Source organism: Romboutsia lituseburensis, from assembly GCF_024723825.1.
Lineage (GTDB): Bacteria > Bacillota > Clostridia > Peptostreptococcales > Peptostreptococcaceae > Romboutsia_F > Romboutsia_F lituseburensis_A.
Genome location: NZ_JANQBQ010000001.1, coordinates 3,114,265 through 3,171,935, shown reverse-complemented (window position 1 = coordinate 3,171,935; position 57,671 = coordinate 3,114,265). Strand labels below are relative to the sequence as shown.

Annotated in this window: 53 protein-coding genes (1 of these 53 running past the window's edge); 4 read left to right on the top strand and 49 right to left on the bottom strand. The window is 28.1% G+C overall.

What is annotated here, in order from left to right:
* The 6 genes from NWE74_RS15335 to NWE74_RS15310 form a co-directional block, all read right to left on the bottom strand.
* On the bottom strand, positions 1–913 hold the start of the coding sequence (locus NWE74_RS15335) for an ATP-binding protein (RefSeq protein ID WP_258243842.1). 1,916 nt of this gene lie to the left of the window's left edge; the window shows 913 of its 2,829 coding nt (coding positions 1–913); it begins with the start codon at positions 911–913; the stop codon falls past the left edge of the window.
* 16 nt (positions 914–929) lie between these two features.
* Positions 930–3,680, bottom strand: coding sequence for a PAS domain-containing sensor histidine kinase (locus NWE74_RS15330; RefSeq protein WP_258243841.1), 2,751 nt, complete (start codon positions 3,678–3,680; stop codon positions 930–932).
* Positions 3,681–3,888: 208 nt separating this feature from the next.
* Positions 3,889–5,772 (bottom strand): selenocysteine-specific translation elongation factor, encoded by a 1,884-nt coding sequence (selB, locus tag NWE74_RS15325; protein WP_258243840.1) that lies wholly within the window; start codon positions 5,770–5,772, stop codon positions 3,889–3,891.
* A gap of 23 nt (positions 5,773–5,795) precedes the next feature.
* Complete coding sequence (gene selA, locus NWE74_RS15320; RefSeq protein WP_258244479.1) at positions 5,796–7,175, bottom strand: L-seryl-tRNA(Sec) selenium transferase; 1,380 nt, start codon at positions 7,173–7,175, stop codon at positions 5,796–5,798.
* A 161-nt stretch (positions 7,176–7,336) separates the two neighbouring features.
* On the bottom strand, positions 7,337–8,377 hold the full coding sequence (gene selD / locus NWE74_RS15315; RefSeq protein WP_258243839.1) for a selenide, water dikinase SelD: 1,041 nt from the start codon (positions 8,375–8,377) through the stop codon (positions 7,337–7,339).
* Between the two features lie 117 nt (positions 8,378–8,494).
* Positions 8,495–9,145: a helix-hairpin-helix domain-containing protein gene (locus tag NWE74_RS15310; protein WP_258243838.1), complete on the bottom strand. Its 651-nt coding sequence runs from the start codon at positions 9,143–9,145 to the stop codon at positions 8,495–8,497.
* An 80-nt stretch (positions 9,146–9,225) separates the two neighbouring features.
* Between NWE74_RS15310 and NWE74_RS15305 the strand changes: the two genes are divergently transcribed.
* Positions 9,226–10,548, top strand: a complete 1,323-nt coding sequence (locus NWE74_RS15305) for a D-alanyl-D-alanine carboxypeptidase family protein (protein WP_258243837.1) — start codon at positions 9,226–9,228, stop codon at positions 10,546–10,548.
* 29 nt (positions 10,549–10,577) lie between these two features.
* Here the strand turns inward: NWE74_RS15305 and NWE74_RS15300 are convergent, their stop codons facing one another.
* From NWE74_RS15300 to nadD, 13 genes are all read right to left on the bottom strand, one after another.
* Complete coding sequence (locus NWE74_RS15300) at positions 10,578–11,135, bottom strand: hypothetical protein (RefSeq protein ID WP_258243836.1); 558 nt, start codon at positions 11,133–11,135, stop codon at positions 10,578–10,580.
* Between the two features lie 26 nt (positions 11,136–11,161).
* A complete protein-coding gene (locus tag NWE74_RS15295) occupies positions 11,162–13,120 on the bottom strand; it encodes an MBL fold metallo-hydrolase (RefSeq protein ID WP_258243835.1) in 1,959 nt (652 codons plus the stop codon).
* A gap of 2 nt (positions 13,121–13,122) precedes the next feature.
* The gene (locus tag NWE74_RS15290; RefSeq protein ID WP_258243834.1) at positions 13,123–14,733 is read right to left on the bottom strand and encodes a hypothetical protein; all 1,611 of its coding nucleotides are present in this window, start codon (positions 14,731–14,733) and stop codon (positions 13,123–13,125) included.
* A gap of 13 nt (positions 14,734–14,746) precedes the next feature.
* Positions 14,747–16,435, bottom strand: coding sequence for an Hsp70 family protein (locus NWE74_RS15285; protein WP_258243833.1), 1,689 nt, complete (start codon positions 16,433–16,435; stop codon positions 14,747–14,749).
* 3 nt (positions 16,436–16,438) lie between these two features.
* Positions 16,439–17,587, bottom strand: a complete 1,149-nt coding sequence (locus tag NWE74_RS15280; RefSeq protein ID WP_258243832.1) for an MICOS complex subunit MIC60 — start codon at positions 17,585–17,587, stop codon at positions 16,439–16,441.
* Between the two features lie 230 nt (positions 17,588–17,817).
* Positions 17,818–18,696, bottom strand: a complete 879-nt coding sequence (gene sdaAA / locus NWE74_RS15275; protein ID WP_258243831.1) for an L-serine ammonia-lyase, iron-sulfur-dependent, subunit alpha — start codon at positions 18,694–18,696, stop codon at positions 17,818–17,820.
* A gap of 21 nt (positions 18,697–18,717) precedes the next feature.
* Positions 18,718–19,392, bottom strand: coding sequence for an L-serine ammonia-lyase, iron-sulfur-dependent subunit beta (gene sdaAB, locus NWE74_RS15270; RefSeq protein WP_258243830.1), 675 nt, complete (start codon positions 19,390–19,392; stop codon positions 18,718–18,720).
* Positions 19,393–19,749: 357 nt separating this feature from the next.
* Positions 19,750–20,130, bottom strand: a complete 381-nt coding sequence (locus NWE74_RS15265; RefSeq protein ID WP_258243829.1) for a RidA family protein — start codon at positions 20,128–20,130, stop codon at positions 19,750–19,752.
* A gap of 218 nt (positions 20,131–20,348) precedes the next feature.
* The gene (ilvA, locus tag NWE74_RS15260; protein ID WP_258243828.1) at positions 20,349–21,566 is read right to left on the bottom strand and encodes a threonine ammonia-lyase; all 1,218 of its coding nucleotides are present in this window, start codon (positions 21,564–21,566) and stop codon (positions 20,349–20,351) included.
* Positions 21,567–22,033: 467 nt separating this feature from the next.
* A complete protein-coding gene (gene leuS, locus NWE74_RS15255; protein WP_258243827.1) occupies positions 22,034–24,454 on the bottom strand; it encodes a leucine--tRNA ligase in 2,421 nt (806 codons plus the stop codon).
* Positions 24,455–24,751: 297 nt separating this feature from the next.
* The gene (rsfS, locus tag NWE74_RS15250) at positions 24,752–25,102 is read right to left on the bottom strand and encodes a ribosome silencing factor (protein WP_092725427.1); all 351 of its coding nucleotides are present in this window, start codon (positions 25,100–25,102) and stop codon (positions 24,752–24,754) included.
* A 101-nt stretch (positions 25,103–25,203) separates the two neighbouring features.
* On the bottom strand, positions 25,204–25,773 hold the full coding sequence (yqeK, locus tag NWE74_RS15245; protein ID WP_258243826.1) for a bis(5'-nucleosyl)-tetraphosphatase (symmetrical) YqeK: 570 nt from the start codon (positions 25,771–25,773) through the stop codon (positions 25,204–25,206).
* 3 nt (positions 25,774–25,776) lie between these two features.
* Positions 25,777–26,463 carry a nicotinate-nucleotide adenylyltransferase gene (gene nadD, locus NWE74_RS15240; RefSeq protein WP_258243825.1) on the bottom strand — a complete coding sequence of 229 codons (687 nt, stop codon included), beginning with the start codon at positions 26,461–26,463 and terminating at the stop codon, positions 25,777–25,779.
* A gap of 119 nt (positions 26,464–26,582) precedes the next feature.
* On the opposite strand from nadD, the gene recX reads away from it, so the two are divergent.
* Positions 26,583–27,221, top strand: a complete 639-nt coding sequence (gene recX, locus NWE74_RS15235; protein ID WP_258243824.1) for a recombination regulator RecX — start codon at positions 26,583–26,585, stop codon at positions 27,219–27,221.
* Between the two features lie 221 nt (positions 27,222–27,442).
* On the opposite strand, the gene NWE74_RS15230 is transcribed toward recX, so the two are convergent.
* Positions 27,443–27,793 (bottom strand): hypothetical protein, encoded by a 351-nt coding sequence (locus tag NWE74_RS15230; RefSeq protein ID WP_258243823.1) that lies wholly within the window; start codon positions 27,791–27,793, stop codon positions 27,443–27,445.
* Positions 27,794–28,080: 287 nt separating this feature from the next.
* Between NWE74_RS15230 and NWE74_RS15225 the strand changes: the two genes are divergently transcribed.
* Entirely contained in the window at positions 28,081–28,998 is a 918-nt protein-coding gene (locus NWE74_RS15225; protein WP_258243822.1) for a ribonuclease Z, read from the top strand.
* 57 nt (positions 28,999–29,055) lie between these two features.
* Here NWE74_RS15225 and NWE74_RS15220 read toward each other — a convergent pair whose 3' ends face one another.
* The 9 genes from NWE74_RS15220 to NWE74_RS15180 all read right to left on the bottom strand — a co-directional run bounded on the left by NWE74_RS15220 (position 29,056) and on the right by NWE74_RS15180 (position 37,546).
* A complete protein-coding gene (locus NWE74_RS15220; RefSeq protein ID WP_258243821.1) occupies positions 29,056–30,390 on the bottom strand; it encodes a CoA-disulfide reductase in 1,335 nt (444 codons plus the stop codon).
* Positions 30,391–30,594: 204 nt separating this feature from the next.
* Entirely contained in the window at positions 30,595–30,963 is a 369-nt protein-coding gene (locus tag NWE74_RS15215; RefSeq protein WP_258243820.1) for a YhbY family RNA-binding protein, read from the bottom strand.
* 21 nt (positions 30,964–30,984) lie between these two features.
* Positions 30,985–32,262, bottom strand: a complete 1,278-nt coding sequence (gene obgE / locus NWE74_RS15210) for a GTPase ObgE (protein ID WP_258243819.1) — start codon at positions 32,260–32,262, stop codon at positions 30,985–30,987.
* A gap of 117 nt (positions 32,263–32,379) precedes the next feature.
* Positions 32,380–32,670 carry a 50S ribosomal protein L27 gene (rpmA, locus tag NWE74_RS15205; RefSeq protein WP_092725413.1) on the bottom strand — a complete coding sequence of 97 codons (291 nt, stop codon included), beginning with the start codon at positions 32,668–32,670 and terminating at the stop codon, positions 32,380–32,382.
* Between the two features lie 13 nt (positions 32,671–32,683).
* Complete coding sequence (locus NWE74_RS15200) at positions 32,684–33,001, bottom strand: ribosomal-processing cysteine protease Prp (protein ID WP_258243818.1); 318 nt, start codon at positions 32,999–33,001, stop codon at positions 32,684–32,686.
* Between the two features lie 14 nt (positions 33,002–33,015).
* Positions 33,016–33,327: a 50S ribosomal protein L21 gene (gene rplU, locus NWE74_RS15195; protein WP_042275706.1), complete on the bottom strand. Its 312-nt coding sequence runs from the start codon at positions 33,325–33,327 to the stop codon at positions 33,016–33,018.
* Between the two features lie 117 nt (positions 33,328–33,444).
* On the bottom strand, positions 33,445–34,848 hold the full coding sequence (locus NWE74_RS15190; RefSeq protein ID WP_258243817.1) for an Rne/Rng family ribonuclease: 1,404 nt from the start codon (positions 34,846–34,848) through the stop codon (positions 33,445–33,447).
* Positions 34,849–35,000: 152 nt separating this feature from the next.
* Positions 35,001–35,699, bottom strand: coding sequence for a TIGR03936 family radical SAM-associated protein (locus NWE74_RS15185; RefSeq protein ID WP_258243816.1), 699 nt, complete (start codon positions 35,697–35,699; stop codon positions 35,001–35,003).
* A 2-nt stretch (positions 35,700–35,701) separates the two neighbouring features.
* A complete protein-coding gene (locus NWE74_RS15180) occupies positions 35,702–37,546 on the bottom strand; it encodes a TIGR03960 family B12-binding radical SAM protein (protein WP_258243815.1) in 1,845 nt (614 codons plus the stop codon).
* Positions 37,547–37,929: 383 nt separating this feature from the next.
* On the opposite strand from NWE74_RS15180, the gene NWE74_RS15175 reads away from it, so the two are divergent.
* Positions 37,930–39,123, top strand: a complete 1,194-nt coding sequence (locus tag NWE74_RS15175) for an FprA family A-type flavoprotein (RefSeq protein ID WP_258243814.1) — start codon at positions 37,930–37,932, stop codon at positions 39,121–39,123.
* A 46-nt stretch (positions 39,124–39,169) separates the two neighbouring features.
* Here the strand turns inward: NWE74_RS15175 and mgsA are convergent, their stop codons facing one another.
* The 20 genes from mgsA to NWE74_RS15075 form a co-directional block, all read right to left on the bottom strand.
* Entirely contained in the window at positions 39,170–39,583 is a 414-nt protein-coding gene (gene mgsA / locus NWE74_RS15170; RefSeq protein ID WP_258243813.1) for a methylglyoxal synthase, read from the bottom strand.
* An 18-nt stretch (positions 39,584–39,601) separates the two neighbouring features.
* Positions 39,602–40,720, bottom strand: a complete 1,119-nt coding sequence (rodA, locus tag NWE74_RS15165; RefSeq protein WP_258243812.1) for a rod shape-determining protein RodA — start codon at positions 40,718–40,720, stop codon at positions 39,602–39,604.
* 75 nt (positions 40,721–40,795) lie between these two features.
* The gene (gene minE / locus NWE74_RS15160; RefSeq protein ID WP_258243811.1) at positions 40,796–41,080 is read right to left on the bottom strand and encodes a cell division topological specificity factor MinE; all 285 of its coding nucleotides are present in this window, start codon (positions 41,078–41,080) and stop codon (positions 40,796–40,798) included.
* A gap of 17 nt (positions 41,081–41,097) precedes the next feature.
* On the bottom strand, positions 41,098–41,895 hold the full coding sequence (gene minD / locus NWE74_RS15155; protein WP_092725396.1) for a septum site-determining protein MinD: 798 nt from the start codon (positions 41,893–41,895) through the stop codon (positions 41,098–41,100).
* 28 nt (positions 41,896–41,923) lie between these two features.
* Positions 41,924–42,601, bottom strand: coding sequence for a septum site-determining protein MinC (gene minC / locus NWE74_RS15150; RefSeq protein WP_258243810.1), 678 nt, complete (start codon positions 42,599–42,601; stop codon positions 41,924–41,926).
* A 56-nt stretch (positions 42,602–42,657) separates the two neighbouring features.
* A complete protein-coding gene (locus tag NWE74_RS15145) occupies positions 42,658–45,687 on the bottom strand; it encodes a penicillin-binding transpeptidase domain-containing protein (RefSeq protein ID WP_258243809.1) in 3,030 nt (1,009 codons plus the stop codon).
* Positions 45,688–45,698: 11 nt separating this feature from the next.
* Positions 45,699–46,187, bottom strand: coding sequence for a rod shape-determining protein MreD (gene mreD / locus NWE74_RS15140; RefSeq protein WP_258243808.1), 489 nt, complete (start codon positions 46,185–46,187; stop codon positions 45,699–45,701).
* A gap of 15 nt (positions 46,188–46,202) precedes the next feature.
* Positions 46,203–47,099 carry a rod shape-determining protein MreC gene (mreC, locus tag NWE74_RS15135; RefSeq protein ID WP_258244478.1) on the bottom strand — a complete coding sequence of 299 codons (897 nt, stop codon included), beginning with the start codon at positions 47,097–47,099 and terminating at the stop codon, positions 46,203–46,205.
* Between the two features lie 10 nt (positions 47,100–47,109).
* Positions 47,110–48,186: a rod shape-determining protein gene (locus NWE74_RS15130; RefSeq protein ID WP_309137291.1), complete on the bottom strand. Its 1,077-nt coding sequence runs from the start codon at positions 48,184–48,186 to the stop codon at positions 47,110–47,112.
* A 27-nt stretch (positions 48,187–48,213) separates the two neighbouring features.
* On the bottom strand, positions 48,214–48,873 hold the full coding sequence (radC, locus tag NWE74_RS15125; protein WP_258244476.1) for a RadC family protein: 660 nt from the start codon (positions 48,871–48,873) through the stop codon (positions 48,214–48,216).
* Between the two features lie 44 nt (positions 48,874–48,917).
* Complete coding sequence (locus tag NWE74_RS15120; protein ID WP_258243807.1) at positions 48,918–49,502, bottom strand: Maf family protein; 585 nt, start codon at positions 49,500–49,502, stop codon at positions 48,918–48,920.
* Between the two features lie 302 nt (positions 49,503–49,804).
* Positions 49,805–50,776 carry an RnfABCDGE type electron transport complex subunit B gene (locus tag NWE74_RS15115; protein WP_258243806.1) on the bottom strand — a complete coding sequence of 324 codons (972 nt, stop codon included), beginning with the start codon at positions 50,774–50,776 and terminating at the stop codon, positions 49,805–49,807.
* A 17-nt stretch (positions 50,777–50,793) separates the two neighbouring features.
* The gene (gene rsxA / locus NWE74_RS15110; protein ID WP_258243805.1) at positions 50,794–51,369 is read right to left on the bottom strand and encodes an electron transport complex subunit RsxA; all 576 of its coding nucleotides are present in this window, start codon (positions 51,367–51,369) and stop codon (positions 50,794–50,796) included.
* Positions 51,370–51,383: 14 nt separating this feature from the next.
* On the bottom strand, positions 51,384–51,977 hold the full coding sequence (locus NWE74_RS15105; RefSeq protein WP_258243804.1) for an electron transport complex subunit E: 594 nt from the start codon (positions 51,975–51,977) through the stop codon (positions 51,384–51,386).
* Positions 51,978–51,988: 11 nt separating this feature from the next.
* Positions 51,989–52,567, bottom strand: coding sequence for an RnfABCDGE type electron transport complex subunit G (locus NWE74_RS15100; RefSeq protein ID WP_258243803.1), 579 nt, complete (start codon positions 52,565–52,567; stop codon positions 51,989–51,991).
* Entirely contained in the window at positions 52,567–53,547 is a 981-nt protein-coding gene (locus NWE74_RS15095; protein WP_258243802.1) for an RnfABCDGE type electron transport complex subunit D, read from the bottom strand. The genes NWE74_RS15100 and NWE74_RS15095 overlap by 1 nt, the downstream gene beginning before the upstream one ends.
* Positions 53,548–53,568: 21 nt before the next feature.
* Complete coding sequence (gene rsxC, locus NWE74_RS15090; protein ID WP_258243801.1) at positions 53,569–54,903, bottom strand: electron transport complex subunit RsxC; 1,335 nt, start codon at positions 54,901–54,903, stop codon at positions 53,569–53,571.
* Positions 54,904–55,105: 202 nt separating this feature from the next.
* Positions 55,106–56,047, bottom strand: a complete 942-nt coding sequence (locus NWE74_RS15085) for a hypothetical protein (protein ID WP_258243800.1) — start codon at positions 56,045–56,047, stop codon at positions 55,106–55,108.
* A 135-nt stretch (positions 56,048–56,182) separates the two neighbouring features.
* Positions 56,183–56,878 carry an endonuclease/exonuclease/phosphatase family protein gene (locus NWE74_RS15080; protein ID WP_258243799.1) on the bottom strand — a complete coding sequence of 232 codons (696 nt, stop codon included), beginning with the start codon at positions 56,876–56,878 and terminating at the stop codon, positions 56,183–56,185.
* A gap of 155 nt (positions 56,879–57,033) precedes the next feature.
* A complete protein-coding gene (locus NWE74_RS15075; protein WP_258243798.1) occupies positions 57,034–57,636 on the bottom strand; it encodes a hypothetical protein in 603 nt (200 codons plus the stop codon).
* Positions 57,637–57,671 lie beyond the last annotated feature (35 nt).

Sequence of the window (57,671 nt, the reverse complement as noted above, 5' to 3'; positions counted from 1 at the left end):
ATCCATTTGGTGTCGATGATATTATCGATTTAAAAAACTCATCTTTGTATATAAGTTTTTCTTCTATCTTATCTTCTATGTAATTTATTTTTTCTAATAACAAGTTAATCTGTTCTTGATTTTTAGTACTTTTTATTATCTTCTCATTTACAGTCTTAATTTTTATATATGGATTAATTAAGGCATTTTGTATCACTAATTTATAAACTAAAAAGATTTGAATTACACTTAATATATCTAGCGTTATATTTATAAATTTTAATTTTTTATTAATTATAGTTATTACAAATCCTATTACAAAAAATAATATTTTTACTATTAGCAATTTATTTATCAAATCAAAATTATTTACATTATGATATTTCTTATATTTATTTATTAAGTTATATCCTAATGTTAAAGTTATTAAGTTCAAAAAATAAATTATAGCTAAATTAGGTATTGTAATAATATTTGAATTATCATAATAATAACTAATTATTATGATTAATGCTAAAGCTATGAAAATACATAGAAATTTAATAGCTTTTTTCAAACTGTAAATATTGCATATATATTTCTTTGTTAATCCTTTTATAACTAATAAAAATATCATTGTTTCTAATGAGCTAGATAAGAGACTAATTTCAGATATATTATAATGTTGATTTATAAATATAATCCCCAGTATATCCACTATATTAGATATTACATACCCAATTCCCATAAGTCTGATAAATTTATTTTTATCCGCTACATTATTTTTCATTAAAATCACTATAAGAAGGCTTAATGCACTTCTTATAATGATTATTATAAATTCATAAGAACTTGTATCTATCCGGCTTATTGCTAATAGTATTAAAAGACTTACACAATAAAATACATATTCTAATCTTGATGTATTATAATTCTTTAAATACTCACTATTCATCATAACTCTCCTAATTTTAATAATATATATCTGAAAATTCTATTTTTACCTTTTCTTCTATATTGTAAATTCTTTTATCTTCTTTGTAGTCTTCTTTAGTTAAATTTGTCTTTGGAATAGTTATTATAAACTCTGTGCCTACATTCTCTTTACTATTAACTTTTATGTCTCCTTGATGAAGTTCTACTAAATTTTTAACTATAGTGAGCCCTATTCCACTACCTTCCGTATTTCTTGATAGAGTTTTATCAACTTGTGCAAATTCCTCAAATATTATATCAATTTTATTTTTTGGTATTCCTACTCCATTATCTTTTACGCTTATTGTAACTATATCTATTCCATCATAAATATTTACAAAAATGCTTCCTCCGTTATTTGTAAATTTAATGCAATTAGATAATAAATTTAATATTATCCTCTCTATTTCAACTTTATCTATATTTATATTTATTTCTTCATTATCTGTATCAAATACTAAACTTATATCCTTTTTACTTGTATACTTTTCAACAATTACAAATAAATCTTCTATAACATTTACAATATTCTGATTTGCTAATTTTAAATTATAGAATCCAGATTCCATTTTTGTTAAATCTATTATATTACTAATTAATCTTTGTAGCCTATATGCACTTTGTCTAACTAACTCAATATGAGATTTCATATTATCATTATAATCTTCTATCTTACTATTTTTATATAAAGAGTCTATCAATTGATTAGAGCTTGAAATAACATTTAGAGGAGTCTTTAATTCATGAGACATATTAGCAAAAAATTCAGTTTTTATTTTATCCGTTTTTAGTCTATCAAGTAATTCTTTTTCTGCCATTTCTGATGTTTTTTTGTGAGTTAAATCCTTTATTATAAGCATTATATTTTTATGGTCATCAATTGAAAATGGTAATGCATTTACTTCAACTTGTATATTTTCACCATTATAAGACTTTATTTCGTGTTCTAAAAGTAACATATATCTATTCTCATTTATTACTTTTTTCATCTTTTTTTCAAATTTAGATTCTTCATCTAAAGTTAAATTGATTAACTTTTTTATATTTAAGTTTTTAAGTTCTGACATATTTGATACATTAACCATGTTTATTAATGATTTATTGGCATAATCTATTTTTAGATTATTATCTAACAAACATATACCATCAGGTAATATATCTATAAGTCTGGCATAAGATTTTTGGCTTTCTTTTAACTTTAACTGTGCTTTTTTCCTTTTTGTTATATCCCTAATTACAATTATTGTTTTATTTTCATTATTTTTAGTATACTGAGAGTAACTCATTTCAACATATACTTTTTTACCATCTATTTCGTAGCATTGTTCTAAATTATCTTTTTCATAATTGTCCTTAAAATCTATTGTGTCTAGCTTATCTTTAAAGATATCTTTACATGCTTTATTAGCATAAATTTTTTGTCCATTTTGAATTACAACAATTCCATCTCCAATACTTTCTAAAAATCTTTCATATCGAGTGTTTATATCAACTATCTTTTCTTCAAATTCTTTTTTCTTTGTTTTATCTATCATTATGCATAAAGTTCCTTGTATCTTTCCATTTATATTTAATGGAGCGAATATAGTTTGGTATATTTTATTTGTTATTGTATATGTAATTTCTTCAATGCTTTCATTTTTATAAAATGCATAATCAATATTATTTATAAATTTATTGTAATCTCTTATTAACGGCTTTATATTTTTGTCAATATCATAATATTCAGTATTATTGCTAGTTTTAAATGTATTCAAAAACATTTTATTTGCATATGTTATTTCTTTTTTATCATTAAATACTATTATACAATTTACAGAAGTATCTAAAGTCGATTTTAATTTAGCTTCTTTGCTACTTAACATATTTTTTAAATCCTGAATTTTTTTTGTTTCTTCTATTAATTTTTTATTTTTAATATTTAATGATTCTGATTTTTGAATAAGTTCATTATTTATGATATTAAGTTTTTTGTATGGTTTTTTAACATTTGTATGTACTATATATTGATATAAATAATAAATTTCAAAGTTTGTTATTATTTGTTTTAAAATATCTTTAAAATACAAATCATTTAAAAATATATGAAGAACTGAAGGTATTCTAGCTAAAACAATTATTATTGTTATTTTTTTAAAAAAACCTTTTTCAAATTCATCTAACTTAGCTTCTGTAATTTTTAATCTCTTGTTTATAAATATTACAATAATAATTGTAAATATAGTAAATATATTTTCCATAATCATTATAGCTTGTTTATAATTAAATTCTCTATTTTGATTTACATTCCAATTAAAAGTAATAGTCGCAATTAAAGAAATCAACATAAAACTTATAATATTTAGTGTTAACTTTTCATATCTAAACTTATCTTGGTGCAAATAATTTAAGCTCATATATATACCTAAAACAGGTAATAAATCCATTATAATAGATATAAAAGTAAATAAATTATAATCATAACTTGATGATTTTAAGTAATTTAAGCACATAAATACAAATATTATTTCCAATATACCTGTTACTGCAAAAACACTTCCTAAAAAAATAGAAAACTTATTTACATTAAACTTAATTGTATTCAAAACAATTATTCCCATAGCTATTAAAAAGGTGGCATATATGCTATGTACAAAAACTACGTATTTTTTAGTGTCATTTATTAATATCAATAGCAATATAGATACTAAAAATGTTGAGATTAAACTTAATATCTCTTTATTGCTATTAACCTTTCTTTGATTCATAATCAATACTTATCTCCCCCATTCAAACAATAGTATGATTAGACATATCTTTTGTGTAAAAATAAAATATTTATATAATTAAATAATTTTATCCTTCTGTAAACTAAAAATACCAAGCTATGTATATTATTCCTATTTATACTTAACTTGGTATTTTACAGATTTATTATATCACTTTTATTGAATTTTTTATATTTTTTTCTACAATTTAGTATAATATTCTTTTATTCTCTTCTCTTTTGGTTATTTTATTTCTATCAAAGTTTTCTAATATTATCATACAATTTTTACGGCTAGAATTTAATAAATCTCTGTATTCTCCTAAAGTAATTTCTTTTTTTTCTTTTAGATATTCAATAATTTCTTTCTTCAATTTATTATATAAGTTATTGCTTATAATATATTTTTCATCTAATTGTTCTACTTCTGAACCTATCATAGCTTCCAGTACTTCCTCATAATACACATTTTTATTACATATATCATCTATAGTTAAAAGAGTTTCTATTCCAGATTTATCTAATTTAGATTTTATATTCTCTTTTATTTCTTTTTGTTTATTATTAAATACCACCTCAAAATCATAGATAGAAACTAAATTATCGCTAACCTTTAATACTTTTTCTTTTGAAAATTTATCAATTAACATATCCATCTCTTTTGTTTTAAATTTACTTTCTATTTTAGATCTAAACTCTTCCTTTAATATTCCTTTTCTAAGCCTATATTTTTTATGATATTGGTTTAATAGTTTTATTGACTCTTCCTTTAAATTTTCATATTGACTATTATGCATATACATATTGTTAATTAGTACTATTTTATTACTATTTATTAGTTTTTCTAATGCCATATCTACGTTTTGTTCACTCTCTCCACTATAGCTCATTATATCTTTTTTACTTGGATAATTATTTAAATATCTTTTTAGATATTCTTCTAATATATCCTCTAGCTCTCCTTTTTCCTTTATTTTAAGAGCTTCAATAACTTTTTTATCAAATCTTTTATGTTTTTTAGGGGCTGTATCTATTATAATTCCACCACCTATAGTTTCCATAGGAGAATAATATCTAACTACAAATTTATCTACCTTTTTCGCAACTATACTTTCTTCTAATCTCAATTGAACAAAACCACTTTCTCCTGAGTCTATAACTTCTTTATCTAATGGAACTGCTCTACAAAGTATTTCTCTTGTTCCATGATAAAGTCTAAGTCTATCCCAATGCTTCAGTGTTTTTTCTCCATGATTAACTAAGGAAATTCTAACATCTAACATCATTGCTTCTTCTAAAGAATTTTTAGCTGCTAATACATCTCCTCTTTGGATATCTTCAACTTTTACATTAGATATATTTATAGCTGTTCTTTGACCTGCATATGCCATATCTACACTTTCACCATGAACTTGAATACTTCTTATTTTAGTATTAATTTGTGTAGGATATATTTGTAGTTCATCATCTATACTAATTGTACCTTCTATTAAAGTTCCTGTAACTACCGTTCCAAACCCTTTAACTGAGAATACTCTATCCACATTTAATCTTGCTGGCGAATTTTCATTATTACCATCTATCTCATCACTTAATTCATCTATTTTATTTATCAGATTGTTAATTCCTTTTTTTGATACAGAATCAACTTGTATAATTTCTGCATTTTCTAAGAATGTACCTTTTACTTTTTCTATTATATCTTCTTTTACCAACTCTATAAATTCATCTTCTACTGTGTCACACTTAGTTAAAACAATTATTCCTTTTTGTGTGTCTAAAAAGCTAAGTATATCTAAATGCTCTACTGTTTGAGGCATAACACCCTCATCTGCAGCAACTACTAGTAAGACCATATCTAATCCAGATGCACCTGCTAGCATATTTTTTATAAACTTTTCATGCCCTGGAACGTCAACTATGCCAGCTCTTTTGTTGCTAGGTAAATCAAAATATGTAAACCCTAAATTAATAGATATACCTCTCTTTTTTTCTTCAGCTAGTGTGTCTGTATCTCTTCCTGTAAGTGATTTTATTAATGTTGTTTTTCCATGATCTATATGACCAGCTGTTCCTATTACTATATTTTTCATGCCAAGGCCCCCTATCACTGTCTTTATTTAAAAGCATTTCCTAATTCATTTACTATGATTTCATATTCATCATCAAATATAGTTCTAACATCTAATACATATTTATTATCGTATATTCTAGCAATTATATTAGCCTCACCTAATCTCAATTTTTTCTCTAATGTTGAAACGTTCATATTTTTAGGTGTTATTGATATAACCTTAGTTTTTATAGTCTCTAAAGGCATAGACCCTCCGCCAACCTGAGATAACCCATCTTCTATCCAAATATCAGCATCTAAATTTAATTTATTTATCATATTCAATAATTTATTCGCTTTTTCTTCTAATTCCTCTAATTTATATGTTAGCATTCTCAGAGTAGGTATTTCTTTTATTGCTTTTTCTTCATCTAAATACATTCTAAGTGTTGATTCTAGTGCACATATTGTTAATTTATCAACTCTTAATGCTCTTGTAAGCTGATTTTTTTTCATTTTTTCTATATAGTCTTTTTTACCTACTATTATACCCGCTTGAGGTCCACCTAACATTTTGTCTCCACTAAAAGTTACTATATCTGCACCTTTATTTATAGAATCTAAAACGGTAGGTTCATAAGACAATCCATATTTTGATAAATCTATAAATACACCACTACCTAAATCTTCTATAACTGGTATATCATATTTTTTACCTAGCTTTGAAAGTTCATCTACTTCAATACTTTCCGTAAATCCAAGAATTCTATAATTACTTGTATGTACTTTCATAAGTATACTTGTATCTTCATTTATTGCATTTTCATAATCTTTTAAATGCGTTTTATTCGTTGCTCCAACCTCAACTAACTTAGCTCCACTTAGTTCCATTATACTAGGTATCCTAAATGATCCCCCAACTTCTACTAATTCACCTCTTGATACTATAGCTTCCTTATCTTTGGCTAACGTACTTAAAACTAACAAAACAGCAGCTGCATTATTGTTTACAACTAATACATCTTCTGCTTTAGTAAGTCTTTTGATTGTATTAGTTAAATGATCATATCTTGATCCTCTTTCGCCTTTATCCAAGTTATATTCTAAATTAGAATATCTTGATGCAGATTCCCATAACTCATCTTTAAGTGTTTCACTTAATAAAGATCTCCCTAAGTTAGTATGAACAACTGTACCTGTAGCATTTATTACTTTTTTTAGTGATAATGAATAATTTATTCTTAATCTATTTAAAACATTTTCAATTATTTTTTCATTATTTAAATTAAATGTATTTAATTCGTCTTGCTTTAAGTTTGTTATTTCTTTTCTTTTTAAATCTATAGCTTCTCTTATTGACTCTAAAACCAAACTCCTTGGATACTCTTTTAATATATCTACAATTTTACTTATTCCTAAGACTTCGTCTACTGATGGAAGCATTGAAAATAAACTTTTCTTATCCAAAATTATCACACTCTCTTCTCATTATTTTATTAGATTGCCCATTCGCAAATAGTACACGAATGGGCATTTTGATAGTTTTATATTTTATTTTTATACAAATATTTTTGGGTTTTTCATACTAGAGAGCATCTAAAATTTTAATTTACTATAATATATTTATCTTGCTTCTCTTTTACTTCCCCTATTATTTTAGCTTCTATAGAACCATTTTTTTTCATATCTTCTACAAGTTTTTCAGCTAAATCTGAACTAACTGAAACTAATAATCCTCCTGATGTTTGAGGATCATATAATATATCTTCTATTTCAGTTTTTATGTTGTTAGTATCTACATCTTTTCCTATATACTCTTTATTTCTATACATACCAGCAGGTATTATTCCCATGCTAGCCATTTCTATAGCTCCTTCTATTACTGGAACTTCTTTAGAATTTATTTCTATACTTACGTTTGAAGCTTTAGCCATTTCTAATGCATGTCCTAAAAGTCCAAAACCTGTAACATCCGTTGCTGAATTAACTTTTATATTATTAAAACTCATTGCCGCATATTTATTCAAATGAACCATAACATCAACTACGTACTTAGCAATTTTCTCATCAACTAAGCCTTCTTTCATAGCAGTATTTAGTATCCCAACACCTATAGGTTTTGTGAGTATTAATTTATCGCCTATCTTAGCTGTTGCATTTGATAAAACATTATTAGGATGAACTATTCCAGATACCGAAAGACCATATTTAGGCTCTTTATCATCAACAGTATGACCTCCAACTAATAGGGCACCACTTTCTTTTACTTTATCAAATCCACCCTTAAGTATTTCGGCTAGTACATTCATATCATTACACGACGGAAAACACACTATATTCATTGCCACTATTGGAGTTCCTCCCATAGCATATACGTCTGATAATGAATTTGATGCTGCAATTTGCCCAAATATATAAGGATCGTCTACCATAGGTGTAAAAAAATCTAATGTCTGTATTAATGCACTACTATCATTTAATTTATAAACAGCAGCATCATCCGAAGTTTCTAATCCAACTAATAAGTTATCTGTATTTGTATTTTTAGGTAATTGCGCTAATACTGAAGCCAGAACCTCTGGCCCTATTTTAGCCGCTCATCCACCTGATGTTGTCATATCTGTAAGTTTTTTTCTAATATCCATTTGCCTATCTCCTTGAGTTATCTTTTACATACATATAATATCATATTTTATTATAATATTTATTAATTTGATTAGATTATTTTATTTATTAAGTTTATTACTTATTAATACCTAATTCTACTTAATAGTAATCATATCCTTTATATTTTCGTATTTTTTGTCGCCTATTCCATTTACATCTTTTATTTCTTCAGTAGATTTAAATTTTCCCTTTTCTTCCCTATAATTTATAATTTTTGTCGCTGTTGCTTCCCCTACACCAGGTAATGAATCAAGTTCTTTTATGTCAGCTTCATTTATATTAACTAAATTATTTTCTTCATTTTTCGTATTTATACTATTTTCACTGCTAGATACTTCTATATTTTCGCCTATTTTAGGTATTATATAGTGCTTTTCATCCTCTATCTTCATAGCCAAATTTATCTTATTTAAATCAGCATCCTGCGTAAATCCACCTAATTTATTAACTGCATCTGCTAAACGTTTATCTGAATTGATAGTTACTACTCCTGGATTATTAACTTCTCCACTTACAAATATAGTTACCTCCTTAACTATATTTGTATTTTCTTGTGTATTTTTTATATCCTTTTCTTTTTCTAATTTATCATTATTTTTGCCGTCTACATGCTGAATTTTTTCTTGCTCGCTTTCACTTACAACATTAACATTTTCATTAATATCTAAATTTCCACTAAAAAATATTCCTATCGTAGCAACAATAATTATAACTACTATTACACCAACATTTATTATAGCCTTCAAAATAAAATCACTCCTTCATTTTAATTATTGACTAAAATATGTTATACTAAAATATAAGTTTTAAATTTGGAGGTTATTAAATGAAAAAAAGACTATCAATTTTAGTTGCATTTCTTATGGTCTTCACCTCTATGCTAGGGGCTACAGGAAAATCATTTGCTAATAATACAAAGCTTGATTTGACTGCAAAATATGCGGTTTTAATGGATTATGAAACTGGGGAAGTATTATATGGTAAAAATAGAAATGAAAAACTTTATCCTGCTTCTACTACTAAAGTTTGGACTGCTCATGTTGTATTAAAACATGTACCAGATCTAAGTCAAGTAATAGAAATCAAAGATTTACCACCAATAGATGGTTCTAGTATGTATTTAAGAAATGGTGAATCTTTTACAGTGAGAGACTTATTAAATGCCCTTTTAGTTCACTCATCTAACGATGCTGCTTATGTACTTGCTACATATGTAAGTGGTAGCAAATCAGAATTTGTAAAGTTAATGAATGAAGAGGCTAAAGCTATAGGCGCTAAAAATACTCACTTTAACAATCCACACGGATTACCAGATAAAGAACATTATACTACAGCTTATGATATGGCTTTAATGGCAAGAGAAGCTATGAGTGATGAAGTTTTCAGAAATATTGTAAAAACAAAAACTTTAACATTCGAAGCAACTGAGGCATATCCTTATGCTAGAATCTTTAAAAATACTAATAAATTTTTAAGTTCTAATGAAAAAATCAAGTATAAAGGCGAAGAAATAAATATTCAATATGATATCGTTGATGGAATTAAAACAGGTTATACGGATGATGCCGGTAGATGCCTGTTATCTAGTGGTGTAAAAAATAATATGAGACTCATATCTGCTGTTTTCAAAACTAATGGAAATAACTTATATTTAGATTCTAGAACTTTATTAGATTACGGATTTGAGAATTACTATACAACTACTATAGTTGAAAAAGAGAAATTTACAAATAGTAAAAAAGTTTTACTTAGTAAGCAAGGTGAATTAGTCTATGAACCAGAATATAGTTATAAAACAATTTTACCTAATGGAACTAAGCCAAAAGATTATACTACAAATATCAAATTAGACAAAATTGATTTACCTATTCATAAAGGGGATAAAGTAGGAGTTTTGGAAGTATCTAATGGAGATAAATTAGAACATACAATAAATTTAGTTGCTAAAGATAATGTAAACAGCATATTTGGTATAATAACAGAAAATAAAGCAATTATGTCAGCTGTCAAACTGGCTTTAGCTGGATTAGGTGCATTAGTCATTTTTATTTTACTTATTATTTTAAGAAAAAAATCTAAAAAAAGAAAAAAATATAATTCATCTATATACTCTAATAAAACAAAACATCCTAAAAAAAGAAGAAGATAAAAAAAGTAGCAATTTTAATTGCTACTTTTTTAACTTTTAGCTAAAATATCTATTAATAATAAACTTCTAAAATATTTTTGCATATATCCATTTCCTTTAAATATATTTTCTATAGTTGGAATTAACTCTCTACAAAGTTGCTTATAACCTAATTTGTTTTTACTTTCATCATCTAAACCTTCTAAAAATATACACTTTATTATATCATTATTGTTAGACTTTATATACGCTTCATACTTCCATTGTTTTCCGACTTGTTCAAATAAATTTTCATCACCAAATAATATAGGAGTTAACGTCATCATATATCCATATACCCATAAAAAGTCAGGTTCGTTTCTAAAAAACTTAAGTCCAAAGTCAAATAATTCATCTAGTATTTTTTTAAATTCATCTTTATCAATATCTTTATTGTCGACTAAATCTCCCTGATCTATAGATATAGCCCAACATAAAAAACTTGTTCTTAATAGCTTTTTTATATTATACTTCTCTATACTCCATTGTTTATACATGTATATTCTTGCATCATTCCATTTCTCACTATTTTCAAAATCATCTGCAAACGTCCATTCCCAATTAAGCATAGCATCAACCCTCTTATTTTTATTATTTAAACATTATATAAATCATCATACAATTTTATTCCTTTACCATGAACCATTATTAAGTTTTCAGGTTTTATCATATTTATCGTTTTTAATAAATCTTCATAATTTGCATGAGATGATAAGGTAATATCAACAAGATTTATAGATATAGAATCATAAGCATTTAGCTTACGCTCTAATAAATTCTTGCCTATAGTCTTACATTTTAAGATTGTTACCATATTTTTATCATTTAATGCTAGATTAAAATACTTTTCTGCTAAACTAATATCATTAATTAGGCCTGAACTTACTATTATAATATCATTTTCATAATACTTTTCCTCTATGCTTTTTCTTTTATTATAATTTAGTTGATTATTTGCAATTACATTATTTTTTACTTTATTATAATATTCATTAACCTTTGTTGCTGATCCATCTACAAGTACATTAGCTTTTATTGTACTGTTATTAATTAACTCATAATATTCTTGTGCTATTCCTACTGAAAATGATGGAACAATTACCTTCTTATTATTTTTTATTGATAAGTCTACAAAATACGTAAATAGTTTTTTATTGTATATATATGGAAGATCTATATCTTTGTATCCGCAAGTAGTCTCCATAATTAAGTAATCTGCATCTTTAAACTCATAAAAATTATTTTGATCTATATATTGAGTAGTACATTGTCTATTAAATGAAAAATCACCTGTGTAAACAATTTTTTTATTATTAAACTCTACACAAACCCCTATAGATCCTTTTATATGATTCGTAGGGAAAAATTTAATATTTAAATTTCCAATTTTAAATATATCATAATCTTTTTTTATTTTAACCTTACTTTCATCTATATTTATTGTTTTTGCTACGATATTTATTATGTTATAAGTGTCTTTAGTCATATATATTTCATCTACATATTCTTGAACAACATCCAAACTACCATAATGATCTAAATGTGCATGACTAATTATAATTGACTTAATCTTTTCTCTAGGAATTTCATTTTCATTTATAAAGTTTTCGATATTTATTTTTTCTAATTTCAAATTATTAATGTGAGCTCCACAATCAATTATTAGATATTCATCATTAATTCTTAACAAATGCATACTAACTAATGATTTTGATTTATAGCTAACTATTTCAACATTATCATCCTTAAAATCATATTTAGATATGTTTTTTGGTATATATCTAATTTCACTCTCTTTAATATCTATAGATTCTAGTAATACCTTGCCTATGTATGTTTCAAGATTATCACAAGGTAACATTTTATAAAAGTCTATTTCATCTTCTTTAAATTCTAAAATCAAACTACATAAATCAGATAAAGTAGGTAAATTTAGTTCTAGTAAAATATTTGATATATCTAGCATCTCATTTCTATATGATTTTAAATGTCGTTCTTGTATATTATTTTTTCCATCATTAAAAATATCTTTTTTTCTATCTCTAATTAAATTTATTAAAATATATAAATATTTTTTTCTCTTATCTTTTAAATTTTCTATATTACTTTGAATGTCATCGATTAAAGTTATATCTACTCCAAAGTATATCAATATATTTATAATATCATCTGGTTGTGATTTGTTTGAGTTTATGATATCTATTATTTTTTCTTTATTGTTTATAAAAGTAAAGTGTGCTTGACTATATAATCCTAAATTTAAAAGGGATAATGTAGCATATATTATCCCTGTGCTATTTTGATTAAAATTAAAACTTTGTAATCCATATTGAAATGCCAATAAATACTCACCTAAATTATATTTTATATAAGATAAAACTTCTAAAAAATCATTTTTGCCTTTTTGTATATATAATACATTTTCAACAAAACAATCTATTTCTTTTAAATTTTTTATCTCTGCTATATTATAATTTTCTAATGTATAGTATATATCTTGCTCTATTTTTTCAACGTTAGATTCTGTCAGTATAATATCTTTATATTTATACATAACTATTTCGGCGGATCTACACTTAATCTTTTTAACATAGAAATCGCTTTAAATTTAAGTCTTTTATTGCACTCTTCATTTTCTATAATAAAAAATAGTATATCTATAAATTCATCTTTATTTTTATCATTAAGCAATCTTTCAACTAAATTTAAAAGTGATGTATAAACTTCATCAGAAAATTTTTTATATGTTTTTTTATTTATTCCTATATAGTCTTTTATCATATTTAATGTTATATTTTTGAAATTAAATTTTGGCTTGTCACATAGTTCATAAGCACCATTTATAGCTTTTATAACTTTTTCTTCATCATCACTGCTTAAATATTCATCGTATACTGATTTTATTGAGTATCTTAATAATTGACTACTTTTATATGCACAATCTCTTATCATAGAAAATATTTGACGACTATCATAATAATTTTCTTCTAAAAATTCTTTTACTAAATCAATAGAATCCTCTTCTTTTCCAAGGCTACACATAGCCGCATGGCAATAAACTTTTTTAGTTGTATCATATTTGTTTTGTTCTATTAAATCTAATACTTGTTTACTTGCTCCTTTTCTAGAAGCCCATTGTGCTAATGTTACCAACGCTGTACCAATTTCTATAGAATTACAGTTATATTTACTTAAAATGTCAACTATAATTTCTTCTACTCTTGGTGAATTCGAATATCTTATTGCTAAAAATGCATTTTTTCTTGTAGCATTATTGTTCATCCATGATAAAAAACAACTTTCAAAGTCTTTATCTACATCCCAATTTTTAGCTTTCTTAATCATTGTATCTAGTGTAACATTTTCATTAGTTTTACAGCTTGGTATAATTCTACTTATTATTTTTCTTGCTTGTTTATTTATATTAGGCATTTCTAAATATTCTTCAGCTTTTTTTATCGAATCTTTTCCAAATGATTTTGTAAAATTATGTATAAAGTATTTAGCCATTTGAACCTCAGTATTATCAGCTTCTTGAGTTAAACTTATTAACTTCAATGAATAATCCATACAAATTTCATTATTATCACTCATAAATGCCTTTAATGCTTGTAGCCTTGTATCTCCTTTTGTATGCCTATCATATACAATTTTAAGTAAATCTGTATCTTTTATTTTTCCACAAGCATTTATAAGTATCATAATTTGATAATCCCATGACCATTCTTCCAATATAAACATAATAGTATCTTTATATTCTTGGCATATATTTTTCTTATATATATCTGATATAACAGTACCTATAGTTTCTATTAATGAGTTATTTGTTACTATTAGACTATTAATTACTTTAGAAGTATATAAAATAGCTTCAATTGGACATGTCTTTTCATTTGTCATTTCTTGTGCAATATACTTTAAATCTAATTCTAATTCATGTAGCTTTCCATTATTTATATTTCCTATATTTAATTTTTCATACATCTTAACTAATCCTTCTATATGATATGATTCAAAATTCCAGTAAAATAATTTATTATTACATGTATTTGTACTTTCTCCACCACTCATCTGTACTTCATTTATATCCTTTAAACTAATGAAAGATTTTGGGATACTTATACTATTTTTATAGTTTTCTAGATCTTCTAAGCTTTTTAATATCACAAAAATCCCCCCTTTACATTGCATCCTTTTCTTTTAAATCTACTTCTTGCTTTAGCTCTATCTTTTCACCATCTACATCTACAGACAGTCTTAAATATTTATCTTTATCTATAGAAAAATCTATATCAATTGGAGTTCCTGGTTTTTTAGGTGTTTTAAAATATGCTTTATATTTTCTTTGAATTCTCATCTTAGAATCGTACTGATCTATACCAGCATAAAGATTAATCTCTACCCCAGATGGACTTGTTGTTTTTAATGCTCCCTTTAACTTGCCTTCATAAGGTACTTCCTGATTTGAGTTAATGATTACAACTGGTAAACCTTCTTTTACATCAATCATTATAGCCTCAGCTAAGACCCTAGTTAATTCAAATTTTTTCTCTTCTGTTATACTTACCTCTTCATTATATTCATTTTCAATTGGATATCTTTGTACTCTATTTATTATAGTTTCATAATAATCATATATAGCTGCCCCTTTTGCAACTGAACTTAAAGGATCTGTAGAATTAATGACTTGATCATCTTTTAATTCTAAAATATTTCTTATTTTATCCTTGATTACTTGGTATTTAGTCATTCCACCTGTTAAAAATAAATAATCAATACTCTCTTTACTTATATTATAATCTCTTAAGGTATTTAGAATCGGATCAACTATATTTTTTTTATTTTCTTCATCTGATCTTTTATTACTATATTTAGATTTTATAAAAAACTCTTCTATGCATTCATCATATTCTTCTTTATTTATGCAAAATTGAACTGGATCTTCTCCATAAAAATTCATTATATAGTGGTCAAAACTTTCTCCAAAATAACAATTCATTTCTAAATCTGAAGATATTCTTTCTTTAGCTTTTTCAGCAAATATTCTTAAATGTCTAACCATACGCTCTCTATCTTCTTTATTTAATAAATGATAATCTAAATTATATAAATTTAAAAATTCATTTAATTTAATTAGCGCTACTTTATTGTCAAAATCGATACCACCTAATTCATCATATCTACCTATTGCAACTTCAGTAAATTCAACTTTTCTTCCTTCTTGAGTTACATCAACTATAGCTATGTCGCATGTTCCTCCACCTAAATCAAAAACTAATATTCTTGTTGGCTTAGAAAGATTTACTTGCCTCTGATTTTCTATTAAATTAGATTGTTCATTTATAAAATCGATAAGAGCTGATGTTGGCTCCGGTATAAGATTTACAATTTTAAAACCGACTTCTAGTGCAGCATCTTTTGTATCTTTTATTTGATCAGTGTTAAAAGATGCAGGAACTGTTATAGTTACATTTTCTACTTCCTTTCCTTGATTATATCTTTTCATAGAATCTCTACAAGTTTTAAGCATCTGTTTAGCTACTTCTTTAGCTGTATACTCTGAATTACCTAATAACCATGTTTTGTTACTACCTATATATCGTTTTGTATTATACAATACTTTCTTTGAAGCTTGCGATTTTATATTTTTGGCAATCTTACCTACATATTCTTTTCCATTTTCATCTACATATAGTACCGATGGCAATATAAACTCAGTCGTAGGACATTTATTTTCATCAACTTGCATAATTTGAATTATCTGAGACTGTATTAATCCATTAAACAATACATTTCCTTTCGATACAACAGTATTTGTTGTTCCTAAATCAATACCAAAATAAGTTTCATTCGACGTATTAATTTCCATAAACTACTCCCCCCTTACATTTACATATGGTTTTAAAATCTCTGTGCTATTATAAAACCATGATGGATATATGACATTTCCTTCACATAACTTTATATCAGAAATATCCTTATTTAACCTATAATTATAAAAAGAATACTCTTCTATAGATACACTGGATCCTAATTTTATAGTTTCTCTAGGAGATATTCCCATTTGTCTAAAAACATTAAAGAAGTTTGTTGCTATAAACATTAAATTTTGTTCTTTTGAACCCTTACAGTAACAATATAGTCTATCTAGTAAATTCCCATTAGTATCATCATTCATATTTTTTACTAGATCTACCAAAGCTTTTTCATATTGGATCTTACCATAATTTAATAAGTCTATATTATCCTTTTGAAGCTTAGTAATTTCATTTTGAAAACATATTTCTTTATCCATATGTTCATTTATAATAGAATTTGTAATATCAATTTCTTTTTTTAATTTTTCTATTTCCTGTCTTAATTGTATGTTTTCTTGTATTATTGATTCATTATTTAGGATTACGTTTTCCCGACTTTGAATTTCACTATTTATTATTTTAGTTTCTAAATTTATTTTAACTTTCTTTCTTCTTTCAACTTCTTTTACCGTTTTTTCTAGAGCATTTTTTAATTCTTTATCATTCTTCATCATGTTTTCTCTACATAAATTCATTAATTTTTTTTCTTTGAAATAGTAATCTAAATCATTTAAAATAATATCTTTTTCTGCTATTTTTAGATCATTTAATTCTAATTCACTTTGAATAAATTTACTTAATTCTTGTTTAGATACATTTTCATTTTCCATGATAATATTCATAGCATATAATTCAACTAGCATTGATATTATAAACTTTTCACTTTTTATCATTTCAAATCCTTCATCCTTTGCTATTTTATATGGTAATTTTCTAGATTTTATATATTTAGATAAAATTAAAAATTTATTATTTATATCTATATTCCATTTTTTCATATAATCATTAAAGTTGGATTTTATAACATCGTAGTATTCACCTGTAGATTCATTAAATGCTGATATATTTAAAAATATGTTTAAATCATTGGTAAATTCGATCTTATTTTTAGTTATATCGAATTCTCTAATTACATCTCTTATTCCTATAGCTATATTGTTCAATATTAATCTCCCTTCATTTATGATTTTATTCAATATATCCACCATCTAATAGAATTCTATTTTTTTGTCAAAATTCCTTCTTTTTTAATAAAATTTTAAATATACCCATTTTAGTTTTTTCATATAGATATATTCTAACTACTGATTAACAGTTATAATTTAATCGTAATTTTCTTATACAAAAAAAGCTGATATATATATACATATCAGCTTTCTAAAATTTGAATTAATTATCCAAATATTTTTTTAGTTAATGAGCACCCTGTGCAAGTAGCAGCTACTCCACCTAATGCAGTTTCTCTTAGTTCCATTGGAAGTGTTTTACCAACTTTGTACATTGCTGCAACTGTCTCATCAAATGGTATTATATTTAATATTCCTGCTAAAGATAATTCAGCAGATATTAAAGCATTTGCAACACCTATTGCATTTCTACCTTGACAAGGAGCTTCAACAAGTCCTGCTATTGGGTCACATACAAGTCCCATAACATTTTGTAAACAGTGAGATGCAGCGTGTATAGCTTGCTCAGCTGATCCACCCATCATTTCTACAACACCAGCAGCAGCCATAGCAGCAGCAGCACCTGTTTCAGCTTGACATCCGCCTTCTGCTCCAGCTACTGTAGCATTTCTAGTTATTATAACACCGATTGCAGAAGCTGCAAATAAAGCATCTATCATTTCATCATCACTGAATCCATATTCTTTACCTATAGTAACAACTGCTCCTGGAAGTATACCACAAGAACCTGCAGTTGGTGCAGCAACTATTAGACCCATAGAAGCATTAACCTCCATAGTACCCATTGCAGCTACCATAGCTTTATTCATTAATTCTCCGCATACACTTCTTGAAGATGATCTAAATGCAGTTAACTTTTTAGCTTCTCCACCTATAAGACCACCCATAGATTTTATGTCTTCTTCTACAGCTTTTTCTGTAGCTGCTTTCATTATGTTTAAACTAACTCTCATTTGTTCTCTTACTTCTTCTGTAGATTTTCCTGAAAGTTCAGCCTCTCTTTCAACACATATTTCATGTATTTTAAGATTAAATTCTTTACATTTTTGTATTAATTCCGCTCCGCTTGTGAAGTTATATTTCATTTTATTGTCTCTCCTTACTCATTAGAATTTGTCTAAAACTACAACCTTAGCTATTACTTCAAATTTTCTTAATTGTTCTACTATGTCTTGATCTAACTTGTCATCAGTTTCTATTGTAACAAATGTGTACTCAGACTTAGCTGGCTTGTTAGTTGACATATTTGCTATGTTTTTGTTGTTATGAGCAAGTAATCCTGTTACAAACGATACTGCACCTGGTATATCTTTTATTTCTAAAACTACAGCAGCTCTTGATCCGTTAAAGTCTAGTGCTAATCCGTCCATTTCAGTAAGCTTTATGTTACCTCCACCTATAGAAGCACCCATAACACTTGATGTTGATCCATCTTCTAAAACCATTTCCATTTTAACTGTATTAGGATGTGCGCTTTCACCTAAATCTATTTTTATAAACTCAAATTTAACTCCAGCTTCTTCAGCTAATTTGAAAGAATCTTTTATTCTTGCATCATCTGGTGCAAATCCTAGTATTCCTCCAACTAATGCTTTATCAGTACCATGACCTTTATATGTCTCTGCAAAAGAACCATGAAGTAAGAATTTTACTTCTTTTACTGGCTTCCCTGCTATTTTAGAAGCAGTTTTTCCTAATCTAGCTGCTCCTGCCGTATGAGAACTAGATGGCCCTATCATATTAGGCCCTACGATATCAAATACACTATAATCTTTAGCCATTATTTTACCTCTTTCTTTTCTTAGATGTCTTTTTTTAATGTTAATTACTCTTTAATGTCAACTATCTGAAATTAATCTGATTTTGGGATATTTATACATTAGTTTTAGATCTTTAATTATATTAATATTATTTATCTAAAATCTACATATATACACATTTTATTTATATCCTAAATTTTAATATATAAACCAGATATCATAAATTCTTATTTTACAATATCTAACGATTTCCAGTTAAAATTTTTTGCGTTTAAATCATTTACTAGATACCAATGTGAAACTTCCATTTACTGTAAATTTTAATATTTTAATTGTAAAATGGCCAGTTATTAATCTGGCCACTTTACTGTATTAAAATTATCCTATAGCTATTACTTCTATTTCAACTTTAACGTCTTTTGGTAATCTAGCTACTTCTACACAAGCTCTAGCAGGCTTGTTTTCTCCGAAGTATTCAGCGTAAACTTCATTTATTTGAGCAAATTCATTCATATCTTTTATGAACACTGTAGATTTAACAACATGTGAAAAATCTAATCCAGCTTCAGCTAATATAGCTTGAACGTTCTTTAAAGATTGAGCAGCCTGAGCTTTAACATCTCCTTCTACTATTTCCATAGTTTCTGGTACAAATGGAACTTGTCCAGATACGAATAACATGTTTCCAGCCTTTACAGCTTGAGAGTATGGTCCTATTGCTTTAGGAGCATTGTCAGTATGTATTACTTGATGTTTCATTTTACAGTTTCCTCCTTATAAATATAATTCCTATGTATATAGTACTCTATTTCATATACTATTATACTATTATATTTGTCATTATGTACATATTTTTTTGAAATACAGGCTAAAATTATAATCTTTTTTTTAGTATATATTTAGCCTGTATTTAAAATCTAAATTTATTTTAAAAATATTATCTATATTTGTATTATTTTATTTATATCTATATTAAATTACATTTCAGTTATTTCAAATCCAGCTTCTTTTACAGCTTTTGTTATTTGTTCTATATGTTCATTTGAGAAAGTCTCTAATACTATTTCAGCTGATTGCTTTCCTAATGCTCCACCTATAGCTAATCTTGATAAATTAGCACTTAATATATTTCCACTATTATCACTTATTACCTTAGTTAATTCTGCAAGTCCGCCTGGCTTATCTTGAACTACTGTATTGAATGTAAATCTTCTTCCTTCTTTGGCTAATGCTGTTCCTATAACTCTGTATAATGTGTTAACATCAACGTTTCCTCCAGATATTATACATACAACATTTTCTCCAGCTTTAGGAGCATACTTTTTACTTAATAATGCTGCTGTAGTTACTGCTCCAGATCCTTCTGCAACAACTTTTTGGTTTTCCATTAAGTATAACATTCCTTGTGCTATTTCATCTTCTTCTACAACTATAACTTCATCAACTAATTCTTTTATTATTTCGAAAGTCATATCTCCTGGAGTTTTAACTGCTATACCATCTGCTATTGTTGTATCTTTAAATGCTGTTGTAACTTGTCCATTTGCAACAGATTCTTTCATTGAAGGTATATTTGCAGTTTGAACACCTACTATCTTAACATTAGGATTTAAAGCTTTAGCTGCTACAGCTACACCAGCTATTATTCCCCCTCCACCGATTGGGCATAATATAGTATCAACTTTGTTATCTAATTGTTCAAATATTTCAAGAGCCATTGTTCCTTGACCAGCTATAACTTCTTTATCATTGAATGGATGTAAGAAAGTAGCACCTGTTTCTTTTTGTATTTCTACAGCTTTTGCATAAGCATCATCGTATACTAATCCGTTTAAAACAACTTCTGCTCCGTATCCTTTAGTTGCTGTAACTTTTGCAAGTGGTGCAGTTGCTGGCATTACTATTGTAGCTTTTATTCCACTCATTTTTGCCCCTAATGCAACCCCTTGAGCATGATTACCAGCACTTGATGCTATAACACCGTTTGCCTTTTCTTGTTCAGTTAAACTAGCTATCTTGTTACAAGCCCCTCTTACTTTAAAAGAACCAGTTTTTTGTAAGTTTTCACATTTATAGAAAACATTTGCCCCAGTCATAGCGCTAAGTTTAACACTTTCTAATACATCAGTTTTCTTAACTATATCTTTTATGGTTTCTCTAGCGTCTTTTATATCTTGTAAAGTAACTTTTGTCATCGTATTAATTCTCCCTTTTTATATAATATAATTTTATTTTTAAAATTTAATCGTTGTAATTTGTTCTTGCTTTAACAATTTTTATTCTATACTTTTTTTTTACAAAAATCAACAGGAAATCGCTTTTTCGTAATCTTTTTATTTTTCTAAATTAATTGCATTTTTAAAACAATTCCACGCTCCACATTATTAATCAAAATATTTTCCTATTTTTTCTTTATTTTTTTAAATTGTATAATGTATCTTTCATGTTTTTAAATAATTTTTTTAATTTCACAAAATTTTAAACTTTATTTTTTATTTTTTAAATTTATTAAATTTTTAATACTTATTATTATCTTTTGTTTTTATATGCTTTAATAAACCTTAAAAATAATATTATTTACTTAAAATATCCTATATTAAAATATTATCATAAAAAAAGAGAGAAAAACAAAAAGTTTTCTCTCTTTTTAAAACACTTTATCTTATTTTACAACTATATTAACTAATTTTTTAGGGACAGCAATTACTTTTACTATTTCTTTGCCTTCCACTAAAGCTTTAATTTTTTCATCATTTATTGCAGCTTCTTGCATATCTTCTCTTGATATATTAGCAGCAACACTTAATTTACCTCTAACCTTACCATTTATCTGAACTACAACTTCAACTTCATCCTTAACTAAAGCAGATTCATCGTATGTTGGCCAAGATATATCGAATATACTTCCTTCTTTACCTATCATAGCCCATAGCTCTTCTCCCATATGTGGAGCAAATGGTGATAATATAGTAACTATAGTTTCTACACCCTCTTTTATAACTGCATCATTTCTATTATCTAACTCTTTATACTTATACATTTCGTTTATTAATTCCATTAATGCAGATATTGCAGTATTAAATCCAAACTTTTCATTTAAATCTTCAGTTACTTTCTTTAACGTAGCATTTATAGTGAATCTCATAGCTTTATCTTCTTTAGTTAATTCTCCCATAGTTGCATCAGACTTAGCTACTCCAGCTAATTCATCTACTAATCTATAAACTCTATTTAAGAATCTATAGCATCCTTCAACACCTTGATCTGACCATTCTAAATCTCTTTCTGGTGGTGCAGCAAATAATACAAATAATCTAGCAGTATCAACTCCATACTCAGCTATTATTTCATGAGGAGATACAACATTCCCTTTAGACTTACTCATCTTAGCTCCATCTTTTAATACCATACCTTGAGTTAATAGATTTTTAAATGGCTCTTTAAAGTCTAATATTCCCATTGAATTAAATGCCTTAACAAAGAATCTTGAGTATAATAAATGAAGTATAGCATGTTCTACTCCACCTATATATTGATCAACTGGCATCCAGTTGTTAACCGCATCTTTACTAAATGGTTCTTCTGTATTCTTAGGATCTATATATCTTAAGAAATACCAAGAAGAATCAACGAATGTATCCATTGTGTCTGCTTCTCTTCTAGCTGGCTTTTTACAACAAGGACAAGTAGTATTCATAAATGTGTTTGAAGTTGTAAGCGGAGATTCACCTTTACCAGTAAATTCAACATCTGTAGGTAATAATATAGGTAAATTTTCTTTCTTTTCTGGAACTATTCCACAGTCTTCACAGTATACTACAGGTATTGGACATCCCCAATATCTTTGTCTAGAAAGTAACCAGTCTCTTAATCTATAATTAACTGTTTTCTTTCCTATTTTCATTTCTTCTATTTTTTCTATTATTGCATCAAATGCTTTTGAAGCTTCCATACCGTCAAACTCTCCAGAGTTCACCATTATATTATCTTCATTTATAACTTCAACTATATTTAAATTGTATTTAGCTGCAAATTCAGCATCTCTCTCATCGTGAGCTGGAACTGCCATAACAGCACCTGTTCCATAGTCAGCTAATACATAGTTTGCTATCCATAATTCAACTTTTTGTCCGTTTAGAGGATTTATAACATGCTTTCCTATGAACATTCCTTCTTTTTCTACATCACTTGAAGTTCTTTCTATCTCAGTCATAGTATGCATTTTAGCAACAAATTTCTCAACCGCTTCTTCATACTCAGTTCCAGCTACTAATTCTTTAACTAGTTCATGTTCAGGAGCTAAAACCATATAAGAAACTCCGTATACTGTGTCTGGTCTAGTTGTGAATACTGTTATAGATTTATCCATACCATCTATATCAAAGGTTATTTCCGCTCCAGTACTCTTTCCTATCCAGTTTTTTTGCATAGTCTTAACTTTATCTGGCCATCCGTCTAAAGTATCTAAATCTTGTAATAATTCTTCTGCAAATGCAGTAGTTTTAAAATACCATTGCTCTAGATCTTTTTTTACTACTACAGAATCACATCTTTCACAAGCACCTTGAACAACTTGCTCATTTGCTAAAACTGTTTCACAAGATGGACACCAGTTAACGAAAGATTTTTTCTTATATGCTAATCCATTCTCTAAGAATTTTAAGAATATTTCTTGAGTAAATTTGTAGTACTCTGGAGTAGATGTTGCTATTTCTCTATCCCAGTCAAAGCTAAGACCTAAAGTTTTAAATTGACCTCTCATGTCTTCTATGTTTTCCATAGTCCATTTATCTGGATGTATTCCATGCTTTATTGCTGCATTTTCTGCTGGAAGTCCAAATGAATCCCATCCCATTGGATGAAGCACATTATATCCTTGCATCTTTTTAAATCTTGCAACAACATCACCTATAGAATAGTTTCTAACATGACCCATATGTAATTTCCCAGATGGATATGGGAACATTTCTAATGCGTAATATTTTGGCTTTGTTGTGTCATTAGTATCTGTTTTATATTGGTTATTATCTTCCCAAATCTTTTGCCATTTAGCTTCTACTTCATTTGGTTTATAAACATTCATTTAATTTCCTCCTATGTATTTTATATTTTAAAAATAAAAAAAATCCTGCATCCCTAAACATAATGTTTAGGGACGAGGATTATATTTTCTCGCGGTACCACCCTAATTAGTCTAATACTAGACTCTCTTAGTTAGTTTTTATGCCAACTACGGCTAAATAGATATTTATCTAGCAAGTTCAAAGTTATATTTTACTAGTTTACAGCACCACTAGCTCTCTGAAAAAATATAAATCTTTTACTACTCTAGTCTATTTAATAATTTTAACTTTTATTATAATAAATTATATTATCACTATTATGCTAATGTGTCAATATCAACATATGGAGCATCTTTCCACATTTTTTCTAAGTTGTAGAATCCTCTATTTTCTTCATTAAATACATGAACTATAATGTCTCCATAATCAAGAAGTATCCATACTTGAGAATCATAACCTTCTTTTCCTCTTGGTTCTATTCCATGTTTAGTTAATTCTTCTTCTACATTATCTGCTATAGCTTTTACTTGTCTTTGAGAAGATGCTGTAGCTATAACAAAATAATCGCATAAACTTGAAACCGCTCCTATATTTAAAATAGATATATCTTGACCTAATTTATCATCTATTGCATCGTATACAACTTTAGTAATTTGTTCTACTGTCATATTATTTCCTACCTTTCTATTTTTAAACGTATTTATTTATTATACCATAAATCTATAGTTGTACCTATGATATTTTATATTTAATGATATTATTCCCATACTTAATTGTTTTGTTTCATAAGATAGTTTCTAGCCTCTACAGTTCTAGGATGTATTAGTTGCTTATTATCAATAACAAACTTAATAGTATTGTCAAAAGAAGTTAGTAATGCTTCATCTAATTTGCCATTATAGGCTAAATCTCTAAGATTTTCTACTCCTGGAAAATTTCTATCTTCTTCTATTAAATCTGCAATATAAATTATTTTTTCTATTAAATTCATATTAGCTTTTCCAGTTGTATGATATTTAACCGAATTTATTATTTCTTCGTCATCTATATTAAATTCATTTCTTACAATATATGAACCTATAACACTATGTGATAGTGCTAAATTATTTTTTTCTAACTCATCTAATTCTATGCTATATTTTTTAACATAATAATCAACTTCTTTTGATTCTAAATATTTAGCACAATCATGAATAATTCCTGCTATATACGACTTTTCTTTGTCACATCTATATATTTCACTCAATTTTACAGCACACTTAGCTACATTTTGAGAATGTTTAAATCTTCTTTCTGGTAACATATTTTTTAACTGATTGCTTATACTTTCTAAATTCATTTATTACTCTCCATATCTATATAACATTTTATATTTTATATAATTTTCAACATTTTCAGGTACTAGATATCTTACAGAATGGTTTTCTTTTAATTGATTTCTTATATATGTTGAAGAAATATCCAGTGATGGCACATATACATCTATTATATTTGCATTATATTTTTTCTTTAAGCTCGCAATTTTTTCTTGTACTTTTAACAAACTTATCCCCGGTCTAGTTGCTGCTATAAATGTTGCTAACTTAAAATTTTCTTCTACATCTTTCCAAGTTTCAATATCACATATTGCATCTGCTCCAGTTATAAAATATATATCTATATTTTTATATGTTTTTTTCAAATCTTTCAGAGTATCTATTGTATATGTTTTGTTATTTCTTTTTATCTCTAAATCTAATACTAAAAAATGCTCATTATTCTCTGTTGCAATATTAACCATATTATATCTATCAAACTTATCTGTTATACTCTGACTTTTATGTGGTGGTGTTCCGGATGGTATAAAAAGTATTTTATCTAATTTATATCTATCTCTAATAAATTCAGCTGTAGCTAAATGTGCATAATGAATTGGATCAAACGTTCCGCCCATAATTCCTACTTTTATATTTTTTGATTTATTTTCAAATTTTTTTAACTTTCTAGTATTTTTATCCTCTGCCCTTTTTATCAGATTCTCAATACTCATATTTCGTCTCCTTTTTTAACAATACTACTAACATTGTATCATTTATTTTATAATATTAAAGATTATAAATTAATTTTTAGTGTATACTTATATTTATATACCACTTAAAGGAGATTTTTATGGCTATAATTACAAAAATAGAAGCACAAAAAAAAGATAAAAATAGAGTTAATATATATGTCAATGATGAATTCTTTCTAGCAATATTTACTGAGTTAGTATATGAATTTAACTTAAAGAAAGGAATGTTGATAGAAAAAGAACACTTAAAAGAAATTTTAGAAAAAGAAATGTATGTAAAAGCAAAAAACAAAGCATTAAATATTTTATCTAAAACTGATCAATCGGAGAAAAAAATCAGAGAAAAACTTTCTAATGAATTTGAAGAAGATACTATTGATAAAGTTATAGATTTTTTAAGAAATAATAAATTTATTGATGATGAATTACTTGCATCTAAAATAGTTAATACTAATATTAACTTAAATAAATGTGGAAAAAATAAAATAAGGCAAAACTTATATAATAAGGGAATTAACTCCGAATCTATTTCTGAAGCATTATCTGAAATTGATGAAAATATAGAATTTGAAAACGCTATGTATTTAGCTAAAAAAAGATATGAAAGGGTAAAAAAAGAAGATAACAGAAAAATTTATCAAAAAATTTCTCAACATCTAGCTTATAAAGGATTTAATTATGATATTATAAAAAAAGTGTTAAACAAACTTTTAAATGTAGATGATTACGATTTATAAATATATATTTCTATGAAGGAGGATTTATTTTGAGCGAAGTTAAAAGGATACTTATTGGAGCTATAAGTTTGGCATTAGGAATATATAATGTTATCCAATTTTATAAACAAGACAATATAAAATAAAAAACTACTTTAAAATATAAATAACTTATTATTTAAGTTAGTTTATATTTTAAAGCAATTTTTTTATATGTTAATTATTATGTATTACGTTTTAATCTACTTTTCTAATAATTTAGTTACAATATAATCAGCTACTTCGCATATAATAAGTATATAAAATAACTTTCTATATTTTATAAAAATCATGATATAAAGTGTAATACTACAAATCATAGAAAAAATAGATAAACCTAAAAGATGTGAGTTTTTATTATTAAATGCTTCATCTAAAAGTTCATCAATTTTGATAGATTTTGATATTATAGTTAAAACAATCAACCTATCTATAATTAAATATATCCAAAAAACTATCTTTAACTTATTAAAAAGTAGTGTATATATAGGTATAGAAAAAATTTCTTTCCATAATATAAACTTAATTAAATTTTCATTTAGTTTATTATCCATATTATTCCTCTTGTTCTCTTATATTAAATTTTATTACTCTATTATTTTATAACTTTTTATTTATTTCTTCAATTAAATTACGTCTTTAATCTAACAATATCTTACGATTTAGTTTTACAAAAAGCTTATTTTTAGCTATTTATCATATTGATTTCACTCTTTATCTATTTAATATTCTATAAAACAATATTACTACAAATATTCATTTTTGTTTAAAATGTTACAATTATAATAAATCTAAATATTATAATTGTATTATATTATTTTATTAAAAAGGAGTTAAATTTATGGTTGATTTAGTTTTGCTTGGATGCGGAGGAAATATGCCTACACCTACAAGATATCTATCATCGCTTTTTATAAATTATAGAGGTAGAAAAATCCTTATAGACTGCGGCGAAGGTACTCAAATATCTATGAAAATGCAAAATTGTGGTTTTAAAAATATAGATTTAATACTTATAACTCATCTTCACGGTGATCATTTTAATGGTATTATAGGCCTACTGTCTACTATAGGTAACAGCTCTAGAACAGAGGATCTAACTATAGTAGGACCTAGAGGAATAATAGATTATATGAACGCTGTAAGAGTTTTAGTTGAGTACTTACCTTATAAACTAAATATTATAGAAGATCCTGATGGCCCTTTTTCCTTGACCAATGATATTTTAAAAGATATCGAAATTTCATGCTTAGATCTAGAACATTCAACTGAATGTATAGGCTATTCTATATATTTTAAAAGGCAATCTCAGTTCAATAAAGATAAAGCTATTGCAAATAATGTTCCAACAATACTCTGGCAAAAACTACAGTCAGGTAAAAGTATGACTATGAATGGAATAGAATATAACCCATCTATGGTATTAGGAGATAGTAGAAAAGGAATAAAACTAAGTTATATAACTGATACAAGACCATTATTTTCCATACCTCAATTTATAAAAGATAGTGATTTATTTGTTTGTGAGGGTATGTATGGAGATGATATGGATATATCTAAAGCAAGTAAAAACTGTCATATGACATTTAGAGAGGCCGCGAACTTAGCTAGATTAGGAAATGTAAAAAAATTATTACTTACTCACTTTAGTCCCTCTCTAGATAATCCTTACAATTATATTTCAAATGCTACTAGTGTATTTGAAAATACACTAATCGGAGAAGATAGATTAGAATTAAGCTTAAAGTTCGAAGATTAATTCTAATAAAAAAGAGTGTAGAAAACCTACACTCTAATATATCCAAAATAAATTTAATTATTTACATACATTCCCAGCTACATTTAATACATCCCAAGTTCTAGCAAATGGTGGTGCATAACATAAATCTAACATCCCCAGTTGATTTGTTGTAAGCTTGCCAAATATAGCTGCTGCAATTACATTTGTTCTTTGAACTGCATCTTTAAATCCTGCAACTTGCCCACCTAATAAAACTTTAGTTTTAGCATCGTATACTAGTTTTACGTATATTTGATCTCTACCCGGGTAGTAATTAGTTTGGTTAAAATCAGATATAAACTTAACTTTCACATCTAAGCCTAATTTTTTAGCTTGATTTTCAGTTATACCTGTTGAACCAGCTTCCATATCCATAACCTTTAAACAACTTGATCCTAATGAACCTTGGAATGAATTATTCGCCCCCGCTAAATTTTCTCCAACTATTCTTCCTAATTTATTAGCTCCTGTAGCAAGTGGTACATATGTATCTTGACCAGTTACTATATTTTTAATAGTCGCACAATCTCCTGCTGAATATATATCTTCTACAGAAGTTTTACCAAATTCATCTACTATGATAGCTCCATTTGGCAGCATATCGATACCTGTATCTTTTAAGAATGCTGTTGCTGGTCTAACTCCTGTAGCTATTATAACTACATCTGCATCAACTTCTCCTTTATTTGTTATAACTTTTTCTACTTTAGTTTCTCCAACTAATTCAGATACAAGTTCCTCTAATCTTAAATCAACACCATGCTTTTTAATTTCTTCTTCTAAAACATCTGTTATTTCCTTATCAAAAACTTGCTCTAATATTCTATCTGTAGCTTGGAATACTGTCACATTTTTGCCTAACTTCTTAGCAGCTTCTACAGCCTCTAATCCTATAAATCCAGCTCCTATAATAACTACATTTTTATTTTCTTCTTTATTTAAAAGCTCTTTAACTTTAATTCCATCTGCCATACTTTTTAAAGTTGAAACATTTTCAAGTTTAACATTTTTTATTGGTGGTATTATACTACTAGCTCCTGTTGCCACCATTAATTTATCGTAAAAGTCTTCAAATTCAGTACCTGTCTCTAAATTTCTTACTGTAACTTTTTTATTATTAACATCTACATCTATTACTTCATTAAATATCTTTAAATCTATTCCTGTTTCTCTAAATTTTTCAGGGCTTCTTGCTATCATATTATTGGGATCATCAAAAAATCCACCTACAAAATATGGAAGTCCGCATGCTCCAAACGAAACTACATCCCCTTTTTCATATACTACAACTTCATACTCTGGTTGCATTCTTTTTAATTTAGCAGCTGCACTCATTCCTGCTGCTACAGCTCCAATTATTATAACTCTCATATTTGTCCTCCTAAACTAGCCTTTCATCTATTATGTTTTCGTTTTCCTCTTCATTTTATATATACCCATTTCTAGTCATTATATTAACATGTTTTTTTATAAAAATCTATATTTTCAAATATTTTATTATACTTTTATACAAATTCACTTAATTTTTTAAATTAAAATCAAAAAAGCACTTGTATATATACAAGTGCTTTCTATTTATCTATATGATTTTTTAGTAGCTTTTCCTTTTTTAGTCATATTTTCAACCTTAACTTTTGCTTTAGCTTGCTCATGACCAGGGAATACTATTTGAGGATTTTCCATATTCTTTTTATATAATGTAAATTTAGATCCTATAGCTTGTACAAATTCCGCTCTTAAAGCTTCACATACTGCATTAGCAGTCTCTTTAGTATCTAATCCAGCAGTTTCAAGTATAGTTACTTTAACTATTTCTCTAACTCTTAACATATCATCTAATTGCTCTAAAAAGCTTTCTGTTACACCATCTTTTCCTATTTGAGTAGCTGGCTTTAAAGTATTTGCTATTGATCTTAAGTGTGCTCTTTGCTTACCTTTTAACATATTTTATCACCTCTTTAAATTTTAATTGTAGAATTCAAATTCTAATTCGTAAATTCTAACTGTATCTCCATCTTCTATTCCCATTTCTCTTAACTTATCAAATACACCTTGATTTTCCATAGAGTTTTGGAAGAATTGAAGAGATTCCATATCGTCAAAATTAACAGAGTACATAATTCTTCTAAGTGCCTTACCAGTAACAACATATACTCCATCTTCTATTTCTACACTTAAACCTTCTTCTTCTTGTATATCTAATTCAGGTCTATACATTTCTTCTTCTGAAACTAGCTCGATTTCTTCTGCTTCTTGTAATAACTGAGTTACATAAGCAATTACATCATCTATTCCTTGACGAGTAGCTGCAGACATTTTAAATACTTTATATCCTCTAGATTCTAATTCATTTTTAAAATCTTCAAATACACTTTCATCTTCTAATATATCAATTTTATTAGCTACTACTACTTGTGGTCTAGTTGATAATTTTTCATTATACATCTTAAGTTCATCATTTATTTTATCAAAATCTTCTAAAGCATCTCTACCTTCTAGTCCAGATATATCAACTATATGTATTAAAACTTTAGTTCTTTCAACGTGTCTTAAGAAGTCATGGCCAAGACCAATTCCTTCTGCTGCCCCTTCTATTAATCCAGGTATATCAGCTAATACGAAGCTTTCTCCAAACTTTGTTTGTACAACACCTAAATTAGGAGTTAACGTTGTAAAATGATAGTTAGCTATCTTTGGTTTAGCTTTAGTAACAACAGATAAGAAAGTTGATTTACCAACATTAGGGAATCCTAACAGACCTACATCTGCTATCATCTTAAGCTCTAAAGTTATCCATCTTTCTTGTCCATCAGTTCCTGATTTTGCAAAAGCAGGAGCTTGTCTTACAGCATTGGCAAAATGTTGGTTTCCTTTTCCACCTCTACCACCTCTAGCAATAACAGCTCTATCTCCTTCTTGCTTTAAATCTGCAAGTACTAAACCTGTTGCTTCATCTCTTATTATTGTTCCAGCAGGTACTTTAAGTAATAAATCTTCTCCATTTTTACCTGCTCTTCTTCCTTTTGTACCATCTCCACCTGGCTCTGCTGCATATTTTCTTTGATACTTGAAGTCCATTAAAGTTCTAAGACCTAAGTCAACTTCAAATATTATACTTGCACCATTTCCACCGTCTCCACCGTCTGGACCACCAGCTGGAACATATTTTTCTTTTCTAAAACCTACCGCACCATTTCCACCGTTTCCAGCTTTAACAAATATTCTAGCTTTATCTATAAACAAATTAATCACCTACTTGATTAAGACTTTTTAATTATTTTTTACAAAATAGACACTTATCATTCTATAAATATCTATTTACAAGAAAAAGGAGTGTATTAACACTCCTTTTTTGGTATATTACTCAGCTATAGATACTGGGTATACACTTACTTTCTTTCTCTTCTTATCTTTTCTTTCGAATTTAACAGCACCGTCAACTAATGCAAATAAAGTGTCATCGCCACCTCTACCTACGTTAGTTCCTGGATGTATTTTAGTACCTCTTTGTCTTACTATTATACTACCAGCAGTTACAACTTGTCCGTCAAATCTCTTAACACCTAATCTCTTAGCTATAGAATCTCTACCGTTTTTAGAAGATCCTACCCCTTTCTTAGATGCAAGTAACTGTAAGTTCATGTTTAACATATGGAGTCACCCCCTACTTTTTTAAGATTTTTATATTTTTGGGATATTCCCGTTTAATTCCTTCAATAGCCAATTGAAAATGATCTAATAAAAGTTTAGCGTCATTTAAAAATTCATCTTTAACGATGCATTCTATATGACCTTCTTGTCCTATTACTTTATCAAATTCAACTTTCTGTAATTTGTCTAAAGAATTTATAACTGCAATTGCATTTGATGTAACTGCAGAGCATACTATATCATAGCCTATCTCAGCATAATCAGCATGTCCTTTTAGACAAAATCCTTTTATTGAAAAGTCATCATTGTAATAATATTTAACTTTTATCATTACTTAACCATTAATTAAGCGTTTATCTTTTCGATAACTATCTTAGTGTATGGTTGACGATGTCCTTGCTTTCTTCTGTAGTCTTTCTTAGCTTTATACTTGAAAACTACAACTTTCTTAGCTTTACCTTGTTCAACAACTTTCGCTTGAACAGAAGCACCTTCTACAACTGGAGCTCCAACTACTAACTCACCATCTTTAGTGCAAGCTAATACTTCGTTTAAAGTAACAACATCACCTGCGTTAGCTTCTAACTTTTCAACGAATAATACATCACCTTCAGCAACTTTATATTGCTTTCCACCTGTTTTAACTATAGCGTACATTAAATACACCTCCTCGGTCTCAAACTCGCCATATAGGTACCTCCCTAAAGAAGTTTCTAACCTTTTCTGTGCGGCATTACAGTTATTAATATTACTACTTTATTTGTCATTTGTCAACTAACTATTATAAATTATATTTATTTTTTCAGAATTTATTTTTTCATCTTCTTCTATTTTTATTAAAACATCATATTTTATGCTTATTTTTTCAATTATATACTCAAAATTTTTCTTAATTTCTTTATATATATATGTACTTGTTTTTATAGTTATATTTTTATAAGTTGTATGTTCTTTTATTCTAATAATCTCTTTTTCTATATTATCAATCACAGAATTTATAGACTTTATAAACCCAGTGTTTTTACATTCATTACATTCTTCTAAATAATATTTAGCTAGTGAATCTTTTTCCCTTCTTCTTGCGACTTCTACAAGACCTAACCTAGTTATACCTAATACTTCATACTTTCGTTTATCTTTTGACATTTCATTATCTAATATCTTTAATAATTCTTTTTTATGTTTATCTTTATGCATATCTATAAAATCTATTATTATTATACCGCCTATATCTCTAAGCTTCAGTTGTCTAGCTATTTCTATTGCAGCTTCTATATTAGTTTTGTATACAGTGTCTTCTAACTTTAAATTTCCCGTAAATTTTCCTGTATTAACATCTATTACGGTTAAAGCTTCTGTTTTTTCTATTATCAAATATCCACCACTTTTTAGCCATACTTTTTTATTTAAGGCTTTTTCTATTTGTGAGTCAACTTTATATAAATTAAATATATCCTTATTTTCCTCTAGTTTCAACTTTTCTATATACTCTTTTTTTATGCTTTTTAATATATCTTTTAATTCATCATATTTATCTTTATTATTAACTACTATCAATTCTATATCTTCGTTTATATTATCTTTTATATACTTACTAGAAAAATCCAATTCTTTGTATAATAATTTAGGACCCATTCCTAGCTTATACTCTTTTAATATATTTTCATATTTAATATGCAATTCATTTATATCATTTTCTAAGTCTTCTTTGCTACACCCTACTGATTCTGTTCTTATTATAAGACCAGAATTATCTTTACTTATACTTTTAGCTATTTTTTTTAATCTAAATCTTTCTTTTTCATCCCTTATTTTATTTGATATTGTAATTCTATCATTTGAAGGTATATAAACTAAATATCTTCCAGCTAGGCTTATTTCTAAATTTAATTTAGCTCCTTTACTACCTATTTCTTCTTTATTTATTTGCACCAAAATTTCTTGTCCAGCTTTTATATTATTGTCTTTTTTCAATTGAAGATAAGCTAATTTTTCAAGACCTACATCAATAAAACAAGCCTCTATTCCTGGTAATACCTTTTTTACAATTCCTCTATATATATTAGATACAGTTTTACTTTTTTTATTATCTTCTATAAAAACTTCTGTAAGGTTATCATCTTCTAATATTGCTGTCTTTTGAGATGAAATAAGCGATTCTATTACTATTTTTTTCATAATAACTCCTTGTAACTTTTACTTAATAATTTTATATAAAAAATCTGATTCACTCATAGCGTCAACGACTTAGTCCGCTGCTCAAAAATGTTATTTTTTATGTTTCATAACTTTATTATATATAAAAAAAGGTGGTTTTACCCACCTTTTTATTACATAGGAGATACTAATTCTTCTCCATCTATTACGTATAAGTCTCTTCTTAGTATGTCCACATCTAATGGATCCATCTCTATATCTAACATTTCTAATATTTTAGGTATAAATACAGAATTGTTTAAATTGGCTTTTGATCCAGTTGCTATCATAGCTTCTATAGTTAAAGTATCCTCTGTTAAATCTAATATATCAAATTGTCTTATCATAGGTCTTATATCAGATTCTACTAGTTTACCTTTTTTATTCTTCTTAGTTATAATTATTTCATCTTGACTCATAAAATCTAAAATTTTAGATTTTATGAATTCCTTAGTTAAAGGCTTCTCTAATTCTAGAGTGTATATATATTCTCCAAATTCTATAGTAGATGCTAAAGAAGGTGTTTGCTTAGTTATTTCCATAGCAGTAATGAATTCAATTCCTTTTGGTAATTGTTCATTCATTCTCTTTAAATATTCTTCAACACTTAAATCCTCTTCTATCTCAACGTCTACATATTCTCCTTGACTCTCTGTTCCTAAAGCTAGTGCATTTCCATAACTTATCTTAGGGTGAGGATTGTATCCTTGAGAATGAACTAACTCTATTTCAGCTCTTCTAAAAGCTCTTTGTAAAAGTTGTTGTAAATCTAGGTGTGATATATATATCATATCTCCCTCTTTGTTGAATTTAGTTCTTATTATTTTACTCATAATTAACACATCCCCCTTCCAATGTTGTGTGCATTAATACCACATGCATTACACTTATGTCTACAATCAGGAGTAACTGTTTCTTTTGTAGCTTTTTCATTTTCTCTTATTAAGAATTTCTTAGTAACCCCTACATCTATATGATCCCATGGGAATACTTCTTCGTAATCTCTTTCTCTATTTGCATAGAATTCTATTTCTAATCCGTTTTTAGCCATAGCTTCTTTCCATATATCTAAATTGAAGTACTCTGACCATCCATCAAATTTAGCACCTAGTTTAAATGCATCATATATAACTTTACCTAGTCTTCTGTCTCCTCTAGCTATTACAGCTTCCATTAAACTTGTTTTAGAATCATGGTAGTTATATTTTATATCTTTATTTTTTAACTTTTTAACTAAGTGTCTTTGTTTTTCGACCACTTCTTCTGTAGTATCTTGACCATGCCATTGGAAAGGTGTAAATGGTTTAGGAACAAATGTAGATGTACTAACTGTTACACCAAAAGCTCTTCTTAACTTTCCTCCATTAACGTCTCTATAAGTATCTATAACATCATATGCAAGCTTAGCTATACCATCTAAGTCATCATAAGTTTCTGTAGGAAGACCTATCATAAAGTATAATTTAACACTATTCCATCCCATTTCAAATGCTTTTCTTGTAGCATTTGATAAATCAGTTTCACTTACACCTTTGTTTATAACATCTCTTAATCTTTGAGTTCCCGCTTCTGGTGCAAATGTAAGACCTGATTTTCTTACTTGTTGTATTTTTTCTGCGATTTCCATTGAGAAATTATCAAGTCTTAAAGATGGTAAAGATATACCGATATTTCTTGGCGTATATTCATTTACTAAATAGTCTGTAAGTTCCTCTAATTGACTATAGTCACTTGTACTTAATGAAGATAATGATATTTCATCATATCCAGTGTTTTTAACTAGATTTTCTAATATTTCTTTTAATCTATCTACACTTTTTTCTCTTATTGGTCTATAAATCATACCAGCTTGACAGAATCTACATCCTCTTGTACATCCTCTAAATAACTCAAGAACTATTCTATTATGCACTGTATCTATAAATGGTACTATTAATTTTTCAGGATATTGAACTTCTTCCATATTTTTTATTATTCTTTTATGTGGATTTGCAGGTACACCGTCTCTGTTAGGTACTACAGATTTTATAGTCCCATCTTCGTTGTATTCTACATCATAGAAACTAGGTATATAAACACCCTCTATTGAAGCTATTTTTAATAAAAAGTCTTCTCTAGTAGTTTTATTTTTCTTCCACTCTTTATATGCTTGTACTACTTCTAAGTTTACTTCTTCACCTTCACCTAATATTGCTATATCTACAAAATCAGCTAAAGGCTCTACATTATATGCACAAGGACCTCCAACTAATATAAAAGGATCTTCTGATTTTCTTTCTTCTCTTAATAATGGTATATTAGCTAAATCTAATATATTAAGTAAATTTGTATATGAAAGCTCATACTGTAATGTAAATGTAACAAAGTCAAAATTAGTTATAGCTTGTCTTGACTCTAAAGCAAACATTGGTATATTTCTTTCTCTCATCATATTCTCCATATCTACTGCCGGAGAATATACTCTTTCACAAAATACATCTTCATCCTTATTTATTACATCATATAATATATGACTTCCTAAATGACTCATACCAACTTCATATAAGTCTGGGAAACAATGAGCATATCTTATTAAATCTTTATTTGACGTATCTTTATGTACTGAGTTTATCTCGTTTCCAAGATACCTAGCAGGCTTTTCAACCTTCTTTAAAATTCTTTTTAAGTCTACCTTATTCATGTATCTTAAAACCTCCAATAAGTTTATTGTTTTATAAGCATAACTACTATTATACACGATATGATATTATCTATCAAAATTTTATTAACTATTTAAATATAGTTTTTCCAATTTGTTTCCTTATTATAGTAATCTAATAAAAATTTTATTATTTATTCGAAATATGTCATTAAATATCTAATATATTATTTATTTATATCTTAATTTAAAGGTATAATAAATATAAGTACCTCTGTATTTAATAGTCTGGCATAACAAAGCGATATTACATTAATAATTTCAATATAATTAAATACTTTATTTTATATGTATGTATTTTTTTGTTTGAATACATACTATGTGGGTATAATTTTAATATAATGTTATTTTTAGGAGGATTTGTAATGAGTAATGTGTTTGAAGTAAAAAAAGATATTTATTTTACAGGAGTTGTTGATAAAGATTTAAAAGTTTTCGATATAATAATGGAAACTGAATTTGGGACAACTTATAACTGTTATATAATAAAGGATGAAAAAACTGTATTGTTTGATACTGTAAAACCAAATTTTAAAGAAGAATTCTTAAAAAATATTTCTGAAGTTACAGATGTATCTGATATAGATTATGTTGTTATACACCATACAGAACCAGATCATGCTGGTAGTTTAAAATATCTTTTAGATTTAAATCCTAATATAGAAGTTTTCTGTACAAATGCAGCTAAAATGTATTTAACTGAGCAAATAAATAAACCTTTTAAGTGTCATGTTATAAAAGATGGAGAAGTTTTAAATATAGGAAAAAGAAATCTTAAATTTATAACTGCACCATTTTTACATTGGGCAGATACTATGTTTACTTATGTAGAAGAAGAAAAAACTTTATTTACTTGTGATGCTTTCGGTTGCCATTTCGCTAATGTTGATGCAGACGCTGTTGAGAATGAAGATTATCTAAAGTCTTCTAAACATTATTATGATTGTATAGTAAAACCATTTGCTAAGCATGTTTTAAATGCTATAAACAAAGTTGTAGATTTAAAAATAGATTTTGATACTATATTAACTTCTCATGGCCCTATGCTTACAAAAGATCCTATGGCTGCTGTTAAAAGATACCTTGATTGGTCTACAGAAGTTGTTAATTCTACAAATCAAAATCAAGTTGCAGTATTTTACTTATCGGCTTACACTAATACATTAGAAATGGCTAAAAAAATAAAAGAAGGTCTAATATCTGAAGGCGCTTGTGTTACTTTATACGACTTAGAGGAAATGAATTTAAAAGAAATGCATGATGCTGTAGTTATGTCTAAAGTTATATTATTAGGATCTCCAACTATAAATAGAACAATGGTTAAACCTATGTGGGATTTATTCTCTACTATAGATCCAATGGCTAACCAAGGTAAAATAGCTGGTGTGTTTGGATCTTACGGATGGAGTGGAGAAGGTATTACAATGGCAGAAAATTTATTAAAATCAATGGCATTTAAAATGCCTGTTGAAACGGTAAAGAAAAAATTCTTCCCTTGTTGTCAAACATTAGATGAATGTTTTAACTACGGTGCAGAATTTGCTAAATTAATAAAATAAATAATAAAAGGTTATATATCATATAATGATATATAACCTTTTTAATTTACACTCTTTGGCTTGTAGTTTTTCTAACTTCTCTCCAAGAAAGCTCTCCTCTATCTAGAGCCTTAACAAATATTTCAGCAGAAGCTAAATTAGTAGCTACTGGTACATGATATACATCACAAAGTCTAATTAAAGCTTGTATATCTGGCTCATGAGCTTGAGCTGTTAAAGCATCTCTTAAGAATATAACTAAATCTATTTCTTGAGAAACAATTAATGACCCTATTTGTTGATCTCCACCTAAAGGACCTGATGCTAATCTATTTATATTTAGATTCGTTGCATCCATGATTTTTTTACCTGTTGTTCCTGTTGCATATAGACCATATTTTTTTAATATTGCCTCATAACCTATACAAAATCCAATCATAGTGTTCTTCATTTCATCATGTGCTATTAATGCTATATTCATGTTCCCCTCCACATTTAGTTAAAAGTTTATTTTTTTTCTTCTCATACATACATTTAAAACTAAACCTAAGTTAGCTAAAGATGTTAATAATGAACTTCCTCCATAACTGATAAATGGCAATGTTACTCCTGTTACCGGTATTAGGGCAACTGTCATTCCTATGTTCTGAATAATTTGATATGCAAACATACTCATAACCCCAACTACAATTAACGTTCCATAAAAATCTTTAGCCTCTTTGGCTATATAAATCATCCTAGTTAAGAACAGTGCATATAACCCTATAACTGCAGCCATTCCAACTACACCTAATTCTTCTCCAATTACAGCAAATATAAAATCACTTTCTTGTACTGGCAAGAATCCTTCTTGATTTTGAGTCCCATTGTATAGACCTTTACCAGTTACGCCTCCTGATCCTATTGCTATCATAGATTGCATAACTTGATAGTTACCCTTTTTAGTTGGATCATCAGGGTGTAAAAACGCATCTATCCTTTCCTTTTGATGTGGTGCCATAACTAAATACATAAGTGGTAAAGTTACTAAAACAGCAACTATACATCTTTTTATTAATTTTATATCTAAACCGGCTGTAAATAACATTCCACCTATAATACAACTAAAAACTATTGCTGTACCTAAATCTGGTTGAGCAAATAAAAGTCCTATAAATGGAACAGCGTATATTACTACTGGAATTATCTCTTTAAGATTATTTAACTTACCTTTTCTAGATTCTACTATTTTCGCATAACTTAATATAAACGTAAATTTAACTAACTCTGACGTTTGAAAATCTAGAGGTCCTAGATTTAGCCAAGATCTAGCTCCACCTCTTTCTGCTCCTATTCCAGGAATTAAAATTATAGCTAATAGTATTAAACTAACTATATATAATGCTTTATAGTGTTTTCCTAAAAAATTATAATCAAATAGTAGTATCCCTATTATCATAAGAACACCTAATCCAAATGCTGATCCTTGTTTATATATTTGCCAATAATTACCAGTTATTTGAGCATGTGTAGCACTACTTAATACTACAAGTCCAAATCCAAATATAGCAAGTACTGTAATTATTAGCTTCCAATCTAACTGTTTAATTAATTTTATAGTTGATTTGTATTCTATCATCTGTTCACCGTCTTCCTACTTTTCTGAATATAATTTACTCATATACGAAATAAAAGGGGATTTCCCCCCTTTATTTTATATACTTCTGTCTTTTATATTTTTTAGCGGTATATTCGCAACTAACGCTGATACAGGCCTATCGTTTTGTTCGCCTCTAGCCTTAGACATTTTTATTTCCAGACCATCTTCTTCTATATCAGCATAATTAGCTATAACTTTAAGAATATCTGTCTTAATCATATCTAAAAGTTGTGGAGAACAATCCACCCTATCATGTACTAAAACTAATTTTAATCTTTCTTTAGCTACTGATTTACTAGTTCTAGATTCATTAGAAAAAACTTTAAATAAATCTAACACGGATATATCCCCCTTCACTACTTGGCCATACCAAACATTTTCTTTAATTTGCTAAAAATATTGTTATCTGTTGACACTTCTAACAACGGAACATCATTTCCTAATATTCTTTTGGCAATATTTTTATATGCTTGTCCTGCAGAAGACTTGCTATCTAAAATTGCTGGTTCACCTTTATTTGTAGATACAATTATACTTTCGTCATCAGGAACTAATCCTAATAATTCTATAGCTAATATTTCTATAATGTCTTGTTTACCCATCATGTCGCCACGTCTTACCATATCTTGTCTTATTCTATTTATAACCAATCTAATGTCTTTTATTTCATTAGCTTCTAGTAATCCAATTATTCTATCCGCATCTCTAACAGCAGATACTTCTGGATTTGTTACAACTATTGCTCTATCTGCTCCTGCTATGGCATTTTTGAATCCTTGTTCTATACCTGCTGGACAGTCTATTAATATAAAATCAAATGATTCTCTTAACTTATCACATAGTTCTGACATTTGTTCTACTGTAACAGCATTTTTATCTCTTGTTTGCGCCGCTGGTAATAAATATAAATTTTCAAATCTTTTATCTTTTATTAGGGCTTGCTTTAATCTGCATGTACCCTCAACAACATCTACAATATCATAAACAATTCTATTTTCTAACCCCATAACTACATCTAAGTTTCTAAGCCCGATATCTGCATCAACAATAACTGTTTTTTTATTTTCTAAGCTTAAAGCAGTTCCTAGGTTTGCTGCGGTAGTAGTTTTTCCAACTCCACCCTTACCAGATGTTATAACTATAACTTCGCTCATATTACTACCCCCTATGGATTAAATCCTTTTATTTTACTATTTTAGATGCGTAACTTTCTATTACTATTGTGCCTTCACTTACTAAGGCTATTTCTGGTTTAATTATCTTTTCTTCATAGCTTTCATCATCTGGTGCTTCTGCTATATTTTGAGCTATTTGTAATACTTTAGCGTTAAGATCATTAGCAACTACATAAGCATTTTCATTACCTATTGCACCTGCATGTATAAATCCTTTTACACTACCCATTACAATCACATTTCCATTTGCAACAACTCTTGCACCTGGATCTATATTTCCCATAACAACAACATTTGAGGTAGAACTTACCTGTGAACCCGACTTCATATCTGACAAAACAACAACATCTCCATCAAATTCAACATTCTCTCCTGATCTAAGATTATTGACATATTTTGTTTTAAATTCTGACATTTGTCTTTTTTCATGTTCTTCTACAAATTCAACGTCAAATCTAGAAGATATATAATCTTTTATACATATAATTTGTATATCACTTAAACATTCACAATTAATAGCGCAAATCTTAGCCCCACTAAAAAAACCTACAGATGACTCTAGTCTTTCTATTATGCTTTGCTGTATTTCATCAAAAGATGCTTCTCTTTTGATATTTACTATTATCCCTGCTTTACTGCCTTTAAACTCAACTAGTTCTCTGGCTTCAAAATCTTTTAAAGACATAACAACCTCCAGAGTGATATATGATTATATATTCTGCAAAAAACCCTTGATTCCTCTTATTTTTTCATTTTTGATGCGAAATTTATATCTTCATTTTTCGATTTTTTATTATTTTCTTCTTTGTTTTTTTCATCAGTTTTTGAATTATTTTGTGTCTTATTGTTGTCTAATAATCCAAAATACGCACCCATAACTTCTCTAAGAGGTATCATAGAATACGAACCTTGCTCACCTTGAGGTATCATACATACTACAGCTATTTCTGGATCATCTGCAGGTGCAAATCCAACACTCCATGAAAAAGGTTCATAATTTCTTTTATTTTTGTCTATTGTATCATCAGTTAACTTAGGATTTAGCTCTTTCATAGCTTTTCTTAAGTAAGCTGCGTTTATTTTATCTGTATTTTCTAATTTTACCTTAGGACCTTCTTTAAGTTCCTCTTCTAATTCTTTTTTCTTCTTATCATCTAAGTCCTTAGACTTTAACTCTTCTTGTATTTGTTTTTTTCTTTCTTCAGATAACTCTTTTTCTCTTTTAACTTTTAAAGTTTCTGAAAGCTTTACAGCTTCATCTTTATTTACACCACATGAACTCATTTGACCAATTAGATAGTTATATTCATTTTCTGTAGGTATTTTACCACTTTTCTCTGCTGTACCTGTTTTAGCAGCTACAGATATAGGGAAGTTACTAAACATTGATTTATTAGAACTTACTGTCGTAACTCTCTTCATACCTTCAGTTAAATCTTTTAGCCTTTCTGGTTTCTTTAAATCAGCTTTTACCTTTTCATTTTCATCTATATCAACAGATGAATAATTACTAGCTATTACTCTATCTACAACTGATAATTCAACTAAGTCACCACCATTAGCTACAGCTGATGTAAATCTAGCCATTTGTGCTGGGGTATATTGATTTTCACCCTGACCTATAGCAAGGTTAAATGTATCTGCTGTACTCCATTTAGCGAATTTTAAATGGTCAAACACTATCTTATCACCAATATATTCAATCTTATCTTCTTTAACTTTTAGTTTAGCTAATCTCTCTTGGGCTTCTATTCTATTTATAGTTTCTTTTTCATCTGCCCATTTAACTATTTCTTCAATTCTAGCTTCATATTCCTCTTCATTACTTTGTTTAGTTATATCAGTAAATGCATTAGCCATCTCTTTTTCAAGGAATGATCTTAATAAAGATTTTGCAGATTCTAATTTAGCTTCTACACTAGGTACGCTACCTTTTCTCTCATCTATTTCTTTATTTAATCCTGTATATTCATCTAATCCAAATTTTCTAGCATAGTCAAGTATATCATTTGGACCTATCTTTGCATTTGGATCACTTCCACCTGTCCAACTTTTACCACTACCTATCGTTGCAAAATATATATTACAAGACTCTTGAATAGCTTTATATAAATCTGTATATCCATGGTTTCTTCTCGATTTATGCCATATATAATCGGCAAAAGGTCTACCACCTTTAGATAAATATATAACTCCTGTATCATTTATCGCATAATTAGGATTTAACCCATTATCTAAAGCAGCCATTCCTGTTATCATCTTAAATGTAGATCCCGGCTGGAATACCCCTTGGGTTGCAAGATTAACTTGTGCATTAGGAGCTAAAACATCATTCATATTTTTAGGTTGTAGTTCTTTATAGTCTTCATATGATATGCCATTTACAAATTTATTTGGATCATAGTCTGGATAACTTGCCATAGCTAGTACATCACCTGTTTTTACATCCACAGCTATAATAGCTCCTGAGTTAGCATTTCGTGCTGGTGTTGAGAAAGTTTTATTGCCAAGTGGACTTTTAAATGTTCCTCCAACTCTAGCTGCATCAATCGTTCTTTTTAATACATCTTGAGCTGTTTCTTGTAAATCTTTATCTATGCTTAGATAAACTGTATCTCCTGATTGAGGTTCTTTTACCTCAAGTTCTTTTGTCACTCTACCTACAGCATCTACTTGAACTTTTCTGTATCCGTCTACACCTTTTAATTGTTCTTCGTAATTTTTTTCTATACCACTCATTCCTACAGTATCACCTTTTGAGTACTTTTTACCTTCTTCTCTATTTAAGAAATAATTTTCTTGTGTTGAAGGCATTTTACCCATATGACCTATAGTATGAGATGCTAAATTATTTTCCGGATAGTCTCTAACTGGTTCTACCGCTACTGCTACCCCTGATAATTCCATTGCACGTTCTTCAATTTGAGCTATTGTTTTTTGATCAATATCTCTTGCTATAGTAACAGGATTATATCTAGAGTATCCTTGTGACTTTATTAAATCCCTAACTATAAGTATCTTTCTAGCATCTTCATCACTTAATTTTTCATCAATTTTATAACTTTTGTCCTTTTTACTTTCTTCATTTCTAATTTCTTTGAAAGCATTCTTAGGACTGATATTCGGATTTTTAATGTTATAACTTTCTAGCCAGTCTTTTTTATTTTTTTCTTCTGTAAACATCCATTTACTTACTAGTATTGGTGGGTAAACTCCATTTTCATTAAGTTTTTGTTGAAGTTTACTAGGATCTAAATCTCTATCACTCTCAGTAAGAACTCCCTCTTTTATCATTCTATCTACAATATAATAAAAACTTTCTTTCGCATTTAAATTTCTCGGTATATTTTCTTCATCTTTAAATTCATTTATTTTTTTATCATATGTATAATAATATTTTCCATTTTTAAAGTATATAGGGAATTCATCTATATATTCTTCATTATTTTTCTCTAATAAGTTTATTAAAGTTAAACATATATCATTTGCCATAGAATTTCCATTAGAATCTTTTTTGTTAATTCCATCCGCAGATACCTGAATAGTAAATAAGTTTTTATTACCTGCCAATAATCTTCCGTATTTATCTCTTATTTCACCTCTAGGGGCTTTTATAGGAAGTTCTTTATAAGTTTTATTTTCAGCTAATTGGTTATAGTATTCATGCTTAAATGTTGTCATAAAGACAGCCTTTAATATGATTACTACAAAAGCAATTAGTATAATATTTCTTATTATAGATAATCTATCTAATTTTTTATTTTCTTCCATTAAATCACCAACTAATCTTCTTTAAGTTTTAATATAGATTTCTTTGAAATGCTATATAGCAATATACTTAGTAAGCTATTCGCTATAGGTATAATAATTATACCTTTAAGAGCTAATATTGCTATTGTGCTAGTATTAAACACCTGACTAACTGTAGCTATATTTACTAAAGAATCAAATAAACTTGTTATAAGAACTAAAACAAATATAGTCATACTACTTTCTTTATATATCTTATCCCTTAAATGACTTATAGAATAAGCTATTATAAATAACACTAATCCATTAACTCCAAATATACCACATACAGTTATATCTTTTACTAAACCAACTATAGCTCCTATTATTCCAACTTCTAGTTCATCTAAGTAAAGAGCTATTATCGTCATGTATATAATAACTATATTAAAACTTATACTTAGTATATCTAAATAGTTAGTTATACTGTTCTCTACCATAACTAACAAAATACCTAAAAGACAAAGTAAAACTTTTTTCATTCTTAACAGTCTCCTTTATCCTATATTTCTTGGTTCAATAATCATTACATCTTCTACGTTTTTAAAATTAACGTATGGTTTTACAACTATATGTTTCATAGATTTATTTTTATCATCTATTACCTTATCTACTTCACCTATAGGTATTCCTTCTGGGTATAAACCTAATCCCGATGTTACAACAACATCTCCTGGTAAAACATCATAAGATGTTTCAAACATATATCCTTGTAAATAGCCTTTATTTTTATATGATTCTTTATTATCTAAAGTTGTATTTTGTGTTATGACACCTTTATAATTAGAATCTTTCATTAATTTAAAACTTACAGATGATTTAGTATCTAATAGAGATATGGCTTTGCTGTAATTCTTTGAAACTTCATATACAATACCAACTAATCCATTTCCATTTACAACTATGCTATCTTTTTTAATTCCATCTTCACTACCTGCACCTATAGTAAAACTGTCATACCAATTCCCATCATTTTTTGCTACTACTCTCGCAGCTACTCTATCTGCTTTATATTTTTCATCTATAAAGTTAAGTGACTTCTTTAAGTTCTCTAAAGACTCAACTTCATCTAATTTTTTCTTCAATTCAATTACCTGTTGCTCTAAATCATCTTTTTGATCTTCTATTTTCGCTACTTTATTAGCATTTTTCTTATAATTTATAAGCTCTTGGAAGTTGTCTTTTAAAAAAACAAACCCTTTATTAAATCCACCTTCAACACTTGCAATTCCATCTAATATTACTCCTGGTCCTGCTGGATTTGTTCCCCCAAATCTTCCGATTGATATTCCTACAATTCCAATTAAAGTGATAGCAACAATTCCTGTTGCTATCACTTTAACATTAATCCTCTTTTTTTCTTTTTTATTCTTATCGAATTTCAAAGGTATCACCAACTTTTATTTACTTTCTAGCATTCATCATTAATACTTTTTCAAATATTTCCTGATCTTCAACTGATTTTCCTGTTCCTATTGCAACACAATCTAATGGACTTTCAGCTATTTGAACTGGCATTCCTGTTTCTTGCTTAACTAACTTATCAAGTCCTCTAAGTAATGCTCCCCCTCCAGTTAACATTATTCCGTTTTCCATTATATCTGATGCTAATTCTGGTGGTGTTTTTTCTAAAGTTGATTTTATTGCATCTACGATTGAATTTATTGGCTCTTTTAATGCATCTCTAACTTCTGCTGAACCTATTTCTATAGTCTTTGGAAGTCCTGATATTAAATCTCTACCTCTTATTTGCATTGTAGTTTCTTGATCTTCTTTAAATGTAGATCCTATGCTTATTTTAACATCTTCAGCAGTTCTTTCACCTATCATTAAGTTGTATTCTTTTTTAACATAAGCTACTATAGACTCGTCAAACTCGTCCCCACCAATTCTAACTGACTTAGCAGTAACTATACCACCTAAAGATATTACAGCTATTTCTGTAGTACCTCCACCGATATCTACTACCATGTTTCCTTCTGGCTCTTCAACTCTAAGTCCAGCTCCTATAGCAGCTGCCATAGGTTCTTCTATTAAATATGCATCTCTTGCACCTGCTTGTCTTGCAGCTTCTTCTATTGCTCTTTTTTCGACTTCTGTTACACCATAAGGTACACATATAGCTATTCTAGGACTTACTACACCTTTTTTAGATGCTGCTTTTTGTATGAAGTAACTTAACATCGCTGAAGTAACATCAAAATCTGCTATAACTCCATCTTTCATTGGTCTTATTGCAACTATGTTTCCTGGTGTTCTACCTATCATTTTTTTAGCTTCTTCACCAACTGCTAAAACTTCTTTACTATCATCTCTTATTGCTACAACAGAAGGCTCTCTAACTACTATTCCTTGTCCTTTTATATAAACTAATGTATTTGCTGTACCTAAGTCTATCCCCATATCCTTTGTCATTTTATTAAATCCAAACATAGACATGAACCCCTTCTTTTCTTTTTTTTCTTTTTTCTCTTTAGCCATATTGCTACTCCTTCCTGCTCTATCAAATCAAATTATCATATTTTCCTTAAAACTGAAATACAGACCATCTCCAATAATTATATGGTCAATCACTTCTATTCCTATTAACTCTCCACACTTAATAAGTCTAAATGTAACATCTTTATCCTCTTTAGATGGTTCTATAGTTCCTGACGGATGATTGTGCATTAAAATTATTTTATTTGTGCTTCTTTTTATCGCTTCTCTAAAAACTTCTCTCGGATGAACTAACGAAGAATTTAAAGTTCCTCTAGATACATCTACATCCGATATAATTTCATTTTTTGTATTTAAAAGAACTACCTTAAAAATCTCTTGCTTTTGATATCTTAATTCTTCCATATAAAATTTATATATGTCCCAAGGATTTTTAATTTTATATTTTTTGGGTTTGACACTTGCAACTCTAATTCCTAACTCTAGTGCCGCCTTTATTTGCGCTGCTTTTGATAGTCCTATTCCGTCAATTTCACATAACTCTTCTATAGTCATATCTTGTAGATATCTTAGTCCTTGTGTGTCTTTGCTTATAATATAGTTAGCTAATTCTATAGCATTTTTTTGCTTAGTTCCGGTTCTTAAGAGAATTGCTAATAACTCTTGGTTAGATAATTTCTTCTCTCCTTGCATTAACATTTTTTCTCTAGGTCTTTCTTCTAACGTCATTTCTTTTACTGTCATTGCAACATTAAAAGATTCCTTCAGATAAATCACCCTCCATAAAAAAGATTTATATTAAAATGCTTTTTTAATAAATCACTAAGTCTAGATATAGGAAGTCCTACTATGTTAAAATAATCTCCTTGAATTTCTTCAACTAACATAGCACCATAACCTTGAATCCCATAAGCTCCAGCCTTATCTAATGATTCATTAGTTTGTATATAATCTTTTATGTCCTCTTCAGATAGATCTTTGAACTTTACATTACTAACTACATAGTCAATTATTTTTTGATTTACATTTAAATTTATTAAACTAATACCAGTTATAACTTGATGTGTCTTTCCTGATAATTGCTTTATCATATTAAAAGCATCACTTGAATCTTTTGGTTTTCCCAAGATATTATTGTCTAAAACTACAACTGTATCTGCTCCTATAACCAAACTATCCGGATGCTTTGATGCTATATCAATAGATTTTTCAAATGCAAGTCTCATTACTACTTGAGATGGCAATTCATTCGCTAATATAACCTCATCTATTTCACTTTTTATTATTTCAAATTTTGTATTTGTGTTTTCTAGAATTTCTTTTCTTCTAGGGGATGCTGATGCTAAGATTATATTCACTTTCTCACCTCATTCGGTACTTAGAATTTGTACTTATTTAGTCTATCATTATATTGTAAAAAATTCAACACAAATGTCGAACGATTTTATTACACTATTGTTATATTTATGCTTTATTTCCATGTATAACCATTTTAACTTTCATTCTGCTTTGTAATACTTTTTTTACATATCATAGGACATACTTAAAATACAAAATAAACTTTAATTTTTGTATTCTATTATTTTTTCCATTTTTATAAAATTATTTATTTCCATACAAAATAAAAGGTATGGAAGTCCATACCTTTATCTTATCCATATTATATAGTTTTAATAGCCTTTTTAGGACATTTTTGTAGACATAAATGACATCCAACGCATTTTTCAGGGTCTACTCTATGTTTTTCTTTAAGTTCCCCTTCTATTGCATCAAATTTACATTGTTTTTTACAAATAGTACATCCTACGCAAAGCTCTTCATCTATAATTACTTTTTCCCTTTTTTTTAAACTTCCACTTATAACCTTTGTTGGACATTTCTGAACACATTCCATACATCCTACACATTTTTCTGGATTTATTTTTGCAATTTTATTTTCAAACTCTATTGCATCAAATTTACATGCCTTTGCACATAATCCACAGCCAATACATCCTACGCTACATTTTTCTTTTACCGCTTTACCAAAATCTCTACTGTTACACTCAACAATTATCTCTTGTTTTTGAGGTTTTGATATAATTATTCCTTTAGGACAAACTTCCATACATTTACCACACATAACACATTTCTCTTCATCTATTACTGCGACTCCATCTATTATAGATATTGCACCAAATTTACAATAATCTCTGCATGTACCTAATCCTAAGCACCCATATTTACATGATTTCGCTCCACCATTTAAAGTATTGGCAGATCTACAATCTTGAATTCCTTCATATGTATACTTATCTTTTGAGCTCATACAATTTCCTTTACAGATAACTTTTGCTACTTTCTTTTCCCCTTCTTCAGCTTTAAGACCCATTATTTCACCTATTTTAGCAGAACAATCAGATCCTCCTACTGGACATCCATTTACAGGGGCATTTCCCTCTGCTATAGCACTAGCTAAACCTCCACAACCAGGAAATCCACAACCTCCACAGTTTGCTCCAGGAAGAGCTTGAAGTATAGCTTCTACTCTTGGATCTACCTCCACTGCAAATTTTTTAGATGCATATGCTAATACTGCTCCAAATATTAACCCTAAAATACCTAATACTAAAACTGAACTAAATAAACTCATCTTTTCACCCCCCTAACTTATAGTTGTATAAGTCCTGCAAATCCTAAAAATGCAATTGACATTAGACTTGCTGATATAAGAGTTATCGGGAAACCTTTAAATGCATCTGGTATATCTGCTAACTCTAATCTTTCTCTTATTCCTGCAAATAATACTATTGCTAAAGTAAACCCAATACCTGCTCCGAATCCATTAACTATTGTTTCTATTAAATTATATCCATTATTCACGTTGACTAATGCTATACCTAATACTGCACAGTTTGTAGTTATAAGAGGTAAGAAAACCCCTAATGCTTGATATAAAGAAGGACTCATTTTTTGAATTACCATTTCTACGAATTGAACTATAGATGCTATAACTAATATAAATGCTATCGTTTGTAAGAAACCGTTGTTAGTTGAAATTAGTAATTTTTGTATAAAGTATGTAATTATTGATGCTAAAGTTAAAACAAATGTAACAGCAACACCCATACCCACAGCTGTATCTACCTTTTTTGAAACTCCTAAGAACGGACATATCCCTAAGAATTGTGATGTTATAACGTTGTTAACTAAAACAACACTTAAAAATAAAAGTATTAAATTCAAACTCTACACCCCCGTTATGCTTTTTTGCTTCTTAGCTTATTAAACCCTGCTAAAAGGAACCCTAGTGTTAAAAATGCACCTGGTGGTAATATGAATAGTAGTACTGGCTCAAAAGATGCTCCAAATAAACTAAATCCAAATAAACTACCATTTCCAAGTATTTCTCTTACTGCCCCTAATATTGTAAGAGCCATACTAAATCCTAGACCCATACCTACACCATCTACTGCAGATTCTACCGGTGTGTTTTTTGATGCAAAACTTTCTGCACGAGCTAATATTAAACAGTTAACAACTATTAATGGTATGAATAAACCAAGAGCTGCATCAAGTGCAGGAACATAGGCTTTTAAAAGCATCCCTACAATAGTAACAAATGTTGCTATTACTACAACAAAGGCTGGAATTCTTATTTTATCTGGTATTATTTTTCTCATTAAAGATATTACCAAGTTTGAACAAACTAAAACTGCTGTTGTTGAAAGCCCCATACCTAGTCCATTTATAGCTGAAGTAGTTACAGCTAAAGTAGGACACATACCTATAACTTGCACAAACGTTGGGTTTTCATCTATTAGCCCGTTCTTAAATATTTTAGCTAATTTCATATTCTACCCTCCTATTTATTTAAACTACTTTCAAACACCTTTATTGCTGCATTTACTCCACTTGTAACAGCTTTTGATGTGATAGTAGCTCCTGATATTGCTTGAACTTGATCATCTGATGATGCTTTCCCTTTAACTACATTAAGTTCCTTAGCTTGCTTTTCATTAAATTGATCTTTAAATCCAGGTTCAGCGGCTTTTGTACCTAACCCTGGTGTTTCTGACATACTACCTATATTTATACCTTTTATAACTCCATCTTTAGATATACCTACAATTAATTCTATTTGTCCACCATATCCTTTTGGTAAAGTTTTTATAGTATATCCTACTGTTTCAGATCCATTTTTACCTTCATATACTTCTGCAATAATCCCATCTTCTAGTCCTTCAATATTTTTAAATACACTATCATCTAGCTGCTTGAACTCCTTAGCATCAGCTAAAACAATTTGTCTAGATTCATTATTAGCTTGTATATTTCTTTGTTCTATAATTGGAGCTGTTACTTGGTTTACAAACCCTAGAGCTAGAGCAGCTACTGCGCATATAGCAAATAATGTTGCACCTAATTTTGCAATATTATTCATTACTTAGCCACCTCCCCAAATACTCTATTTTTAACATACTTATCAATAAGAGGTGTAACAACATTTACTAGTAATATTGAATACGATACACCCTCTGGATATCCACCATATAATCTTATTACAGTTGCTATTACCCCTGCTAATACTGCATATATTACTTGGCCCTTAGTTGTCATAGGAGACGTAGTATAATCAGTAAGCATAAAGAATGCACCTATCATAAGACCTCCTGCAAGTAACTGATAGATAGCAAAATTCAAATCAAATCCACCTAGTATAAATGATAATATGAAAACTGTTCCTATGTAACAAACTGGGATTACATAATTTATTATTCCTTTATACATCAAATAAAGTCCACCAATTAAAATTAATATAACTGATGTTTCACCTATACAACCACCTATATTACCTATCATCATATCGGTTAAGCTTATTCCGCTATTTGTAAGGGCATCTATTCCTTGTGCTCCATTTTTTAAAAAACTTAAAGGTGTTGCTGTTGTATATGCATCTATATTTCCACTACTAACCCAATTTACGCCTGTTTTTGTCCAAGCAGTCATAGCTACTGGAAATGATGCTAATAAAAATGCTCTTGCTGCAAGAGCTGGGTTTACAAAGTTATTCCCTATACCTCCAAATACCATCTTTACAACTATTATTGCAAACATAGATCCTAATATACACATCCACCAAGGAAGTGATGCTGGTACGTTAAAGGCTAATAGTAACCCTGTAACCACTGCTGAAAAATCAGCTATAGTACTTTCTTGTTTTGTTATCTTTTGATATAAAAATTCTGAACCAACAGCACCCAGTATACAAAAGAACATTACATTTAAAGCACTTAATCTAAAGAAATATAAAGCACCTAATGTTGCTGGAAGAAGTGCTATTATAACTTGTTTCATTATATATGATGTATCTTCATTACTTCTCACATGAGGAGAAGATGATACTATGAGTTTATTATTCATCCTATTCCCTCCTAGCTCCCCTTATTTAGTTGTTTGCTTTCTTTTATTAGCAATTATTTCTCTTTTTGCATTTCTTACAGATTGAAGTAATGGTCTTCTTGCTGGACATACAAATGAGCAAGATCCACATTCTATACAATCTAAAGCTCTATAGTTTTGAGCATTTTCAAAATCATTTTTTAAAGAATATGCACTTATATATAACGGTTGTAAAAATGCAGGACACACACTTAAACATTTTCCACATCTTAAACAATTCTGTGGCTTAGGAGTCTTTGATTCCTCTTCATCTAGACAAAGTATCCCTGACGTACCTTTATTTGTCGGTATGTCTATTGTATACTGTGCAATCCCCATCATTGGACCACCCATTATAACTTTACCTACTGTTTTATCTTCTTTAAATCCTTCACACTGCTCTATTATTTCTGAAACTAAAGTACCAACTTTAGTTATTAAGTTCTTAGGATTTTTTATACAACTTCCAGTAACAGTAGTTATTCTTTCTATTAAAGGCATACCTGTTTTTATAGTTCTTGCTACCTGAGCTGCTGTACCAACATTATTAACTACAGCACCTGCATCCATTGGTAATCCTCCCGAAGGAACCTCCCTACCTGTACAAGCGTATATAAGTTGCTTTTCTGCGCCTTGAGGATATTTTATTTCAAGTCCTACTACTTCTATATCCTTATACTGTTGGGCTACTTTTTGTATAGCATCTAATGCATCTGGCTTATTTGCTTCTATACCTATATAACCTTTTTTTACATTTAAAGCTTTCATAAACACCCTAAGTCCAAATACTACATCTTCTGGATTTTCAATCATTAACCTGTGATCTGCAGTTAAGTATGGCTCACATTCTGCCCCATTTAATATTACTACATCAATGTTTTTGTCTGGTGGAGGAGATAGTTTTACATGAGTTGGAAATGTTGCTCCACCCATACCTACAATACCTGCTTCTTTTATTATTGATACTATTTCTTCCTTCGTTAAATTCTCTAATTCGCCTTTAGGTTTCACACTTTCGTGCTTCTCTTCCAAGAAATCGTTTTCTATTACAACACAAATTCCTGTTCCCCCGGCCACCTCATATTCTTTTATTGCGATTACTTTTCCTGATACTGATGAATGAACATTACAAGAAACAAATCCTTGCTGCTCACCTATTTTTTGACCTACTTTTACTGAATCACCCACTTGAACTATTGGGCTTGCTGGTGCTCCTATATGCTGTTGGAGTGGTATGTATACGACTTTAGGATTTTCTGCTTTCTCAATAGCTTTTTGGTTAGAATACTCCTTTTTATATGGAGGATGGATTCCTCCTCTAAAAGTTAAGAGTTTCATATTTTTACCCCCTTATCTATAAATTTAAACATTTATTTCCACTTACTAATAAGTATACTATATTTACTGTAAAAACTTAACAATTGTTAAAAAAATATCCGATTTTAAAATGTTTTCATACTTTGTGATATATTTATTTTTAATGTAATTTTTGATATATTATATTTTTTAATCATAAAAAAGAGTTGTTAAATAACAACTCTTATGCTTTCTTTATAGAGTTTATAAAAGAAAAATACTCTTGCATAGAAGATAAATACATACTTTCGCTTACATTATAATTTTTATCATTAGCTGACTTTAAAGCCATTTCCACCTTTTCAGTTAAATTTTTTGTATAATTAAGTAAGTTATCTTTGAATACATTCATTTCAGAATAGTTAATTTTTTTACCTTCTTTTTCTATATTTGATACAATTTCTTTTCTTTCCGCTAGTATGTCATTATATTTTTTTATATCTACATTTTCCTTGCTTGATTGCCAAAACGCAGATTCTTGCTCAAAGTTCTTTATTAAACTATTTAGTTGTTTTGTAATACTTTCTACATATGAATATTTACTTGTATATTCTATTGCCAATACAGGAACTTTCAATTCTGATAAAAATGCATCTGGAAATATATCTTTTACTTCATTTATATGACTTCTAGTAGATTCTTGATCAAAATATCCATGAGTTTGTACTTTTTTTGCACCGTCTATTTCTACAACAGAAAATGGTATTTTCTTTTCAACCAATTGTGTTTCTATTTTATTTAAATCTTTGTCATTACTAACAGAAGCTACTTGAACAGTATATATACTCCAAGGCTCTACTCTTGCTAGTTTAACATCTTCAGCAACTTCTTTTTCTTTAATCTCTTGCTTTTCATTTTCAACTTTTTCTACTGCTTGTTCATCATTTTTTTGTGGTTCAATCTTGTAGTCTTCATATCCTAAAAAATCACTATCTTTTTTGAAAGGATTTTCTAATTTTATAAATGATACTTTTTTAGATATATTTTCTAAAATATTACTATCTTTTACCCTATAGATACCATACCCACTAATTAAGCATATGCTAGCTGTTATCACAATTACTTGAATATGTCTTGTCTTACGTCTCTTATTAAAACCTCTATAAATTGTTTTTCTTTTATTCATTAGTTTGTCCCCCCTAAAAATATTATTAATAATATATATTTTTAAATATACAAATTTATGATTAGTTATAAAATTTATTTACTAAAATTTATTTTTTATAAAAGTTCACTTTATATATATATGATTTTTATAAGATTATATTCTAATCTTTGCAATTATAGGATAATGATCAGACATATTTTTTATCAAAACATCGTAATCTAAAACCTCAACATTAGGTGAAACAAATATATAATCTATTCTATCTAAACCAGTTGCAAATGTTAAAACATTCGCTTTATTTAATTCTATTGCTACATCTTTAAGAATTTTATCATCTATATACATATTCCCTTGGTTAAAATCTCCTACAACAATATATGGTTCATTCCCTAATGTGTTTATAAATCCTACTAGTTCATCTAATTGCACTTTTCTTTCATCTTCACCTAAACCTAGATGTACATTTATGATATTTAATTTTCTACCTTCTACATTAACAACTGTATGTAACATACCTCTTTGTTCTCTATCGCTTTTTAAATATATATGGTTTTGACTCTTTATGGGATACTTAGAATAAGTAACTAAACCATAATTTGATCCTAATCCAACAACATTAGCTCCAAAATGTGAGTACATTTTAAGCTCATCCTTAAAGCTACTAACCTGAAATCCTGCCTTTGCTGATTCATTTACTTCTTGAAGGCATATAATATCTGAGTTTGATACTCTTAAAAAATCTATTATATCAAAAAGTGTTGGAAACATATCTTTGTTTAATCCGCTATGAATATTATAACTTACGATCTTAATTTCTTTTTTAGGAGGAAAATATTTAACTTCAAACATAAAACTTATGCTCATAAGTATTATTATAAAAATTACTATAATTAATTTTTTAATACGTATATGTCATCAACTCCTTGTTTGATTTCTTTTATATTATATGCGTTTTTCAAAATTAAAGACGCTTTATAAGCGCCTTCAATTTTACATTATTTTATTTATTTTTTAACAAGTTTTTCTTTCATAATATAATTTATTACCTTTTTTCTTATATCTTCTGCAGAATCATCATCTTCTACCTTTAAGTCTAATAATCTAGCTATGGATCTCATATCATTTCTTGTTTTTGACCTATAGCTTTCTATTAAGTCTGTTTTTATTTTTTCTGGTTCTAATATATATTCGTCACTTCCCCTTTTATACGAAAAATATCGTTTAGAATACTCATCTTTATTAGAATATATATGATTTGCCACTTTTCTAAGTGTCTGATTATATGAACTTTTCATACTTGCATTTATCCCCAAATGTTTAGCAAATTTAATCAACTCATTTTTAGACTTAAATAAATCCTCTGATTTAATAACTTTAACAACAGAAGATACATTTTCTTGATGAGCTCCTTTTTTTAATACTCTTAAATATGTTTTATTGCTACCTATACCTTGTGATAGTTTTTTTATATTTTCACTTATTATTTTATCAACATTTCCCTCAAAGTACTTTTGTACTCCCTTTTGGGATACATAACTTTCAAGTTCTTTTTGGGCCATTTCAAGTATCATCTTTCTCAAATTTTCTTTATATCCTCTTTCATCCACGATACTCCCCCCTTAGTTATTTATATTATATTCAA

Coding starts and splice junctions, on each gene's coding strand:
- NWE74_RS15225 (WP_258243822.1), top strand. CDS start 28,081: ATGGTTGATTTAGTTTTGCTTGGATGCGGAGGAAATATGCCTACACCT.
- minD (WP_092725396.1), bottom strand. CDS start 41,895: ATGAGCGAAGTTATAGTTATAACATCTGGTAAGGGTGGAGTTGGAAAA.
- NWE74_RS15130 (WP_309137291.1), bottom strand. CDS start 48,186: ATGGCTAAAGAGAAAAAAGAAAAAAAAGAAAAGAAGGGGTTCATGTCT.
- NWE74_RS15115 (WP_258243806.1), bottom strand. CDS start 50,776: ATGAGTTTATTTAGTTCAGTTTTAGTATTAGGTATTTTAGGGTTAATA.
- NWE74_RS15295 (WP_258243835.1), bottom strand. CDS start 13,120: ATGTATAAATATAAAGATATTATACTGACAGAATCTAACGTTGAAAAA.
- nadD (WP_258243825.1), bottom strand. CDS start 26,463: ATGAGTATTGAGAATCTGATAAAAAGGGCAGAGGATAAAAATACTAGA.
- recX (WP_258243824.1), top strand. CDS start 26,583: ATGGCTATAATTACAAAAATAGAAGCACAAAAAAAAGATAAAAATAGA.
- mgsA (WP_258243813.1), bottom strand. CDS start 39,583: ATGAATATAGCATTAATAGCACATGATGAAATGAAGAACACTATGATT.
- NWE74_RS15300 (WP_258243836.1), bottom strand. CDS start 11,135: ATGCTTAATTGGGAATGGACGTTTGCAGATGATTTTGAAAATAGTGAG.
- ilvA (WP_258243828.1), bottom strand. CDS start 21,566: ATGACAAAAGTTACTTTACAAGATATAAAAGACGCTAGAGAAACCATA.
- sdaAB (WP_258243830.1), bottom strand. CDS start 19,392: ATGGCTAAAGATTATAGTGTATTTGATATCGTAGGGCCTAATATGATA.
- leuS (WP_258243827.1), bottom strand. CDS start 24,454: ATGAATGTTTATAAACCAAATGAAGTAGAAGCTAAATGGCAAAAGATT.
- rodA (WP_258243812.1), bottom strand. CDS start 40,720: ATGATAGAATACAAATCAACTATAAAATTAATTAAACAGTTAGATTGG.
- selB (WP_258243840.1), bottom strand. CDS start 5,772: ATGAAAAATATAGTAATAGGAACAGCTGGTCATATAGATCATGGAAAA.
- NWE74_RS15185 (WP_258243816.1), bottom strand. CDS start 35,699: ATGAGTAAAATAATAAGAACTAAATTCAACAAAGAGGGAGATATGATA.
- NWE74_RS15215 (WP_258243820.1), bottom strand. CDS start 30,963: ATGTTAAAAGGTAAGCAAAGAGCACACTTAAGATCAATAGCAAATACT.
- rsxC (WP_258243801.1), bottom strand. CDS start 54,903: ATGAAACTCTTAACTTTTAGAGGAGGAATCCATCCTCCATATAAAAAG.
- NWE74_RS15220 (WP_258243821.1), bottom strand. CDS start 30,390: ATGAGAGTTATAATAATTGGAGCTGTAGCAGCAGGAATGAGTGCAGCT.
- selA (WP_258244479.1), bottom strand. CDS start 7,175: ATGCTTCCATCAGTAGACGAAGTCTTAGGAATAAGTAAAATTGTAGAT.
- minC (WP_258243810.1), bottom strand. CDS start 42,601: ATGTCTTTAAAAGATTTTGAAGCCAGAGAACTAGTTGAGTTTAAAGGC.
- rsfS (WP_092725427.1), bottom strand. CDS start 25,102: ATGACAGTAGAACAAATTACTAAAGTTGTATACGATGCAATAGATGAT.
- rpmA (WP_092725413.1), bottom strand. CDS start 32,670: ATGTTAAACATGAACTTACAGTTACTTGCATCTAAGAAAGGGGTAGGA.
- NWE74_RS15095 (WP_258243802.1), bottom strand. CDS start 53,547: ATGAATAATAAACTCATAGTATCATCTTCTCCTCATGTGAGAAGTAAT.
- NWE74_RS15190 (WP_258243817.1), bottom strand. CDS start 34,848: ATGAAAAAAATAGTAATAGAATCGCTTATTTCATCTCAAAAGACAGCA.
- NWE74_RS15265 (WP_258243829.1), bottom strand. CDS start 20,130: ATGAAACATCAAGTAATACATACTGACAATGCTCCTAAAGCAATAGGA.
- NWE74_RS15230 (WP_258243823.1), bottom strand. CDS start 27,793: ATGGATAATAAACTAAATGAAAATTTAATTAAGTTTATATTATGGAAA.
- NWE74_RS15105 (WP_258243804.1), bottom strand. CDS start 51,977: ATGAAATTAGCTAAAATATTTAAGAACGGGCTAATAGATGAAAACCCA.
- sdaAA (WP_258243831.1), bottom strand. CDS start 18,696: ATGAAATATAACTTCACAAGCGGAGCGGAATTAATACAAAAATGTAAA.
- NWE74_RS15330 (WP_258243841.1), bottom strand. CDS start 3,680: ATGAATCAAAGAAAGGTTAATAGCAATAAAGAGATATTAAGTTTAATC.
- NWE74_RS15175 (WP_258243814.1), top strand. CDS start 37,930: ATGAGTAATGTGTTTGAAGTAAAAAAAGATATTTATTTTACAGGAGTT.
- radC (WP_258244476.1), bottom strand. CDS start 48,873: ATGACGTTAGAAGAAAGACCTAGAGAAAAAATGTTAATGCAAGGAGAG.
- NWE74_RS15085 (WP_258243800.1), bottom strand. CDS start 56,047: ATGAATAAAAGAAAAACAATTTATAGAGGTTTTAATAAGAGACGTAAG.
- NWE74_RS15145 (WP_258243809.1), bottom strand. CDS start 45,687: ATGGAAGAAAATAAAAAATTAGATAGATTATCTATAATAAGAAATATT.
- NWE74_RS15080 (WP_258243799.1), bottom strand. CDS start 56,878: ATGTTTGAAGTTAAATATTTTCCTCCTAAAAAAGAAATTAAGATCGTA.
- NWE74_RS15285 (WP_258243833.1), bottom strand. CDS start 16,435: ATGGAAATTAATACGTCGAATGAAACTTATTTTGGTATTGATTTAGGA.
- NWE74_RS15100 (WP_258243803.1), bottom strand. CDS start 52,567: ATGAATAATATTGCAAAATTAGGTGCAACATTATTTGCTATATGCGCA.
- rplU (WP_042275706.1), bottom strand. CDS start 33,327: ATGTACGCTATAGTTAAAACAGGTGGAAAGCAATATAAAGTTGCTGAA.
- NWE74_RS15200 (WP_258243818.1), bottom strand. CDS start 33,001: ATGATAAAAGTTAAATATTATTACAATGATGACTTTTCAATAAAAGGA.
- NWE74_RS15180 (WP_258243815.1), bottom strand. CDS start 37,546: ATGAATAAGGTAGACTTAAAAAGAATTTTAAAGAAGGTTGAAAAGCCT.
- mreD (WP_258243808.1), bottom strand. CDS start 46,187: ATGAAAAAAGTTTTACTTTGTCTTTTAGGTATTTTGTTAGTTATGGTA.
- NWE74_RS15305 (WP_258243837.1), top strand. CDS start 9,226: ATGAAAAAAAGACTATCAATTTTAGTTGCATTTCTTATGGTCTTCACC.
- yqeK (WP_258243826.1), bottom strand. CDS start 25,773: ATGAATTTAGAAAGTATAAGCAATCAGTTAAAAAATATGTTACCAGAA.